This window comes from Amantichitinum ursilacus, assembly GCF_001294205.1.
Classification (GTDB): domain Bacteria; phylum Pseudomonadota; class Gammaproteobacteria; order Burkholderiales; family Chitinibacteraceae; genus Amantichitinum; species Amantichitinum ursilacus.
Genome location: NZ_LAQT01000007.1, coordinates 114,004 through 169,903, shown reverse-complemented (window position 1 = coordinate 169,903; position 55,900 = coordinate 114,004). Strand labels below are relative to the sequence as shown.

55 protein-coding genes and 1 tRNA gene (1 of these 56 cut by a window edge) are annotated in these 55,900 nt (G+C 60.0%); 36 read left to right on the top strand and 20 right to left on the bottom strand.

Going from position 1 to position 55,900, the window contains the following annotated elements; genetic code table 11:
- Positions 1-142: 142 nt before the first annotated feature.
- From miaA to tsaE, 5 genes are all read right to left on the bottom strand, one after another.
- On the bottom strand, positions 143-1,078 hold the full coding sequence (miaA, locus tag WG78_RS09420) for a tRNA (adenosine(37)-N6)-dimethylallyltransferase MiaA (RefSeq protein WP_053937556.1): 936 nt from the start codon (positions 1,076-1,078) through the stop codon (positions 143-145).
- Complete coding sequence (locus WG78_RS09415) at positions 1,078-1,851, bottom strand: hypothetical protein (RefSeq protein ID WP_053937555.1); 774 nt, start codon at positions 1,849-1,851, stop codon at positions 1,078-1,080. Before WG78_RS09415 ends, miaA begins: the two co-directional genes overlap by 1 nt.
- Positions 1,851-3,767, bottom strand: a complete 1,917-nt coding sequence (gene mutL, locus WG78_RS09410) for a DNA mismatch repair endonuclease MutL (protein ID WP_053937554.1) — start codon at positions 3,765-3,767, stop codon at positions 1,851-1,853. Before mutL ends, WG78_RS09415 begins: the two co-directional genes overlap by 1 nt.
- A gap of 93 nt (positions 3,768-3,860) precedes the next feature.
- Positions 3,861-5,333, bottom strand: a complete 1,473-nt coding sequence (locus tag WG78_RS09405) for an N-acetylmuramoyl-L-alanine amidase (RefSeq protein ID WP_053937553.1) — start codon at positions 5,331-5,333, stop codon at positions 3,861-3,863.
- A complete protein-coding gene (gene tsaE / locus WG78_RS09400) occupies positions 5,303-5,782 on the bottom strand; it encodes a tRNA (adenosine(37)-N6)-threonylcarbamoyltransferase complex ATPase subunit type 1 TsaE (protein WP_053937552.1) in 480 nt (159 codons plus the stop codon). The genes WG78_RS09405 and tsaE overlap by 31 nt, the downstream gene beginning before the upstream one ends.
- On the opposite strand from tsaE, the gene queG reads away from it, so the two are divergent.
- The 6 genes from queG to dapA all read left to right on the top strand — a co-directional run bounded on the left by queG (position 5,777) and on the right by dapA (position 11,967).
- Positions 5,777-6,862: a tRNA epoxyqueuosine(34) reductase QueG gene (queG, locus tag WG78_RS09395; RefSeq protein WP_053937551.1), complete on the top strand. Its 1,086-nt coding sequence runs from the start codon at positions 5,777-5,779 to the stop codon at positions 6,860-6,862. The two genes, tsaE and queG, sit on opposite strands and share 6 nt — an antisense overlap.
- Positions 6,859-7,509, top strand: coding sequence for a 5-oxoprolinase subunit PxpB (pxpB, locus tag WG78_RS09390; RefSeq protein WP_053937550.1), 651 nt, complete (start codon positions 6,859-6,861; stop codon positions 7,507-7,509). Before queG ends, pxpB begins: the two co-directional genes overlap by 4 nt.
- The gene (locus WG78_RS09385) at positions 7,506-8,441 is read left to right on the top strand and encodes a 5-oxoprolinase subunit C family protein (RefSeq protein ID WP_053937549.1); all 936 of its coding nucleotides are present in this window, start codon (positions 7,506-7,508) and stop codon (positions 8,439-8,441) included. The genes pxpB and WG78_RS09385 overlap by 4 nt, the downstream gene beginning before the upstream one ends.
- Positions 8,438-9,157 (top strand): 5-oxoprolinase subunit PxpA, encoded by a 720-nt coding sequence (gene pxpA, locus WG78_RS09380; RefSeq protein ID WP_053937548.1) that lies wholly within the window; start codon positions 8,438-8,440, stop codon positions 9,155-9,157. The genes WG78_RS09385 and pxpA overlap by 4 nt, the downstream gene beginning before the upstream one ends.
- 102 nt (positions 9,158-9,259) lie before the next feature.
- Positions 9,260-10,696 carry a peptide MFS transporter gene (locus WG78_RS09375; RefSeq protein ID WP_083458883.1) on the top strand — a complete coding sequence of 479 codons (1,437 nt, stop codon included), beginning with the start codon at positions 9,260-9,262 and terminating at the stop codon, positions 10,694-10,696.
- 368 nt (positions 10,697-11,064) lie between these two features.
- On the top strand, positions 11,065-11,967 hold the full coding sequence (gene dapA, locus WG78_RS09370) for a 4-hydroxy-tetrahydrodipicolinate synthase (RefSeq protein ID WP_053937547.1): 903 nt from the start codon (positions 11,065-11,067) through the stop codon (positions 11,965-11,967).
- 136 nt (positions 11,968-12,103) lie between these two features.
- On the opposite strand, the gene argJ is transcribed toward dapA, so the two are convergent.
- The 4 genes from argJ to WG78_RS09350 form a co-directional block, all read right to left on the bottom strand.
- Complete coding sequence (gene argJ / locus WG78_RS09365) at positions 12,104-13,333, bottom strand: bifunctional glutamate N-acetyltransferase/amino-acid acetyltransferase ArgJ (protein WP_053937546.1); 1,230 nt, start codon at positions 13,331-13,333, stop codon at positions 12,104-12,106.
- A gap of 110 nt (positions 13,334-13,443) precedes the next feature.
- Positions 13,444-14,529, bottom strand: a complete 1,086-nt coding sequence (locus tag WG78_RS09360) for an NAD(P)/FAD-dependent oxidoreductase (RefSeq protein ID WP_053937545.1) — start codon at positions 14,527-14,529, stop codon at positions 13,444-13,446.
- 185 nt (positions 14,530-14,714) lie between these two features.
- On the bottom strand, positions 14,715-15,761 hold the full coding sequence (gene mutY, locus WG78_RS09355) for an A/G-specific adenine glycosylase (protein ID WP_053937544.1): 1,047 nt from the start codon (positions 15,759-15,761) through the stop codon (positions 14,715-14,717).
- 9 nt (positions 15,762-15,770) lie between these two features.
- On the bottom strand, positions 15,771-18,059 hold the full coding sequence (locus WG78_RS09350; RefSeq protein WP_161805090.1) for an AsmA family protein: 2,289 nt from the start codon (positions 18,057-18,059) through the stop codon (positions 15,771-15,773).
- A gap of 187 nt (positions 18,060-18,246) precedes the next feature.
- Between WG78_RS09350 and WG78_RS09345 the strand changes: the two genes are divergently transcribed.
- The 4 genes from WG78_RS09345 (at position 18,247) to WG78_RS09330 (ending at position 21,167) form a co-directional block, all read left to right on the top strand.
- Positions 18,247-18,663, top strand: a complete 417-nt coding sequence (locus tag WG78_RS09345; RefSeq protein WP_053937542.1) for an acyl-CoA thioesterase — start codon at positions 18,247-18,249, stop codon at positions 18,661-18,663.
- A complete protein-coding gene (locus WG78_RS09340) occupies positions 18,660-19,136 on the top strand; it encodes an LEA/WHy family protein (protein ID WP_053937541.1) in 477 nt (158 codons plus the stop codon). The genes WG78_RS09345 and WG78_RS09340 overlap by 4 nt, the downstream gene beginning before the upstream one ends.
- 18 nt (positions 19,137-19,154) lie before the next feature.
- Positions 19,155-19,727 carry a hypothetical protein gene (locus WG78_RS09335; protein ID WP_053937540.1) on the top strand — a complete coding sequence of 191 codons (573 nt, stop codon included), beginning with the start codon at positions 19,155-19,157 and terminating at the stop codon, positions 19,725-19,727.
- Positions 19,728-20,300: 573 nt separating this feature from the next.
- The gene (locus WG78_RS09330) at positions 20,301-21,167 is read left to right on the top strand and encodes an ATP-binding protein (protein WP_053937539.1); all 867 of its coding nucleotides are present in this window, start codon (positions 20,301-20,303) and stop codon (positions 21,165-21,167) included.
- 14 nt (positions 21,168-21,181) lie between these two features.
- Here the strand turns inward: WG78_RS09330 and WG78_RS09325 are convergent, their stop codons facing one another.
- A complete protein-coding gene (locus WG78_RS09325; RefSeq protein ID WP_053937538.1) occupies positions 21,182-21,634 on the bottom strand; it encodes a hypothetical protein in 453 nt (150 codons plus the stop codon).
- Positions 21,635-21,746: 112 nt separating this feature from the next.
- Here WG78_RS09325 and WG78_RS09320 point away from each other — a divergent pair, with 112 nt between their 5' ends.
- The 4 genes from WG78_RS09320 to WG78_RS09305 all read left to right on the top strand — a co-directional run bounded on the left by WG78_RS09320 (position 21,747) and on the right by WG78_RS09305 (position 24,725).
- On the top strand, positions 21,747-22,700 hold the full coding sequence (locus WG78_RS09320) for a Nudix family hydrolase (protein WP_053937537.1): 954 nt from the start codon (positions 21,747-21,749) through the stop codon (positions 22,698-22,700).
- The gene (locus WG78_RS09315; protein WP_053937536.1) at positions 22,697-23,128 is read left to right on the top strand and encodes a hypothetical protein; all 432 of its coding nucleotides are present in this window, start codon (positions 22,697-22,699) and stop codon (positions 23,126-23,128) included. The genes WG78_RS09320 and WG78_RS09315 overlap by 4 nt, the downstream gene beginning before the upstream one ends.
- 42 nt (positions 23,129-23,170) lie before the next feature.
- Positions 23,171-23,938 (top strand): exodeoxyribonuclease III, encoded by a 768-nt coding sequence (gene xth, locus WG78_RS09310; protein WP_053937535.1) that lies wholly within the window; start codon positions 23,171-23,173, stop codon positions 23,936-23,938.
- Positions 23,939-24,053: 115 nt separating this feature from the next.
- The gene (locus tag WG78_RS09305) at positions 24,054-24,725 is read left to right on the top strand and encodes a Crp/Fnr family transcriptional regulator (RefSeq protein WP_053937534.1); all 672 of its coding nucleotides are present in this window, start codon (positions 24,054-24,056) and stop codon (positions 24,723-24,725) included.
- A gap of 317 nt (positions 24,726-25,042) precedes the next feature.
- Here the strand turns inward: WG78_RS09305 and WG78_RS09300 are convergent, their stop codons facing one another.
- Entirely contained in the window at positions 25,043-25,459 is a 417-nt protein-coding gene (locus tag WG78_RS09300) for a hypothetical protein (RefSeq protein ID WP_053937533.1), read from the bottom strand.
- A 175-nt stretch (positions 25,460-25,634) separates the two neighbouring features.
- Complete coding sequence (locus WG78_RS09295) at positions 25,635-26,756, bottom strand: ABC transporter substrate-binding protein (protein WP_053937532.1); 1,122 nt, start codon at positions 26,754-26,756, stop codon at positions 25,635-25,637.
- 100 nt (positions 26,757-26,856) lie between these two features.
- Between WG78_RS09295 and coaD the strand changes: the two genes are divergently transcribed.
- The 5 genes from coaD (at position 26,857) to nth (ending at position 30,686) form a co-directional block, all read left to right on the top strand.
- Positions 26,857-27,360 carry a pantetheine-phosphate adenylyltransferase gene (gene coaD, locus WG78_RS09290; protein ID WP_053937531.1) on the top strand — a complete coding sequence of 168 codons (504 nt, stop codon included), beginning with the start codon at positions 26,857-26,859 and terminating at the stop codon, positions 27,358-27,360.
- A gap of 126 nt (positions 27,361-27,486) precedes the next feature.
- Positions 27,487-28,446, top strand: coding sequence for a class I SAM-dependent methyltransferase (locus WG78_RS09285; protein WP_053937530.1), 960 nt, complete (start codon positions 27,487-27,489; stop codon positions 28,444-28,446).
- 79 nt (positions 28,447-28,525) lie between these two features.
- Positions 28,526-29,134, top strand: coding sequence for a lytic transglycosylase domain-containing protein (locus WG78_RS09280; RefSeq protein WP_053937689.1), 609 nt, complete (start codon positions 28,526-28,528; stop codon positions 29,132-29,134).
- An 89-nt stretch (positions 29,135-29,223) separates the two neighbouring features.
- Positions 29,224-30,039 carry a glutamate racemase gene (gene murI, locus WG78_RS09275; RefSeq protein ID WP_053937529.1) on the top strand — a complete coding sequence of 272 codons (816 nt, stop codon included), beginning with the start codon at positions 29,224-29,226 and terminating at the stop codon, positions 30,037-30,039.
- Complete coding sequence (gene nth / locus WG78_RS09270) at positions 30,036-30,686, top strand: endonuclease III (RefSeq protein ID WP_053937528.1); 651 nt, start codon at positions 30,036-30,038, stop codon at positions 30,684-30,686. The genes murI and nth overlap by 4 nt, the downstream gene beginning before the upstream one ends.
- Positions 30,687-30,694: 8 nt before the next feature.
- Here the strand turns inward: nth and WG78_RS09265 are convergent, their stop codons facing one another.
- Positions 30,695-32,062 (bottom strand): type II toxin-antitoxin system HipA family toxin, encoded by a 1,368-nt coding sequence (locus WG78_RS09265; protein WP_053937527.1) that lies wholly within the window; start codon positions 32,060-32,062, stop codon positions 30,695-30,697.
- Positions 32,062-32,463, bottom strand: coding sequence for a helix-turn-helix domain-containing protein (locus tag WG78_RS09260; RefSeq protein ID WP_053937526.1), 402 nt, complete (start codon positions 32,461-32,463; stop codon positions 32,062-32,064). Before WG78_RS09260 ends, WG78_RS09265 begins: the two co-directional genes overlap by 1 nt.
- 171 nt (positions 32,464-32,634) lie before the next feature.
- Between WG78_RS09260 and WG78_RS09255 the strand changes: the two genes are divergently transcribed.
- Positions 32,635-33,522 (top strand): GNAT family N-acetyltransferase, encoded by an 888-nt coding sequence (locus tag WG78_RS09255; RefSeq protein WP_083458881.1) that lies wholly within the window; start codon positions 32,635-32,637, stop codon positions 33,520-33,522.
- Positions 33,523-33,618: 96 nt separating this feature from the next.
- Here WG78_RS09255 and WG78_RS09250 read toward each other — a convergent pair whose 3' ends face one another.
- The gene (locus tag WG78_RS09250; protein ID WP_083458880.1) at positions 33,619-34,812 is read right to left on the bottom strand and encodes a pyridoxal phosphate-dependent aminotransferase; all 1,194 of its coding nucleotides are present in this window, start codon (positions 34,810-34,812) and stop codon (positions 33,619-33,621) included.
- Between the two features lie 168 nt (positions 34,813-34,980).
- Here WG78_RS09250 and WG78_RS23070 point away from each other — a divergent pair, with 168 nt between their 5' ends.
- Positions 34,981-37,905: an HD domain-containing phosphohydrolase gene (locus WG78_RS23070; protein ID WP_053937523.1), complete on the top strand. Its 2,925-nt coding sequence runs from the start codon at positions 34,981-34,983 to the stop codon at positions 37,903-37,905.
- A gap of 124 nt (positions 37,906-38,029) precedes the next feature.
- Here WG78_RS23070 and WG78_RS09240 read toward each other — a convergent pair whose 3' ends face one another.
- Both WG78_RS09240 and WG78_RS09235 read right to left on the bottom strand, forming a co-directional pair.
- A complete protein-coding gene (locus tag WG78_RS09240) occupies positions 38,030-39,172 on the bottom strand; it encodes a D-alanyl-D-alanine carboxypeptidase family protein (RefSeq protein ID WP_053937522.1) in 1,143 nt (380 codons plus the stop codon).
- 548 nt (positions 39,173-39,720) lie between these two features.
- Complete coding sequence (locus tag WG78_RS09235) at positions 39,721-40,569, bottom strand: PhzF family phenazine biosynthesis protein (protein WP_053937521.1); 849 nt, start codon at positions 40,567-40,569, stop codon at positions 39,721-39,723.
- A gap of 308 nt (positions 40,570-40,877) precedes the next feature.
- Between WG78_RS09235 and pcnB the strand changes: the two genes are divergently transcribed.
- From pcnB to panC, 5 genes are read left to right on the top strand one after another with little or no spacing between them, the layout of a single operon-like run.
- Positions 40,878-42,233 carry a polynucleotide adenylyltransferase PcnB gene (gene pcnB / locus WG78_RS09230; RefSeq protein ID WP_053937688.1) on the top strand — a complete coding sequence of 452 codons (1,356 nt, stop codon included), beginning with the start codon at positions 40,878-40,880 and terminating at the stop codon, positions 42,231-42,233.
- Positions 42,226-42,714 carry a 2-amino-4-hydroxy-6-hydroxymethyldihydropteridine diphosphokinase gene (gene folK, locus WG78_RS09225; RefSeq protein WP_053937520.1) on the top strand — a complete coding sequence of 163 codons (489 nt, stop codon included), beginning with the start codon at positions 42,226-42,228 and terminating at the stop codon, positions 42,712-42,714. Before pcnB ends, folK begins: the two co-directional genes overlap by 8 nt.
- Before the next feature lie 54 nt (positions 42,715-42,768).
- The gene (gene panB / locus WG78_RS09220) at positions 42,769-43,560 is read left to right on the top strand and encodes a 3-methyl-2-oxobutanoate hydroxymethyltransferase (protein WP_053937519.1); all 792 of its coding nucleotides are present in this window, start codon (positions 42,769-42,771) and stop codon (positions 43,558-43,560) included.
- A gap of 8 nt (positions 43,561-43,568) precedes the next feature.
- Positions 43,569-44,165, top strand: coding sequence for an HD domain-containing protein (locus tag WG78_RS09215; protein ID WP_053937518.1), 597 nt, complete (start codon positions 43,569-43,571; stop codon positions 44,163-44,165).
- Between the two features lie 31 nt (positions 44,166-44,196).
- Complete coding sequence (gene panC, locus WG78_RS09210) at positions 44,197-45,036, top strand: pantoate--beta-alanine ligase (RefSeq protein WP_053937517.1); 840 nt, start codon at positions 44,197-44,199, stop codon at positions 45,034-45,036.
- A 385-nt stretch (positions 45,037-45,421) separates the two neighbouring features.
- Here the strand turns inward: panC and WG78_RS09205 are convergent, their stop codons facing one another.
- The gene (locus tag WG78_RS09205; RefSeq protein WP_053937516.1) at positions 45,422-46,636 is read right to left on the bottom strand and encodes an MFS transporter; all 1,215 of its coding nucleotides are present in this window, start codon (positions 46,634-46,636) and stop codon (positions 45,422-45,424) included.
- A gap of 190 nt (positions 46,637-46,826) precedes the next feature.
- On the opposite strand from WG78_RS09205, the gene WG78_RS09200 reads away from it, so the two are divergent.
- Positions 46,827-48,002 (top strand): phosphoglycerate kinase, encoded by a 1,176-nt coding sequence (locus WG78_RS09200; protein ID WP_053937515.1) that lies wholly within the window; start codon positions 46,827-46,829, stop codon positions 48,000-48,002.
- 105 nt (positions 48,003-48,107) lie between these two features.
- Positions 48,108-48,192 (top strand) — tRNA-Leu (locus tag WG78_RS09195).
- Positions 48,193-48,482: 290 nt separating this feature from the next.
- Here the strand turns inward: WG78_RS09195 and WG78_RS09190 are convergent.
- Together WG78_RS09190 and WG78_RS09185 are read right to left on the bottom strand one after the other, a co-directional pair.
- On the bottom strand, positions 48,483-49,199 hold the full coding sequence (locus WG78_RS09190; RefSeq protein WP_053937514.1) for an SAM-dependent methyltransferase: 717 nt from the start codon (positions 49,197-49,199) through the stop codon (positions 48,483-48,485).
- Positions 49,196-49,819, bottom strand: coding sequence for a Maf family protein (locus WG78_RS09185; protein ID WP_201782408.1), 624 nt, complete (start codon positions 49,817-49,819; stop codon positions 49,196-49,198). The genes WG78_RS09190 and WG78_RS09185 overlap by 4 nt, the downstream gene beginning before the upstream one ends.
- Before the next feature lie 92 nt (positions 49,820-49,911).
- Here WG78_RS09185 and WG78_RS09180 point away from each other — a divergent pair, with 92 nt between their 5' ends.
- The 8 genes from WG78_RS09180 to fabF form a co-directional block, all read left to right on the top strand.
- On the top strand, positions 49,912-50,403 hold the full coding sequence (locus WG78_RS09180) for a YceD family protein (protein WP_053937513.1): 492 nt from the start codon (positions 49,912-49,914) through the stop codon (positions 50,401-50,403).
- An 80-nt stretch (positions 50,404-50,483) separates the two neighbouring features.
- On the top strand, positions 50,484-50,663 hold the full coding sequence (gene rpmF, locus WG78_RS09175; RefSeq protein ID WP_053937512.1) for a 50S ribosomal protein L32: 180 nt from the start codon (positions 50,484-50,486) through the stop codon (positions 50,661-50,663).
- 109 nt (positions 50,664-50,772) lie between these two features.
- On the top strand, positions 50,773-51,837 hold the full coding sequence (gene plsX, locus WG78_RS09170; RefSeq protein WP_053937511.1) for a phosphate acyltransferase PlsX: 1,065 nt from the start codon (positions 50,773-50,775) through the stop codon (positions 51,835-51,837).
- 37 nt (positions 51,838-51,874) lie between these two features.
- On the top strand, positions 51,875-52,831 hold the full coding sequence (locus WG78_RS09165; protein WP_053937510.1) for a beta-ketoacyl-ACP synthase III: 957 nt from the start codon (positions 51,875-51,877) through the stop codon (positions 52,829-52,831).
- 93 nt (positions 52,832-52,924) lie between these two features.
- A complete protein-coding gene (fabD, locus tag WG78_RS09160; RefSeq protein WP_053937686.1) occupies positions 52,925-53,851 on the top strand; it encodes an ACP S-malonyltransferase in 927 nt (308 codons plus the stop codon).
- 39 nt (positions 53,852-53,890) lie between these two features.
- Positions 53,891-54,634, top strand: a complete 744-nt coding sequence (gene fabG, locus WG78_RS09155; protein WP_053937509.1) for a 3-oxoacyl-ACP reductase FabG — start codon at positions 53,891-53,893, stop codon at positions 54,632-54,634.
- Positions 54,635-54,806: 172 nt separating this feature from the next.
- A complete protein-coding gene (acpP, locus tag WG78_RS09150; RefSeq protein ID WP_053937685.1) occupies positions 54,807-55,046 on the top strand; it encodes an acyl carrier protein in 240 nt (79 codons plus the stop codon).
- Between the two features lie 196 nt (positions 55,047-55,242).
- Positions 55,243-55,900, top strand: the 5' portion of a protein-coding gene (gene fabF, locus WG78_RS09145; RefSeq protein ID WP_053937508.1) for a beta-ketoacyl-ACP synthase II. 587 nt of this gene lie beyond the right edge of the window; the window shows 658 of its 1,245 coding nt (coding positions 1-658); it begins with the start codon at positions 55,243-55,245; its stop codon lies beyond the right edge, outside the window.

Here is a 55,900-nt window from a genome sequence, read left to right as displayed (position 1 = left end):
TTACGAGAACGCACACGCTGGTGGGCTTGGTTGCAACTTTGGTTGGTGGGTCTGGACCCACCATTCAAAGCCATTTACGAGAACGCACACGCTGGTGGGCTTGGTTGCCACTTTGGTTGGTGGGTCTGGACCCACCCTATGCTCACAGCCAGCTTTTGACCGCCCGGGCCACCTCGGCCACCACGCGCTGGTCCACGCAATCCAGTGGCGTGACATCATCCATACCGCGCAGCCACGTTAGCTGGCGCTTGGCCAGTTGCCGGGTGGCTGCGGTGCCTTTGTCTTCCAGCGTCTGCAGATCAAACAAGCCATCCAGATATTCCCACGCCTGGCGATAGCCCACGCAGCGCATCGACGGCAGTTCCAGCGATAACTGGTAATGCCGGCGCAGATCGCTCACTTCATCCAGCAAACCGTCGTCCAGCATCTGACTAAAGCGTTGGTTGATACGCGCGTGCAATACGCTGCGATCACTCGGCACCAGGCCCAGTTTGAGCAGCCGGTAGGGCAGCGGGGCGGCAGCGGGCGCGGCCAGTAGCGTCGACATCGGCTGGCCGCTGAGCATACACACTTCCAGCGCGCGGCCGATGCGTTGGCTATCGCCAGGCTCCAGCCGCGCCGCCGTGATCGGATCAAGCTGCGCCAGGCGTGCGTGCATGGCGGGCCAACCGTGTGCGGCGGCGTCGGCTTCCAGCTGCAGGCGCAATGCCGCATCGGCTTGTGGCAGATCGTGCATGCCGTGTTGCAGCGTATTGAAATACAGCATGGTGCCGCCCACCAGCACCGGTACTTTGCCGCGCGCCGTGATGTCGGCCATCAAAGCCAGCGCATCGTCGCGAAAGCGTGCCGCTGAATAGCTGGCTTCGGGCGAAATGATATCGATCAGATGGTGCGGCGCGCGCGCCAGTTCTTCTGGCGTGGGCTTGGCGGTGCCGACGTCCATATCGCGGAACACCAGCGCCGAATCAACCGAGATCAACTCCACGGGCAGCCCGCTGCTGACCAGTTCGATTGCCGACGCGGTCTTGCCACTGGCGGTGGGGCCCATCAAGAAAATGGCGGAAGGCAGTTGCGACATCAGGCGCGCGCTCGTCGACGAGAAATGGTGGTTAACAGCATGCTGGCACCCATGGCGATCAGCCCCGCGGGCAAAGCGGCCCAACCGCCCATGCTGGCGGCCAGCACCGGCAGCGCCAGAAAGCACAGTCCAAAACCGATCAGCCCGGTTAAAAACCCTCGCAATTGAAACAGCAAGGCATTGCGATCGCCGCTGGCCATGGTAAAGGCTGGGATCACCGTCGCGGCAACCGGCCCGCCCGACAACACGCCGGTCAGCGATTTACCCAACGTTTGCGACAGGCTGCTCAGCCCTACCACCAGCACAAAGGCCACGGCCATGCGGACGGCCAGTTCGGAGTGTGGCATATGCACGGCATGCGGCATGCCGCTGGGCTGTGGCAGCAGTTTGATCGCCAGGGCCAATGCGCCCAGTGCGCCGATACAGACCCATTGATTTTGTGCGAGCCCGGTGACGGCCAGCGTAATCGCCACCGCCAGATAAACGATCCAGCCGCACAGCAAACTGCCGCGCCAGCCCAAGCGGCCAAATGAATAACCCAGCGCCAGCATATACACCGCGTTGGCCCACAAGCCCGACGGGGCCGAGCGTGCCGTCGCCAGTGCGTAGTCCTGGCCAAACGCCATCCATAGCGCGAGAGTGACGCAGCCCGCCACCAGCGGCAATCCGCCGATCAGACCGGCTACATTGGGCCCCCAGCGTTTGCCGGCCAGGCTGGCCAGGCCGATTACCAACGGGCCGGCCAGCAGCTTGGTCGCCAGCGCCAGGCTCATTACTGGCCCCGCATAAACAGTTTGTCCAGATCGTGCATGCCCAGGCGGAACCACGTCGGACGGCCGTGATTACATTGGCCCGAGCGTTCGGTGGCTTCCATTTCGCGCAGCAGCGCATTCATTTCCGGGATGGTCAGCGCGCGGTTGGCACGCACCGCGCCATGGCAAGCCATGGTCGCCAGCAATTCATTCTGGCGGCCGGTCAGCATCTGGCTGGCGCCCACTTCGCGCACATCTTTGATGACCGAGCGCGCCAGTTCCACCGCATCGGCGTCCTTCAGCAGCATCGGGATGCCGCGAATGGCAATCTGCGTTGGCGACGCCACCGACAAATCAAAACCAATGCGCGTGAACGCATCGGCGTTGTCTTCCACCGTGGCCACTTCAAAACGGTCGGCGCTAAACAGATGCGGGATCAGCAAGGGCTGCATCGGCATATGTTCCAGATCCAGCGCGTTCTTGAGTTTTTCGTACACCACGCGTTCGTGTGCCGCGTGCATATCGACCACCACCATGCCTTCGGCCGCTTGCGCCAGGATATACACACCGTGCAATTGCGCCAGCGCAAAGCCCAATGGCGGGATACCGTCTTCGCTGTCCTCCGGCATGGTGCGCGCGGCCACGTTGCTGGCGCGCAGCGGTGCCGGCGCAAAGCCATTGGCGGTAAACATGGGCGCGGGTGCGCTGCCTGCGTTGGCAGGCTCGACGCCCGGATCACGGCGCAAATCGCCAAACATGCGGTCGTACATGGCCATCGGCTCGCGCACCACGCCCATCGGCATGGGTTGCTGCCGCCACGGCGTTTGTTGCGGCTGCGCCGGGGAGGGTGCGGGCGCTGCGGCTGGCGCTACCTCAAAACCCTGTGCCGAGACTGGTGCGACCAGCAGCTCGCCGGTTTCTGGATCAATGCCCGCGGGCACCTGCCCGGCGCGGGTGGTGGCCAGCGCTTTTTTCAGGCTGGTCAGTAAAAAGCGGTAGATGGCTTGGGATTCACGAAAACGCACTTCGATCTTGGTCGGGTGCACGTTAACGTCGACGCCTTCAGGGTCGAGTTCCAGAAACAGACACCAACTGGCGTGGCGATCATGGTGCAACACGTCGCGATAGGCTTCGCGTAATGCGTGGGCGATGACTTTGTCGCGCACAAAGCGGCCATTCACAAAAAAATACTGGGCATCGCGGCTGGCTTTGGATTGCGTTGGGCTACCAGCCAGACCCCACAGGCGCAGTGGCCCTGCGGCTTCGTCGATTTGCACCGCATGCAGCGCGAAATCATCGCCCAGCAAGGCCGCGCAACGCTTGTGCACATCGCCGCGCATCACCCGCAGATTGGCGCGGCTGTTGTGGATTAGCGTGAACTGTTTGTCCGGATTGGCCAGCGCCAGGCGCGTGACCATATCTTCGCAATGCGCAAATTCGGTGCTGTCGGATTTGAGAAACTTACGGCGCGCGGGGGTCTGGTAATACAGATCGTGCACTTCGATGGTGGTGCCGACCGCCAGCGCGGCGGGCTCAGGCTCATGCAAACGGCCGTGGTCCGATTCAACGCGCCAGGCATGCGGCGCGCCATCAAAGCGGCTGGTCAGCGTCAGACGGCTAACCGAGGCAATCGAGGCCAGACCTTCACCGCGGAACCCCAGCGTGGCCACTTTTTGCAGATCGTCAAAATCGCGGATCTTGCTGGTGGCATGGCGATGCAGGGCCAGCGCCAGATCATCGCGCTCGATGCCATGACCATCGTCAATGACCTTGATCAGCTTGGTGCCGCCCGCAATCAGTTCGACGCCGATATTTTCGGAACCGGCATCAAGGCTGTTTTCCAGCAATTCTTTGAGCGCGGACGCGGGTCGTTCGACCACTTCGCCCGCTGCGATCTGGTTGACCAGTTGATCGGATAAAAGCTGAATGCGCGGCATGGGCGAGGGCGGGGCGGGGAAAGTTGAGGATTATATCAGCGCCAGGCCGACCCCGTCGGCAGCCTGGCGCGCAAGGGCGGGCCGCGTACGCAACTACGCTTTGTGCAGCGGCGCCCAGCCTTCCACTACATCCTCGCCTTCAAACGCCGCCACTTGCGCCAGCCGCGTGCGCGCGGGCGGCGGGTTCTTCACAAAGTAACGCTTGATGCCGTTATGCAGCGCCGAGGCCATTTTCACCTGATAGGCATCGTCGATCAGTTTCTGCTCTTCGGCCGGGTTGGAAATAAACGCGGTCTCGACCAGGATCGACGGAATATCGGGCGCTTTGAGCACGGCGAAACCGGCTTGCTCCACCGAGCCTTTATGCAGGCGGTTGAGCGAACCCAGCTCGTTGAGCATCGCCTTGCCAAACTTCATGCTGTCGTTCAGCGTGGCGGTTTGCGTCAAATCCATCAGCGTGTGCGCCAGATATTTATCTTGCGTGCTGATTTTTACGCCGCCAATCAGATCGGCATCGTTCTGTGTTTGCGCCAGCCATTTGGCGGCGGTGCTGGTCGCACCTTTATCAGACAGCACAAACACCGACGAACCGCTGGCATCGGGCCGGATAAATGCGTCGGCATGGATGGAGACAAACAGATCGGCCTGCACCGCGCGCGCTTTTTTAACGCGTACGCCCAACGGCACAAAGAAGTCGGCATCGCGCGTCATCACCACGCGGATATTGGGTTCGCCTTCCAGCAAACCTTTGAGCTTGCGCGCAATCGACAGCACTACGGTCTTCTCGTAATTGCCTTGCGGGCCGACCGCGCCCGGGTCTTCACCGCCATGGCCGGGATCCAGCACCACCGTAATCAGCCGATCCACTTTCAGCTTGCTGCGGTCCACCGGCTGCCCGGTTTCAGCTTTGGCGATGGCGTCGCGATTGTCTTGCGCGCTCTGATCGACCGGATCGGGCTGGCTGGCCGGGGCCGACTGCTTGCCTTGGTTGGCCTGGCTGCTTTGCGGCGCGCTGCTTTTATCGTCCAGCTTTAAATTGGCAGGCGGCGCGGCATCGCCATTGTTCTGGTCATCCAGAAACGCCAGCAGCGGGTCTTTCTGCACCGTGGGGTACAGGTCGATCACCAGGCGATATTTGTATTCAGCTACCGGGTCGAGCGTAAACACCTGCGGCTTGACCTCGGATTTAAGATCAAGCACCAGCCGCACCGTGCCCGGCTTGAAGCGACCCGCGCGCAGCAATTTGATGTAGGGATCATCATCGCCGACCTTGCCTTCCAGCTTTTGCAGCTCGGCATTCAGGTCCACGCCTTCCAGATCGACCACCAGCCGGTCCGGATTTTTTAACGAAAATTGTTTGAAAGCGAGTGGTGAAGTCGCTTCGATGGTGACGCGCGTATACGCCTGGGCTGGCCACACGCGCACCGAAACCACATTGGCATTGGCGGCCGCACGCGCCATGCCCACGGGCACAACGCTTAAAACCAACGACGAAACCGCCGCACGCAATACGCGTCGGCGGGCATTATCCGGGGTCAGGACGGGGTGGCGAATTGCTCGAGACATGCCGAACCGGTCTCCGTAAGTGCTTGAATTTCAATATTTCTGCCGTCGTGATGCGGCTTCAGTGTAACCATGAGGTCGGGTTGTGGCAGCAGGCCTTTGGCTTGATCAGCCCATTCGATCACGCAAATGGACTGTTCATTAAAATAATCGCGAAAGCCTGCATCGACCCATTCCATCGGGTCTTGAAATCTATATAAATCAAAATGATACAAGTTTAAATTAGAAACAGCATAAGGTTCAACCAGCGTGTAAGTGGGGCTCTTCACGCGGCCGCTATAGCCCAAGGCGCGTAACAGGCCGCGCGTGAGCGTGGTTTTGCCCGCGCCCAGGTCGCCTTGCAAAAACAGGACCACACCGCCATGCAGCACGCGCGCCAGTTCCGCCCCGATCGCTAATGTGGCGTTTTCGTCAGGCAAAAAGCGGCATGCAGTATCATTTGCCTTATGCAAAATGAATTTCCCTCTGTTGAATCCGGCGGTCTGGACCTGACCGCGCTGGCGGCCCGTATCAAAGCGTGGGCGCAAGAGCTGGGCTTTGCGCGCGCGGCGATTACGGACACCGATTTATCCGCCGCCGAGCCGGCATTGACTGAATGGCTGGCGGCCGGGTTCCACGGCGAGATGGATTATATGGCACGCCACGGTCTGACACGCGCGCGGCCCGCAGAACTGGTGCCGGGCACGGTGTCGATTGTCAGCGTGTTCATGCCGTATCTACCTGCTGGCACCTCCAACGCTGAAGCGATGTTGCAGGATGGCAGCAAGGCGTATCTGTCGCGTTACGCACTGGGGCGCGATTATCACAAGGTTTTGCGTAACCGGCTGCAAAAACTGGCTGAGCGCGTGCAGGCCGAGATCGGGCCGTTCGGCTTTAGGGCATTTGTCGATTCCGCGCCGGTGCTGGAAGTGGAACTGGCCAAAAAAGCCGGCCTGGGTTGGCGCGGCAAACATACGCTGTTGCTGAATCGCGAATATGGCTCGTTTTTCTTTATTGGCGAATTGTTTACCGATTTGCCGCTGCCGCCTGACCCGCCCGAGCCCAACGAACATTGCGGCCGCTGCACGCGCTGCCTGGGCGCCTGTCCCACGGGCGCCATTGTGGCGCCGTACAAGGTTGATGCGCGCAAATGCATCTCCTACCTTACTATCGAGCTGAAAGGCAGTATTCCAGATGAATATCGCCCGCTGATTGGCAACCGCGTGTACGGCTGCGATGACTGTCAGCTGGTATGCCCGTGGAACCGCTTTGCCGTCGATAGCAAAGAAGCCGACTTTGCGGTGCGCCACGGGCTGGACGATGTGTCACTGGTTGAATTGTTTGGCTGGGACGAAGCCACCTTCCGTGAGCGCATGGCCGGTAGCGCCATCCTGCGCATCGGCCATGAGCGCTGGTTGCGCAATCTGGCGGTGGGCCTGGGCAACGCGCCGACCCGTCCTGACATTGTTTCTGCATTGCAATCCCGCATCAACGACCCCAGCGAACTCGTGCGCGAGCACGTGGCGTGGGCCCTGAACAGGCATGCTGCATGAATCCAACGCTCCAGCCCCAGGGCGATACTGCTCTGGTTTTGACGGTTTCCACCGCCCTGGCGGACCAACAACGTTTATGGCGCATGCAACGGCTGCTGCAGCAGCGCTTTCCGGACTGGTGGCTAGTGCTGGGCGTGGGCAATCTGACGGTGCGCTTTGACCCGCTGACCTCGCGCGCCGCACTGATCGAACAAGGGATGCAAAGCGCCTGGACCGATAGCCGCGATGCTGAACCAGTGGTGGGCCAGCGTCATGATATTGCGGTGCAATACGGTGGCAAAGCGGGGCCCGATCTGGCCGTCGTGGCCGAGCACAGCGGGCTGACGCCGCAGCAAGTGATTGAACTGCACGCCGCGCAGGATTACGTGGTGTATTGCATTGGTTTTCTGCCGGGCTTTCCCTATCTGGGCGGACTGGATGAACGCTTGATCATTCCGCGCCGCGACCAGCCACGCCAGAAAGTGCCAGCCGGATCGGTGGGCATCGGCGGCATGCAAACCGGTATTTATCCGTGCACCTCGCCGGGCGGTTGGCATCTGATTGGCCGCACCCACACGCGTTTGTTTGACGCCACCCGGATGCCACCCGCTTTGTTGGCGCCCGGCGATAGCTTGCGCTTTGTGCCTGGCACGGAGCACGCCGCATGAGCCTGCGCATTCTTAAAACCGGGCCGCAATGCAGCGTGCAGGATCTGGGCCGTTTTGGCGCCAGCCAGTGGGGCGTGCCGGTCGGTGGCGTGATGGATATTCCGGCCTTGCTGGTCGGTAATCTGCTGGTGGGCAATGCGCCTGAACTGGCGGCGCTTGAAGTCACACTCGGTGGTTTGCACGTGCGCTTTCAGTCCGATGCCGTCATCGCCCTGACCGGCGCGTGGGTGCCCGCCACGCTGGATAAACAGCCGCTGCCATGCTGGCGCAGCGTGCCCGTGCGCAAAGGTCAGACGCTGGCGCTGGGCTGGGCTGAGCAGGGCGCGCGCAGTTATTTATGCGTCAGCGGCGGTATCGACGTGCCCATCGTGCTGAACGCCCGCGCCACCGATCTGGCCAGCGGCTTTGGCGGTTTTGAAGGCCGCGCGCTGAAAGTCGGCGACATCTTGCCTTTGGGCGTGTGGGATGGCCATGCGCCGCAGGCCAGTGTGCGCGCGCCCGAACGCGGCGAAGTGCTGCGCATCTTGCCGGGCACCGAATGGACTGCGTTTAGCCAGGCCGCGCAAAAAGCGTTGGTCAGCGAGCCGTGGCGCGTTACGCCCGACGCCAATCGCATGGGCGCGTGGCTGGCAGGGCCGGATCTTGGCCTTGATCCGCCGCTGGATTTGCCGTCGCATTCAGTGCAACGCGGCGTGATTCAGGTGCCACCCTCGGGCCAGCCCGTGCTGTTGCTGCCCGATGCGCAAACCACCGGCGGCTATCCCAAGATCGCCCAGGTCATCCGCGCCGATATCTGGCGCATGGGGCAGTTCCGGCCTGGTGACAGCATCCGCTTTGTGGAAGTGACGATGCCGCAAGCGCTAGCGGCTTTGCAGGCGCAGCGGCAATGGCTGGTGCAAATCGAAAACCAACTGAAGTGGCGCATCCAATGAAGATCGATCTGAACGCCGATCTGGGCGAGGGCTATCCCTACGACGAAGCGCTGATGGCCCAGATCAGCTCGGCCAATATTGCGTGTGGCGGCCACACCGGCGACGCCTTGTCGATGCGGCACACCGTGCGCCTGGCGCTCCGGCATGGCGTGCGCATTGGCGCGCATCCCAGCTATCCGGATCGGGCGCATTTTGGTCGGCGCAGTCTGTTGATCAGCCACGAGGCGCTGCAAGCCAGCCTGAGCGAACAGATCGCCGTATTACGGGCCATCTGCCAGGACGAGGGCGCGACGCTGGCGTATGTAAAGCCGCATGGCATGCTCTACAACGATGCCGCACGCGATATCACCATCGCCGATTGTGTGTTGCGCGCCGTGGCGGAAGTCGACGCCAGTCTGCACATCATGGCGTTGGCGGGCAGCGACTTTGCCCGGCATGCGGCGCATATGGGCTGGCAGGTGATCGAAGAGGGCTTTGTGGATCGCGCTTATCAGGATGATGGCCAGTTGGTGCCGCGGACCTTGCCCGGTGCGGTGCTGGCCGATGACGCGCAGGCATTGCAACAGGCGCTGGCACTGGCGGCGGGCACGGTGCAAACCCAAAGCGGTAACACCTTGACGCTGCGGGTGGACAGCTTGTGCCTGCATGGTGATAACGCGCATGCGCTGGATTTTGCGCGCTTGGTGCGCGCTCAATTATGCGAATCGTCGGCGTAAAAGTAATAATTTACCAATTGTGGTGGGCATAGTCCGGCGCATCGCGCACGCGCGATCCGGACAATGACATTTTATTGAAATGTCATAAAACGGTCCCTCACCATGAGCAATGCTGACATCGCGCTTGACGGTGTGCCCCCTGCGCTAGCCCCGCAAGCCACGGCTCACCCCGCCGCCACAGGTCATCCCAAAGGCTTGTATCTGCTGTTCGCCACCGAAATGTGGGAACGCTTTTCTTATTACGGCAACCGCGCGCTGCTGGCGCTGTTTATGGTGAATGCGCTGCTGTTCGACAAACAGTTTGCCGCATCGCTGTACGGCAAATACACCGGCCTGGTTTACCTGGCGCCGCTGGTTGGCGGCTATGTGGCGGACCGCTGGTGGGGCAATCGGCGTTCGATCATGCTCGGCGGCCTGGTAATGGCGGCGGGCCAGTTTGCCTTGTTCTGGGCGGGCAGCAGTCTGCATAACGCGCCCTTGGCGCACGGGCTGTTTTATTGCGGCCTGGGCCTGATCGTGGCGGGCAATGGCTTCTTCAAACCCAATATCTCCAGCATGGTGGGCCAGCTATATACGCCCAATGACCGGCGCAAAGATGCGGCTTATACGATCTTTTATATGGGCATCAACCTGGGCTCGTTTATCGCGCCGTTGCTGTGCGGCTATCTGGGCGATACCGGCAATGCCGGCGATTTCCGTTGGGGCTTTTTTGCCGCGGGTATCGGCATGCTGTTGTCGCTGGTGGTGTTTGGCGCATTCCACAAACGCTATCTGGTCACGCCCGATGGCGCGCCTGTGGGTCTGGCGCCGCAGCGCGTCGCCAAAGGCGCAAGCCGCGTCGCTGCGGCGCCACTCACCCCGGCGGAAAAGCAACGCATGGTGGTCATTGGCGTGATTTCGTTCTTCGTCATTTTCTTCTGGTCGGCATTTGAACAAGCGGGCGTGTCGCTGACCTTCTTTGCCGAAGAAGCCACCGATCGCATGCTGTTTGGTTATCAGATTCCCACTTCGTGGTTTCAGTCGCTTAATCCCGTCTTTGTGCTGATCTTTGCGCCGCTGATGGCGCAGCTGTGGAGCGCCTTGGGCCGCCGCAACCGCGAACCGGCATCGCCCACCAAGATGGCGTGGGGCTTGCTGTTGCTGGCTGCGGGTTATCTGATCATTGGCTTTGGCGTTAAAGACATGTCCGCCAGCGTCAAGGCCAGCATGTTCTGGCTGGTGGCGATGTATGCCATGCATTCGCTGGGCGAATTGTGTCTGTCGCCAATTGGCCTGTCGCTGGTCAACAAACTGGCGCCCGCGCGCTTTGCCTCGCTGATGATGGCAGTGTGGTTTACCGCCAATGCGGCGGCCAACTGGTTTGCCGGCATCCTGGCGGGCTTTTATCCCGATGGCGGCCGTGTGCCGAGCTTTCTGGGCTTTCAGATCACCGGCCTGCACGAGTTCTTTATGCTGTTTGTGGCGATGGCGTTTGCTGCGGGCGCAATCCTGCTGCTGCTGACGCGTCCGCTGCAAAAGATGATGCACGGCGTGCGCTGAGTTTTGCGATGGGATGATCGGGATGCGTGCTTGCAACAGTGGCCCGCATCCCGTTCTTGCGTCAGGGCGTGGGGTCACGCTACATTACGTTGTCATTTCTACCCGAAGATTTATCCACATCATGCATCGCGCCTTGTTTACCTCTGCCACCTTGTTGCCGCTTGCGGCCGGTGCAGTCGCGCGCGCAGCGTCGGGTTTGAATGCGGCCAACAAATCGAAAAAACGGATGCTCCGCTGACGGACTTCCGGGTTCCGTCGCGTGAGCGCCGACGGAACCTGCCTGGTAGTACCCCGCCTGATCCCTACCCCTGCAGACCTCGGCCCCACGCGACGGTGACCTTTGTTCACTACTTTGCGAGGTTTTTGTCATGTCTGCTGTCTTTGCCGCTACCCGCTTTAATGCTGATCGCTTTGCCGGTCTGTTTGTCCCGCTGATTACGCCGTTTCGCGATGGCCAGGTGGATTACGCCGCCGCACAAAACCTGGTGGCTCATTTGCTGAAAGGTGGCATCGATGGCCTGGTCATCTGCGGCACCACCGGCGAAGCCGCTACGTTGAATGAAGGCGAACAAACCCGTTTGCTGATGGCCGTGCGCGAAGTCAGTGGCGAACTACCTTTGGTGATGGGCCTGGCGGGCAATGACACGCAATGCGTTGCCAAGCGCGCCGCAGCCTTGTCGGCGCTGGCGGATGGCTTGCTGGTGAGCGCGCCGTATTATGTGCGGCCGTCACAAGCGGGACTGCTTGCGCACTTTAACGCCGTCTCCGCTGCCACGCCGCTGCCCATCGTGCTGTACAACATTCCCTATCGCACGGGCGTGAATATCGAATTGCCCACGCTGCAAAAACTGGCAGCCAATCCGCAATTTGTAGCGATCAAGGAAAGTGGCGGCGGCAATATGCCGCAATTACTGGCCACGATCGCCGAAACACCCTTGCGCGTGTTGGGCGGTGAGGATGCGTTGATATTGCTGACCGCCTGCGCGGGTGGCCATGGCGCGATCGCCGCCGCAGCGCATATCCGGCCCGACTTGTATCGCCGCATGCTCAGCCTGGTGGCTGCAGGCGATCTGGCTGCGGCGCGCGCGATCTCGCAAGCGCTGGCGCCGTGGGTCAAGTTATTGTTTAGCGAACCCAATCCCGCGCCGATCAAGGCAGTGCTGGCGATGCAAGGGTTGATCCGTAACGAATTGCGCCTGCCCATGCTGCCGGTGACGCAAGAGTTGCAGAACCAGCTGGAGACCTTGCTGCCGCGGATTCTGGCTTTGTGATAACTCATCGCGCCCGTTTCCAGTGAATCTGGAATTGTGGGTCGCGCTGCAAAAAGCCCGCACATCGTTGGCCTCAAGGGCCACGATATTGCGGGCTTTAATCTGCCTGACCGCACCTGCTGCGGCCCGGCGCACTTTAGCTGCGGTAATCCGCGTTGATCTTCACATAGTCGTACGAGAAATCGCAGGTCCACACCGTCGCCTCAAACGAGCCGCGCGCCAGTTTTACGGTGATGCTGATTTCAGCTTCCTGCATTACGCGTTGGCCTTGTTCTTCGCTGTAGCTGCCGGCGCGGCCACCGTCTTTGGCCACCAGCACGTCGCCCAGCCACACCTCCAGCTTGTCGGTATCCAGATCAGCCACGGCCGAGTAGCCGATGGCGCACAGAATGCGGCCCAGGTTGGGGTCGCTGGCAAAGAAAGCGGTTTTGATCAGCGGCGAATGCGCGATAGCGTAGGCGACGGCGCGGCATTCGTCGCGCGTGGTGCCGCCTTCCACATTGATGGTGATGAACTTGGTGGCGCCTTCGCCGTCGCGCACCACGGCTTGCGCCAGTTGTTGTGATACCGCCAGCAACGCGTCACGCAGTGTGGCGAAGTCGGGATGCTGTTCGCTATCGATTTCCGCTGCACCCGCCTGGCCAGTGGCCACCAGCATAAAGCTGTCGTTGGTCGAGGTATCGCCATCGACGGTGATGCTGTTAAACGAGCGGTCAGACAACCATTGCAGCAGCGGTTGCAGCAGCGGCTGCGCAATCGTGGCGTCGGTGGTCAGGTAGGCCAGCATGGTGGCCATATTCGGGTGGATCATGCCCGAGCCTTTGCACATGCCGGTGATGGTCACCGTTTTGCCACCCAGTGTGATCTGGCGGCTGGCGGCTTTCGGCGCGATATCGGTGGTCATGATGGCGCTGGCGGCCTGGGCCCAGTGCGCGGGCTGCAGATCGGCTACGGCGGCGGGCAGTGCGGCGATGATTTTTTGCTGCGGCAGCGGTTCCAGAATCACGCCGGTGGAGAACGGCAGAATCTGGGTCGGGTCCAGATCCAGTTGTTGCGCCAGCGCGGCGCCCACGTCTTTGGCGCGTTGCAGGCCGTCCAGACCGGTGCCGGCGTTGGCGTTGCCGGTGTTGACCACAAAAGCGCGGATGTCGTGGCCCGCGGCCAGATATTCGCGGCACAGGCGTACTGGTGCGGCACAGAATTTGTTAAGCGTAAACACGCCTGCGGTTCGGCTACCTGCGGCCAGTCGCATTACGACGACATCCTTGCGCCCAGCGGTTTTGACACCGGCGGAGGCGATACCGAGTTCGATCCCTTTAACGGGATACAGGGCGGCAGGATCAAGGGCAGGCAGGTTTACAGGCATGACGCGGTTTCCTCGGTGGCACTTAAAAGAATGGCAAGGATACCGCAGAGCAGGTGACGCTGGAATGACCGGGGCGATGGCCCGGCCGAGGGGGTGTTTAAAACAGCGTTCTAGCGGGCGAAAGCGGCATTGGCCAAAGCAGGCGCAAGGCTGCTGGCGGCGCCAGCCAGGCTCACCAGGTGCACGCCGCGCACGGGTTCCGTACACAAGCTGCTCTGGTTAGTACGCAGATAGCTACCCTGCCAGCGCTGACGCACTTGCAACTGAATGCCCAGCGTAGCCTGCGCCAGATCGACCAGCGCGTCATCCACGGTCTGGTCATCGACCAACGCTTCGGCGGGGCTGGCGGCTTGCGCGTCGCCAATCAGGATGTCACTGCCATCGGGGCCGGTGGCCATGATCAGATGCATGCCGTGGCGCGCTAGTTGCGGCGCAACGGCTTGTTGTTGCTCGCGCAGCGATTGCACGCTGGGGCATTGGGCAAACGTGGCGTAGTGGGTCAGGCTGAGCCCGCTTAACACGGTGGGGCGGGCGGGTTGGGGTGCGGCGGCTTGCACGTTCAATACATGCAAGCGGCAGCGATATTGCTGCCACGGGGTATTCCAGCTTTGCGGCATCCATGGATGCTGTCCGGCGGCCACAAAAATGCGATCCGCCTTCAAAACGCCGGTGGGCGTATGCACGCGGCCAGATTCGACCGCCAATACCTGGCGATGCGGAAAATAATCGATTGCGCGCGATAACCAGCGTGTCATTGCTTCCGAAGCAATGCTGGGGTCGAGCTGGATTTCGTCGGCAAAATGCAACGCGCCGGCCGCATGCGGCAGCGCGGCGTCCAGATCGGTGGGGTCCAGCCAGTCGGCGCGGCGGGCGCCCGCTGGCGTGCTATCCATAAATTCTTCGGCTACGCGGGTTTCCAGCATGTCGCGGCACAGCAACCACAGCCCGCGTGTATCCACCTGAAAGCCGGCTTTGCCTGCCCAGTCCAGCCACAAACGGCGGCTTTCCTGCACCAGCGCCTGTTGTTCGGGGCCGTGGCCCACTTGCAGCATGCTGCCAGTATGGCCGGGGTCAATGCTGCCGCCGGTCTGCAGCAGGGCCACGCGCATGCCGCGTTGATGCGCCATCCAGGCGTGACTCAACGCAGTGATTCCGCCACCGATAATGACGACATCGTAGGCTTGCTCGCGCAACATTTTCCCTCCTGGGAACCGGCAATCCGGGTGCTGATAGAAGTGCTGACGGCTTGTGGCCGGGGTAAGCCGATCCGGGTGCTGGATCAGCGAACGGTAATACTAGGCCGGAATGATGAGCGCGCGCGCGCTGTTTGTCAGCTTGTTTCGTAAGCTTGTCGGGCGATTACTGAGAAAATGCGTCAAATTCACGCTAAATCAGTGACTTGTAACAGGAGTCGACGCAGCGGTGTGGGGATGCCAGCCGCCAGCGCCTGCTGCGGGCTAAACCAGCGCAAGCCGCCTTCGGCCAGTGCCTCAACGCCGGTCACGCGCGCCGGTAGTGGCGTGATGGTCAGGCGGAAATGCGTGAAGATATGCACCAGCGGCGGCCAGGCGGCATCGGTTTCGATGCGTACGCCAAAGCGCGCCAACATGGCGGCCTCGGCTTCCAGCGTGGTGGCCACTTCGGGCAGGCTCCACAAACCACCCCAGATGCCGGATGGCGGGCGTTGCTCCAGCAACAGGCGGCCATCGTCGCCGCGCAGCAACAGCATCACGGTTTCGCGCTCGGGCAGCGTTTTTTTGGGCTTGGGCCACGGCAATTCCAGTTGGCGGCCTTCGCGCTTGGCCACGCAATCATCCTGCAATGGACAGGCCAGACAAGCCGGCTTTTTCGGGGTACAGACCGTCGCGCCCAGGTCCATCAGCGCTTGGGTATAGGCCGGCATGTCGGCCGCGGCGGGCAGCAAGCTTTCGGCCAGCGCCCACATGCTGTTTTCAATGGCTTTGCTGGCCAGATTGCCCTCGATGCTGGCCCAACGCGACAGCACGCGTTTGACATTGCCATCGAGGATCGCCGCTTGCGTGTTGTAGCTGAAGGCCGCGATGGCGGCGGCGGTGGAGCGTCCGATGCCGGGCAGGCTGGCAATGTCGTCGGGCGAGCGCGGAAACACGCCGGCAAAACGATCACGCACCTGCACCGCAGCGGCGTGCAGATTGCGAGCGCGCGTGTAATAGCCAAGGCCGCTCCACAGCGCCAGCACATCGTCCAGCGGCGCATTGGCCAGGCTGGCGATATCAGGAAACCGTTCCAGAAAGCGCGCGTAATACGGAATCACCGTAATCACTTGCGTCTGCTGCAACATGATTTCCGACAGCCATACGCGATACGGATCATTCACTTGCCATGGCAAGTCGTGTCGGCCGTGCGGGGCATGCCAGCGCAGCAGACGTTGGGAAAACGGTTCGGTCATTGAGGGCGCTTAGTGTTTGCGCGCAGTGGCTGGCGCTGGCGTCGGGGAGGGCGTGGGTTTGCCGGGATTTTTGCGGCGCGCGGCGTCCGCGGCGGCCTGCGCCTTCAGTTGCGCGGCGTGTTCGGCGGCCGCTTTCTCATCGGCAGCCTTCTGGCGCGCCAACCATTGGTTTTTAAGCGCTGAATAATCGACGTGATATTCGGGCGAAGCCAGACCACCGCTTAGCGAAATCGGTAAGGACAAACCAGCCAGCCCTGCCAGTTCGGGTACGCGTGAATTAGTGACGGCCTTCATCTGGTAGTCGATTACGCCAATGCCCAGGTCGATATCGCCCGCGCCGGTCAGTTTGACCACGCCGGTGGCCACCGCCAGATCATCATTGCGCGCCACGCCGTCTTTCAATTTGAGACTGGCTTGCAGTTGGGTAAAGCGTGTCTTGGCGTCCTGATCGGCCGGTTGCGTAACCTCCGTGCCCAACAACGCCAGTTGCTTGCTGGTGTTGCGCAGCAACGCTTCCACGTCGATGCCACGGATTGCGCCTTGCTTGAGCTGCAGATGCGCATTGCCGGTGGCGGTGCGGCGCAGATCGGCCAGCGAACTGCCTTGCGCGGCGATGTCCAGATCGACCTGGCCGCGACCTTCAAAGCGGCTGGTGTCCAGCACATCGGTCAGCAGCGTGTTGATATTGGTGTCGCTCAGTCGTTGCTGGATGCGGATTTGCGGTTCGGGCGCGCTGGCGTCGACTTCCATGCGGCCCTGCAGACGGCCTTCGTAAATGGTGGCGGCCAGCGGGTCCAGCGTGAGCTTGCCTTCGTGCGCGGCAAAATTCATCGACAGGTCATCGATATGCAGATTCTTGAGCACCAGCTCGTTAACGCGCACCTGACCTTGGGCGCGGGCGCGTTCCAACCAGGCAAAATCAATATCACGACCTTGGTCGATCTGTTTTGCGCCGTCGGTGACAGCGGGCAGATACGGCGTCAGATCGAGTTTGTTGACGTCGATATTGAAGTGATATTCGGGTGTGACAAAGTCGTTGACCGTGAGCGCCGCCGACATCTGTTCGCGGTCCAGCTGGCCTTGGCTGGACAGGCTCATCGTTTCGCTGCGCAAGTCCAGCATGGCGTGACCGCGTGATTCCAGTTTGATATCGCCGCGCGGCAAGGCCGAATTGCTATAGCTGCCGTTCAATACGTAATCGGGCAAGCGGTAGAGCGTGCCGTCCTGGATTTCCAACGGGCTGGCAAAGTTGGCGGCGATTTTCTGGCCCGGGCTCGACATATTGAAGTCGATGCGTGCGGCATTGGCGCGCAGCAAACCGCCTTGCTGGCCAGACAACGTGGGCACCTGCATGCGCGCCGACAATTTGTTGCCGGGGCTGCGCATATCCACCTGCAGCGCCAGTCGGTTTAGCGACAGCACATCGCCCACGATCTTGATTTCGGGCAAATCGAGCGAGGTATTCCAGTTTTGCTCAGCGCGCTTACCCGAGGCGGATAAATGCAGATCACCACCGGTCAGTCGCAGCGGTTGCCAGCCATACACCAGATTGCCCACGCCGGTGATGCTGACATCGGCCAGCTTGAGCGCGGGCGAGCTGTCGCCGCGTTGGGTAATGGTGGTTTTAAGATCGGCCACCAGCAGGCGACGTTCTTGCGCGTGATAGCGCATGGCGGCGTTGGCAGTAATCTTGCCGCGCCATTGCGGCGTTTGCTGCGTACCGATTTGCAACTCGCCTTCCAGATACAGGCTGCCGGTTTTGGGGTCGCCCAGGTTATCCATATACAGATCGAGCCCGGCCACGCGGAACGATTCGTTCAGGCTGTTATCGCGATAACGCAGATCGGCATTCCTGAAAATAACGCGGTCCAGATTAAAGCGCAGGCCGTTGCCCACCTGATTGGGCTGCGCCAGCAAATCATCAAAGTTATAGGTGCCATCGGGCCGATGTTCGATATTGACTACTGGCTTTTTGAATTCAACGCGATGCACTTCAAAGCGGCCGTGGCTGAGCAAAGGCCAGATGGAAAGCTGAATGCGCATTTGCTGCGCCTGGGCAAACACGGCGGGTTTGTCGGGGTCAGTCAGGCTGACGTCTTGCAGCAGCAGCGCGGGGCGCGGCAGCAGCACTACGCGTGTGCGGCTGGCCGATAATGTCCGGTGACTATCGCGCTGCAACTGCGCCACCAGCGCCGACTGGGCAAAGTCCGCCTGCACAAAATACGGGCCAACGCCTGCCAGGACGAGCAGGGACGTGAGCAGAAGCAGGGTCAGTCGAAAGGGGCGGGAATGGCGCAAATCCACGTGCTGAGGGTGCCGTTTGTTATGTGGTATGTTTACCGAAGCTAGGGATTATCCCGAACAGACGGGATTTTTTCAAAGATCGTACGCTGTAGCGGCCGTATTGCCTGGGCTGGCGTGGTCAGCGTCACAGCCTGCCCGCCCTCGGTTTTTGTGTTTTTGTTGCCTACTCACTGGAGTCCTCATGCCGTTTCGTACTGAAATCAAGGTGCGTGGTTATCACCTTGATCTATATGGCCATGTTAACAACGCGCGCTATCTTGAATTTCTGGAAGAAGCACGCTGGGGCATGATGGAAAGCCATGGTGATCTGCCGTGGTTTATGCAGCAACGCTACGCGCTTGTGGTCAGCCGCATTGATATTAATTATCGCCGCCCCGCCACCATGGGCGACGTGATTGTGGTGGAAACCGAAATGGCCAGGCTGGAAGAACGCGCCTGCATCGTGGCCCAGCGCATCGTGCGCGCCGATAACGGCAAGGTGGTGGCCGAGGCGGAAGTGACCATCGCCGTGGTGCATCCGCAAACGCCGGGCGCCCTTGCCATGACCGGCGAAATTGCCGATCGGTTCAACGCGCTGGCGCAGGCGGCACAAGCATGAAGGCATTTCGTCTCTGGTTGGCGCTGTCTTTATTGATATTGCTGGGCGCATGTACCGGCATTCCGCATGATTTCGAGAAGCCTAAGGTCACGTTGGCGGGGATCGCATTCAAAGACGCCAATCTGCTGCAACAGCGGTTTACCCTGGCGTTGAGCATCCAGAACCCCAACAACATCAGCGTGCCGATTTCGGGCCTGAACACCACGTTGTCGGTCAATGGCGAAGAAATGGCCACCGGCGTTTCCAACGAGCAAGTAACCATCCCGGCGCTGGGCGAAGCGGTGGTGCATATTGATGTGGTCAGCAATCTGGCGCAGCTGATCCGCCAGGTGCGCGCGATGGGCAATAACCAGACGCCCAGCTACAAACTGGCCGGCAAATTGTTTCTGCCGATTCGCCCCGATGGCATCGCATTTGAGAAAACCGGCGAACTGCCGCCGGCCGATCAATGGCTACCCAAACAACTGCGTTAACCAACCGACGGTGTCTGCATGAGCGATCCCAAGTCTGAGGACGAGATCAAGGCTGAAGCGTTGGCCGAACTGGCGGCTGATGAACCGCCGCCCAAACTGTCGCCGTTTGTGGTGCATAAAAAGAAGCTGATTATGGGCGGCATCGGGGCCACGGTCCTGTTGCTGCTGGTGCTGGGTTTGCTGATTGGTCTGGGTTTGCGCGCGGCGCAACGCGTGGGTATGCAAAAGCAGATTGTCGGCTTGCATGTGTCGGTGGAGGACGCGCGCGAAACGGCCAAGGGCTACAAGGAAAAGCTGGATGAAGCCAAAGCCAGCCGCACCGAAATCGCCAAACAGCTGGAAGACGTGCAGGCGCAACTGGCATCCGCCGTGGCGGCGGCATCCGAGGCCCAGGCCGCGTTGGCTGCGGCCACCAAAGCCAGTACGCCCGCGGCAGTAGCGGGCGCCAGGGCGGGTGAAGGCGCTGCGCCAGCCGCAGCATCGGGGCCGCAGTATCTCAGGTTTGGCAATGGCAATTGCGTGCTGGAAGTCGGCGCGAAGAAAGATCCAATCAGCCTGAAAAACTGCATGGCCGGCCACAAAGCGCCCTGACTGCCCAGCCAGACGCCGGACGCAAAAAGGGCCTGATCGGCCCTTTTTGTTACTTCAACTTCCGTACCTCATTCCGATAGCTACCGGAATGGTTCTGCGATCTCGAGAGCGAGAGACCTCGCTGCTGCATCATCCAGAACGGGGGAGGGGTTGAAGGCCCGGAATAAACTAATCAACGCATCGTTGACCGTACTCGCTAAGCCTTCAAAAAAGTCGAATCGCATGGCGATCTCCTGATCAGAAGGGTTCACTAACTACGTCATGTGCAGGTGGCGTCTGCTTGTCAGACACCTCGTTGCAGGAGTGTCGTCTCCTGCCGCGCGGACACCGCTGCCGGTGCCGGCCTGTTAACACAACCACGTCTGCAGCCAGCCCTATGCCGGTGCAGCGTTTGCCAATCTACCAGACGGCCTGGTGCAGGGTCAAATCGGCCGCATCTTAAAACCGTAATAAAAACAGCATATTGGAAAATTTTTCAAAACGGTGCGGGCGATGTATCTGGCTGGTGCGTGCAAAAAATGTATGCTTTCGTGATTATTCCCTCACTTTCCTCAAGCTCAGGACCCGCCTGCCATGACGCACCCGCTTGCCGAACATTTTGAGAAACTGACTGGCCAACTCGAAGCGTTGATCCAGCGGCTGGACGCCACCTTGCCGCCCGCGCCCGAAGCCGTTGATTGGTCTGCCAGCGCGTTTCGCTGGCGTCAGCGTGACGGCCGCGGTTATCTGCAGGCCGTCAAGCATATCCATCGCATCGACCTGAACGATCTGCAGAATATCGAGCCGCAAAAACACAAGCTGGTGGAAAACACGCGTCAGTTTGTCAACGGCAAGCTGGCCAACAACGTGCTGCTGACCGGCTCACGTGGCTGCGGCAAATCGTCGCTGGTGAAGGCGGCGTGGAACACGTTCAGCGATACCGGCCTGCGTTTGATCGAAGTCGACAAAGCGCATTTGACCGACCTGCCCGATATCGTGGCGCAAGTGGCCGAGCGCGAAGAAAAGTACCTGGTGTTCTGCGACGATCTGTCGTTTGAAGAAGGCGATTATGGCTATCAGGCGCTGAAGACCGCGCTGGATGGCTCGATTGCCGCACCCAGCGCCAATGTGCTGATTTACGCCACGTCCAACCGCCGCCATCTGGTGCCGGAATACTTTGCCGAAAACGAGCAAACCCGCCACGTGGGCGACGAAATCCACTTTGCCGAGGCCATCGAAGAAAAGATCGCTTTATCCGAGCGCTTTGGTTTGTGGCTGTCGTTTTATGGCTTTAGCCAGCCGGAATATCTGAATGCCGCCCAGCACTGGCTGGCGCAGTTTGGCGTAGCGGACTGGACCCCGGAAGTGGAGCGCGAGGCATTGCAATGGGCGTTGGGCCGGGGTGCGCGCAGTGGCCGGATTGCGTGGCAGTTTGCGCGGGATTGGGCGGGCCGGCACTAAGCCCGCCGCAGTTTTCAGCCAGCCCGGCTCAGCGGCCGGGTCAGCGCTTGCAGCAGATCAATGCGCTCGCCCTGCACCGGCTGGAATTCTTGATAAAAACGCGGCAGGTTGGGTTCGCACAGCACGCTGGGCGGCACGGCAATCATATAATCGGCCGCGTCTGCCGGGCTCAGGTCGGCCAGCGGCTTGATCTTGCCCTCGGTAAAAAACGTGGGCCGACCACAATCCAGCAGCAAACGCGCCAGACGACGAGTATCCTGCATCGGCGCGCCACGCAGCAGATAGCGCGTGCCGTCGCGCACGATCAGTACGTTGATGCCCAGGCCATAGGCCACGTCATCTTCAAGCCGCGCGGGCGACGCAGCAATAATGGTGCAGACCGTACTGGCGTCGGCCGCCAGCGTCAGCACTTTTTGCCAATGCCGCATGCCGGTTTCTGGTTGGATTTCGATAACCTGTTGTGACACGATAAGCCGCCGTGATCCGCTTTATTACTGAGTTGATAAGCCAGATGATGTTAGTTGTTATTTGCCGCAAAGAAAACTGTCAAATTCATTCGACACGCCGGGTGGTCGCAGCATGAGCACCGCGCCCAAAGTGGTAGACGTCGCAGTCGGCGTGTTGGTGCAGGCCGATGGTCAGTTTTTGCTCGGCAGCCGGCCCGCGGGCAAACCCTATGCCGGATATTGGGAATTTCCGGGCGGCAAGCTTGAAGACGGTGAAACCGCTTTGCAAGCACTCCAACGCGAATTACAAGAAGAAATGGGCATCGTTGTGACCGCCGCCACCCCATGGCTGACGCAACGCTTTGTTTATCCGCACGCCACGGTGCGGCTGCATTTCTTCCGGGTGACTGCGTGGGAGGGCGAATTTGAAGCGCGCGAAGGCCAGCAGTTTGCCTGGCAAAGCGCGCGGGCACTGACCGTATCGCCCATCCTGCCCGCCAATGGCCCGATCATGCGCGGCCTGCAATTGCCGCCGCAGCTGGCGCTGTCGCAGGTGGCCGGTCTGGGCGAGGCCGCATGGCTGGCGCGATTGCAGGCGCGGCTGTCCCAGGCTAACCCGCTGTGGCTGATTTTGCGCGAACCGCAACTGGCGCCATCGGAATACGGAACCCTGGCAGAAAAAGTGATCGCGCCGGTGCACGCAGCAGGTGGCCGCGTGTTGTTGCACAACCATATTGATCTGGCGCGCGAATTACGCGCCGACGGCGTGCACGTTAGCGTAACGCGCGCGGCCGAACTGCAAGCGCGTCCGCGTGGGCTGGACTGGTTTGGCGCTTCGGTGCACAACGCCACCGAGTTGCAACACGCACAACAGATCGGCGTGGATTACGCGATGCTGGGCCATGTGCTGCCCACCAACAGCCACGCTGAGCATGTGCCGTTGGGCTGGGATGGCTTTGAGGCGTTGATGCATGTGGGCTGGCCGTTTCCGCTGTATGCGCTGGGCGGCTTGTCCAACGGTGATTTGCCCACTGCCTTGCAGCATGGCGCGCATGGCATCGGGCAACTGACCGGGGCATGGCGATGAAGCAACGTTCGCCCTGGGCCGCGCTGGCTGGCATCGTCGTGGTGCTGGTGTTTGTGGCGTGGAACCAGGGCTGGTTGCCCATTGGCAAGCCTACCGCTACGCCTGCTTTGCATCTGGGCTGTTCGGATTTGCATCACGGCTGCAGCATTCTGATTAATGGCGCGCAATATCGCGTCCGCAGTGCGCAGCCGCTCAGTGGCGCGCATCCGGTTGATTTAACGCTGGAAGGCAGCGCCATCAAGGCCGCTACGGCCTCCTGGCAAATGAACGGCATGGATATGGGCCCTAACCAATTCAAGTTTGTGCATCAGGGCGAACATTGGGTGGCCGAAACCGCATTGCCCTTATGCAGCCAGGGCCGCCGCGACTGGTTACTGACCCTGCAGATCGATGACATCACGGTGTTGATCAATACCGTCAGCCAATAAGCACGCGGTAGAATCGCGTTTTTGTCCGAGCGGAATCCATCCATGCAATTTGCCACCTGGAACGTCAATAGCCTGAAAGTGCGCCTGCCGCAATTGCTGGAATGGCTCGCGGCCAATCCCGAAATGACCGCGGTGGCGCTGCAGGAAACCAAACTGGAAGACAGCGCATTTCCCAAGGCGGATCTGGAAGCCGCGGGTTACCACGTCGCCTTTATTGGCCAGAAAACATATAACGGTGTCGCCATCGTTTCGCGCGCGCCGCTGGACGATGTGGTGGTCAATATCCCCGGTTTTGACGATGAACAGCGCCGCGTGATTGCCGCGACCGTCAACGGCATCCGCTTTATTTGCGCCTATGTGGTCAATGGCCAGGCGGTGTCATCGGACAAATACGTTTATAAACTGCGCTGGATTAAGGCGCTGACTGATTACGTGGCGGCGGAGCTCAAGCAATATCCCGAATTGATTCTGGCAGGCGATTACAACATCGCGCCCGAAGATCGCGACGTGCATGATCCGGCCAAATGGGTGGGTGAAGTATTGGTGTCCGCGCCAGAACGCGCGGCATTTCGCCAATTGCTGGCGCTGGGTCTGATCGATTCGTTCCGCGAATTCGAGCAACCCGAAAAATCATTCAGCTGGTGGGATTACCGCATGTTTGCGTTTAAACGCAATGCCGGTTTGCGCATCGACCATCTGCTGATTTCCAAAGCGCTGAAAGACCGGCTTAAAGCCTGCGTGATCGATAAAGAGCCGCGCAAAGTGGAGCGCCCGTCCGACCACACCCCGGTCATCGTCACAATCGAATAAGCCGCCCGCCGCTTTGTACCCACCGCGCTGCTGCAGCAATGCATCGTAACGTACACGTTCTGCCGATTTGGTGCAGAATGGCGGGGTTTTCATACCAGCAGCCCTTTGTATTCATATGGATAAAGCAAAACTTCTGTCCGGTAGCACGCTGTTTTGCGAGCTGACTGCAGACGAACTCGAAGGTTTGGGCCAGAACGCGGAACTGCGCGCGGTCCGCGCCAAGACCACCGTGGTGGCGCAAGGCACGCCGGGCGACGAGATGTTTGCAGTGCTGCATGGCCGCCTGAAGGTTGTGCGCAGTACTGAAGACGGCCGCGAAGCTACGCTGTGTCTGCTGGAGGCGGGCGAAGTCTTTGGCGAACTGGCGATGCTGGATGGCGGGATGCGTTCGGCGAGCGTCGAAGCGCTGGAGCCGTGTGAGCTGCTGGTGTTGCGCCGCGAATCGGTGATGGATTATCTGGAATCGCACCCGAAAGTGATGCGCCAGTTGATCGCCGCCCTGTGCCAACGTTTGCGTGGCGCGGATGACTTGCTGCAGGACACGCTGTTTTTGAACCTGCCGCAGCGGCTGGGCAAGATGCTGCGTTCGCTGGGCGAGCAGCATGGCGATCAAACGGATCGCGGTGTGCTGATTGATCTGAAGCTGACGCAGCAGGAAGTCGCCAACCTGGTCGGCGCCAGCCGCGAATCGGTGAACAAACAACTGAATGCCTGGGTCGACGATGGCTTGATCGACCTGGCGGGCGGCTATATCCGCCTGCTGCGCGCAGAAGACCTGCCGCACTGACAAATTGGCTGGGCCTTTAGCCACCACTCAATGCAATAGGGTGGGTCATGACCCACCACCCGAAGCCGCGTTTTGATGCGACCAGCTTTGCATCAACGGCTTTGAATGGTGGGTCATGACCCACCCTATTTGGCATCAGCCACTTACCACGAAGTGCACTTCCTTCGCGCCGCTTGCGTTGGCCACGAAATGCGCCTGTACGAAAACCCATAGGGTGGGTCATGACCCACCACTCAATGCCGCGTCTGGATGCGACCAGGTTCGCATCAACGGCTTTGAAGGGTGGGTCATGACCCACCCTATCTGGTATCAGCCAATTACCACGTAAAGTGCACTTCCTTCGCGCCGCGCTCGTTCACCACGGTGGTCCGTGTCTGCGCATTGTCATCCAGCTGTGCATTCACCTTGTAGCGGCCCGCTGGCAGCTTGGCCAGCAGATACGGCCCGCTGGTGGTGGTATCCAGCGCCACATTGCCTTTGGCATCCGTCACCTGCACCTTTACGCCCGATTGGTATTCACCATCGCGGCCGGTAAACAGCAGGCGCATGTTGTAGTCTTTTTCCACCGATTTAAGCTGCGACATTTCTTCGTCGCCCACGCCGCCACTGACGTATTCCGCGCCATTGGCCGTGGTTTGCGGTTGCATGGTGGCCATATCGTCGGCCCATGCGTGCGTGCCCAACAAAGACAATGCCAGCAAGCTGCCGGCCAGAATCTGTTTACGTTTGCTCATGTTGCTGTGCTCCTTGTGCGGGACTTATCGGTTAGATCAAGCCCGGGTGGGGATAGAGGCGGGCAGGCGTTCAAGCCATGCCGCCCAACGTGAGCCAGTGTGCCCATCGACCACGCAATAAAAAACCGGCCAGAAGCCGGTTTTGCTGTCGGATATGACTTGCGCAGGCGCGGCCTTAACGGCTGAGCGTGCCCGTCGGCGAAATCATGGTCAGTTCCACGTAGTTGGAACCAATGCGGCGTGGATTGCTGAAGTCCACGGTATAGCCGCCCAGATCATACTTTTTCATATTGCTGAGCGCTGCATAAACGCTGGCGCGCGTGGGATTCTTGCCCGCGCGCTTGAGCGCTTCGACCAGAATGCGGGCCGACATATAACCTTCCAGCAACGCATAAGTCGGATATTCATCGGCTTTAAGGAAAGGCTCGGCGTCTTTCTGGAAGTCGCGAATCACTTTCAGCTGCGCATTGGTCGGCGCCGGAAACACCTGCGACAAACCCAGACCGCTGGCGCTGCTTTTGCCTACAGCGCGAATTACATCGTCATATTGAATGGCCGACAAACCATAAACCTGCGACGTGCCACCTTGGTCGCGGAATTTTTTCAGAAACGTGGCGGCCGGTTTGGAAATCGCAATCAGGATCACCGCATCAGCATTGACTTTGGTCATGGCCGTTGCGGCTTCGCTGGTATCACCGGTTACGCGGTCATACCACGCTTCGCCCGCCAGTTGCATATTGCGCTTGGCCAATTCAGCTTTCAGCGCCGTATAACCGGCCTGGCCAAAACCATCTTTCTGCGCCACCACGGCAATGCGGTTTACGCCCAGATGGTCTTTTAGCAGTGCGACAATCTTTTCAATTTCCTGGCTATAGCCCGCGCGCGTCTGAAAGAAATACGGGCTGCCCGGATTACGCACCGTATCGGCGCCAGTAAATGCGCCCACCAGCGGAATCCCGGTGGTTTCCAGCAGCTTTGAATTAAGCAGCTCTTGCATCGGCTGCGTACCGTAATAACCAATTAATGCCACCGCTTTATCGTTGTCGATCAGCGATTGGGTATTGGCCATCGTGCGGATGGGGTTGTAGCCGTCGTCTTTGGTGAGCAAGTTAATCGGCTCGCCATTAATGCCGCCTTGCGCATTAATACGGCCAAAATAAATAGAAGCACCCAACGCCAACGCCTTGCCGGTATCTGCGGCAATACCGGTGGTAGGAACAGATTCGCCGATCACGATATCGGCATATACAGCAGGTGTGGCGATCAAGCTCAATGCAAACAGCGACTTACGCAACATGACGGGCCCCCGGATTACTTTTTGAGAATTGTGCGACTGATCTTAGATTAATGTCTGCTGATGGTATAGTGGCGGCTCGCGTTCAGAGGGGAAATGCATCATGCGGCGTGCCGTTTATGCCGGTAGCTTTGATCCAGTCACCAACGGCCATCTTTGGATGATCGAGCACGGCGTGCGCCTGTTTGACGAAATGATCGTGGCCATCGGCGAAAATCCGGACAAACGCTATACCTTTAGCGTGGCCGAGCGCGTGACCATGCTGCGCGAAGCCACCCAACATTTGCCCAATCTGCGGGTAGAAACGTTCGAGAACCGGTTTCTGGTGGATTACGCGCGTGATCGCAATGCCGATTACATTATTCGCGGTATCCGCGAAGCCGCCGATTACGAATTCGAACGCAAAATGCGCTATGTGAATGCCGATCTGGCGCCGCATATCGACACTATTTTTCTGATGCCGCCGCGCGAAATCGCCGAAGTCAGCTCTACGATGGTTAAAGGCCTGGTCGGCCCGGATGGCTGGAAAGACGTAGTGGGGCAATACGTGCCCGCGCCCGTGTTCGAGCGCCTGGTTAGCTGGCATATGTCCAACCGCGGCGGATAAAACCGCAGCAGCCGGGCTATATAAACAAAAGCCCGTCCGCGCGCAGGATCTGTTTGATTGATTTACGACCGCCGCCGCCCGTGCGCATTGCTCCGGGCGGCGGTGGCATTTGAAAGAAGCACTCTGATGTCCGATATCACCAGCTACCGTAATCGCCTTGCCAAAAACTTCAAACACTGGAGCAAATGGGCGCGGCGCAATGAATTGTCCTGCTTTCGCGTGTACGACCGCGACGTGCCCGAATTTCCGGTCATCGTCGACTGGTACGACGGCCGCGCCAATCTGCAGGAATACGACACGGGCTGGGTGCAGACCGACGAAGACCACGAAGCGTGGCTGGCCGATATCTGGTACGCCACAGCCGAAGCGCTGGGCATTCCGGAAGACAACGTCACTATCAAGACGCGTCAGCGCCAGAAAGGCGACAGCCAGTACGAAAAAAACCAGTTTGACGATGACGACCACACCGCGCACGAATACGTGGTGATGGAGCAGGGCCTCAAGTTTCTGGTTAACCTGGAAGGCTATCTGGATACCGGCCTGTTTCTGGATCACCGCAATACGCGGCAACGTGTACGCGAAGAAAGCGCGGGCCGCCGCGTGCTCAATCTGTTTTGCTACACCGGCGCGTTCTCGGTGTACGCGGCGGCGGGTGGGGCCAAGGCCACCACGTCGGTCGATCTGTCGAACACTTATCTGGACTGGACCGCGCGCAATATGGCGCTCAACGGTTTTGAAGGCCCGCAACATCGCCGCGTGCGCACCGACGTGCTGCAATACCTGGAAGAAAGCCGCGACGGTGGCTGGCTGTACGACCTGATCGTGCTGGACCCACCCTCGTTTTCCAATTCCAAAAAGATGCAGGGCGTGCTGGATATCCAGCGCGATCATCGCTGGCTGGTAGAAACGTGTCTGGATATGTTGCATCCGGGCGGCGTGCTGTATTTCTCCAATAACCTGCGCACGTTCAAGCTGGATGCCGCGCTCGAACCGTTGTGTACCGACATCACGGCGGAGTCGATTCCGGAAGATTTCCGCAACAAGCGCATACACCAGTGCTTCCGCTTTGAACGCCCGGCGGCATGATGCGACTGCTGGCAGGCCATTGACCAGCATGGCCGTCAGCCCTTAAATTTGGACGCTTCTGGCAGGGTTGTGGTTGGTTGTGAAAAAAGTCTTAACGTCTTGTTTATTGGCATTGTTATCGACGCAAGTGTGGGCGGGCGCGCAGCAAGAAGAAGCGCTGTCGGCCTCGGTGCAGTCGTCCATGGCCCGTTCGATTGACGACGGCGTGCAGCCACGTCTGGTGTTTGATAACGCGGCGATCGGCCAGGTGTGGCTTAACGACATGTCCAACCGCCTGGCGCGCAAGATTCCCGACGAATTCATGCGCCGCAAGCTGCTGACGTCGGTGCAATACGAAGCCACCCGTGCGGGGCTTGATCCGCAAATGGTGTTGGGGCTGATCAATGTCGAAAGCGGCTTTAACCGTTATGCGATTTCATCGGTGGGCGCGCGCGGGCTGATGCAGGTGATGCCGTTCTGGCAACGCCAGATTGGCACGCCACAGCAAAACCTGTTTGATATGAATACCAACCTGCGCTACGGCTGCACCATCCTGCGCCACTATCTGGATATCGAAAACGGCGATCTGTTTCGCGCGCTGGGCCGCTATAACGGCAGCCTGGGCCGCCCGGAATACCCGAATATGGTGTACGGCGCCTGGAAGAATCTGTTCTCCTGGGACCAGACCGGCACCGTTGCCAGCCGCTAACAGATCTACACTGTTACGCCTTACAAACCCGGTTTATCGGCGCATGCCGCATGGTAGAATCGCGCTCTTTCGCTGCGAGCGTTTGCACCATGGCCACCTCTCTTCCTTCGCATCCCATCGGCGTATTTGATTCCGGCGTGGGCGGGCTGACGGTGGTGCGCGCCTTGATGGACCGCTTGCCGTTTGAAAACATCGTCTACTTTGGCGATACCGCACGCGTGCCCTACGGCGTTAAATCCACCAGCACCATCGAACACTTTACGTTGCAGATTGTTGATTTTTTGCAGCGGCAAAACGTCAAGATGCTGATCATCGCCTGTAACACCATGGCGGCCGTCGCCGCTGAAAAAGTACGCGAAATCAGCCCGTTGCCGGTGCTGGACGTCATCGAATCGGGCGCGCTGTGCGCTGTGGCCGAATCAAAAACCGGCGGCATTGGCGTGATCGGCACCCCCACCACCATCAATAGCAACGCCTACGCGCGCGCCATCCACCAGATGGACCCGGATTGCCGCGTGTATTCGCAAGCCTGCCCGCTGTTTGTGCCGCTAGTGGAAGAGGGCTGGCTGGATCACCCCGTAACCCGCCTGACTGCGCAGGAATATCTGAAGCCGGTGTTCGTCGAGCAAATCGATACCCTCGTGCTGGGCTGCACCCACTACCCGCTGCTCAAGCCCATGCTGTCGACCATGACGGGCAATCTAAAACTGGTGGATTCCGCCATCGCCATTGCTGACCAGACCGCCGAGTTGCTGCAACAACAAGGCCTGGCCAACACGCAACGCGGTATGCCCGATTACCGCTATTTTGTGACCGATGTGCCGCTCAATTTTCGCAATGTGGGCGAGCGCTTTCTGGGCCGCAACCTGGGCGCGATCGAACAGGTGAGCCTGGACCGGCTATGAACAAAGAAACGCGCCGCATCTTTTACCAACGCCTGGCCGAACTCGACCCGAACCCGACCACCGAACTGGCCTACACCACGCCGTTTGAACTGCTAACTGCGGTGCTGTTGTCGGCGCAGGCCACCGACGTGGGCGTCAACAAAGCCACGCGCCGCTTGTTTCCCGTGGCCAATACGCCGGCCGCCATCCTGGCGTTGGGGCAAGAGGGGCTGGAATCTTATATTTCGAGCATTGGCTTGTATCGCAGCAAGGCCAAGCACCTGCTGGAAACCTGTCGCATCCTGCTGGAACAACACGGTGGCGAAGTGCCAGCGCAACGTGAGGCGCTCGAAGCGCTGCCCGGCGTCGGCCGCAAAACCGCTAACGTGGTGTTGAATACCGCTTTCGGCCACCCGACGCTGGCGGTCGATACGCATATCTTTCGCGTCGGCAACCGTACCGGCCTGGCCCCTGGCAAAGATGTGCGTGCGGTCGAAGACAAGCTGCTGAAAGTCACCCCGCCCGAATTTCTGCTCAACGCCCACCATTGGCTGATTCTGCACGGCCGCTACGTCTGCAAGGCACTCCGTCCGGAATGCTGGCGCTGTGTGGTCAATGACGTGTGCGATTTCAAAGGCAAGGAACTGACGCCACCGAAGGGGCGCTAAGGCGGCGTCTAGTCGTCGTCGGCGTCAGCGCGCTGGGCGTTCAGGCCCGACTCCAGTTTGCGGGCGTATTTGCGCAGGCCGGCAAAGATGCTGTCCGACACTTGTTCGGGAAAGCTCGCAGGCAATTGCGCCTCCACTTGCGCGATCGCGGGCTCTGTCTGGTCGACCAATTGCTGCAGAAGTTGGCGAATTGTTGCTTCGTCCTGCGTAAATTGCAGCACCTTTGCGCCGAAATAGATCCAGTGGCGTGCCTGAATTCGGGATATCAGGTAATGCGGGCCGCTCTTGCCCTGCACCGGCATGGCCAGCCTGACCTTGCTCTCGTGATATTGGCCGCGTCCGCCACCGATGATGGGGTGTGCTGAGAGCACGTCATACAAGGGCGTGAGCTGATACTTTGAATTGGCCTGCAAAAAAACACTGAAGTTTTTGGCGTGACCATCGATCGCCGCCAGCATCCAGAAAATGACCAGCGTGCAGAAAAAAGTGCGCCGGTCATTTTCGCCAGCGGATACGATCAATAGGGCATTGATGTCCTCTGCGCGTGGGCCGCCATTGCTCGCGTATTTGTTGACCGAACTGATGCCTAGCGCCTGGCAAAAATCTTCCTGCGGCAGACGGATGATCCATTTGTGATCGGCTGCCATGCGCCGATCGAAGCGTTTTACCGCAAGCACTTTCTGATCTTCAAAACAGAGTATTTCGCTGTCCGCGATGTCCAGCCCATAGGCATGTAACACACGTCCGCACAGCCACTCGTTTTCCACCGAATGGCGCATATCGAGGCTGCCGTCGTTAACCAGAATCTCGCCCATCGGCAGTTTCAGAATGTGCGTTGAAGGTGTGCTGCCCACCGGTTTTTGCCAACGCCCTTCATGAAATAGCAGTGCGGTTTTCTCCTGGGCGCCAGCAATCGAAATGCGCAGTTCTTCGGCGTCATCGCGCAGGGCTGCGGGCGAGTCGCTGAGGGTGCGTCGCACCACACGCGCTACACCGGCTTCATCCAACGGCTCGCCTTTGATGTCGATCAAGTCCTTTGGCGCGCCGTCTTCAGGCAGTAACTGAAGGGCGCCCACACAATCGCGGCCGATGGCCTCAAGCAGCTCGAACGTGCCGATGCCCGCAAGACTGTGTTGCGCCGCCAGTCGCCGTCTGATGTTCTCGCTATCGGGCAACAGATTGTCAAAATAATTGCGAACCAGAGCGCCTTTGTGCGGCTGGTGGCCGGGGCGAAACTTCATGGAGAGTGAGATGGGACGACGCTGCCCGTTCTGGTCGCTCAGCCAGTTTGCGTCGTAGGCAAATTCGTCACCTTGCGCCGTAGTGCTCCAGAAGCCCACGCGCAGACCGTTCATCCATACCGAAAGCGTCGGCATCAGAATTCCTCCGGCGTGGCATTACCCCAGATCGAAGCGGGCGGCAGCGCAGCGCTTTCCACCGTTTTGGCGCGCGGATCCCGTTTTTTTCGTTTGGAGGGCTGTACGCCGCGGAAGACATATTGCACCGGCGCTTCGGCCACCTGATCAGGCCCAGAAGTTTGCTGCGGTAGCGCGTAACTTAGCGGCACGTCTTCCATGTGCATATCCAGGTAGAGCGCCCGGAGTATCAATAAGACGGTGTCAAATGCCACGGCCCCCGGGTTTTTTTCGATGCGGGCGTAGTTCTGCTGCTGCATACCTAGCTGGGCGGCAAACTGCCGCTGGCTGAGGCCTAAGCGCTTGCGGGCACCTGCCATCAGATCAGACAGGGTATCGCTATCAGGAACGGCATATTGCATACGTCACCGGAGAGAAAAAGAACGACCTATCTTATGTCGACAAAAAATATGTTGTCAAAACGAAAATACAATATATATGTTGTTAAATATTGGAAACATCAAATAAGTAGTTAAACCATTTAACACCGTATCTGATGTCGCGACTGTGGAGGATGAAACAGTGGCGGCGTCATGCTTCAATCTCAGTTGCCGCCCACCTCATTCATAAACTCGACCGACATGATCGTTACCCACGCCGAACTCGCCGCCATCCTTGAACACGCCGAGGCCCAACATCTATTCCAGCAAGTCACCGCGCTGCAGCAGCTGTCCGGCAATACCGCGGTCCGCACGCAAAAGATCGCCAATGGCATCGCGGCGTTTACGCTGCCCGAGTTCGGCCGCAAGCTGAACCACGTTACCGGTATCGCCATGAGCGCGGCGGTGAGCGCCGCCGCGTTGGCGCAGCTGGAAGCGGGCTACGCCGAGCTGGGCCTGCCCGTCGAAATCGACGTCTGCCCGCATGCCGATGCCGCGATCCTGCCGCTGCTGGCGGCGCGCGGTTATCACGTCAACGCGTTCAGCAATAGCTATGTGCTGCCGCTGTCCGAAGCGGATACGGCGGCCACGGACTATCCCGATATCGAAATCCTCAGCGGCCCGCAGTTGGCGGATGAGGTATTTATCGAGCACTGCATTGCGGGTTTCGCCGTCCAGGCCACTTCGCGCCCGGTGAGTTTGCTACGCGCATTGGCACAAATCGCGGTGCTGCGCGCCGACACCCAACTATTTGCCGCGCGCATCGACGGCCAGATCGCAGGTACCGCAGGGCTTAGCTTGTTACCGACCCCGGGCGGCACCGTGGCGTATCTATCGATTACCAGTACCGTGCCTGCATGGCGGCAGCGCGGCGTGCAAACCGCGTTATTGCAGGCGAGGTTAACGGCTGCGCGTGCGGCGGGCTGCGATCTGGCTAGCGTCTCGGTGCGCCCCGCCAACGTTAGCGCGCGCAATGCCGAACGTGCCGGGTTCCGCCTGGCGTATACCAAAGCCACATTCAGCAGGATGGGCGTGGCGTAAAGCTGAATTAGCGGGGGCTGCCGTGGCGCGACGATGGCCAAACAAAAAAGCGATGCCCGCAGGCATCGCTTTTTTCGTTCCACATTTTAATCGGGCTTAGCTCAACGCCTTCTCAATCCGCCCCAACGCTTTTTCCAGGTTACCCATGCTGGTGGCAAACGAAATGCGGAAGTAGCCTTCCGCGCCAAAGGCCGAGCCCGGCACCACGGCCACATCTTGCGTATCGAGCAGATAAGCGCCCAACGCCAGATCGGTGGCCTCGCTGATTTTGCCTTCAACGGCCAGCAGTTTGATCGCTTCGCGCGCGTCGACAAAGGCGTAGAACGCGCCGCCTGCCACCAGGCATTTCAGGCCACGGATGCGGTTGAACTTGTTCACCACAAATTCGTGGCGCTGGTTAAACGCTTCCAGCATCGGCTTGATGCAATCCTGGCTGCCCACCAGTGCGGCTTCGGCGGCCACTTGCGAAATCGAAGTCGGGTTGGAGGTGGATTGCGACTGGATGTTTTCCATCGCCTTGATCAGCTTGGCCGGGCCCGCCGCGTAGCCAATACGCCAGCCCGTCATCGAATACGCTTTCGAAACACCGTTTAGCAGGATGGTCTGTTCGTACAGATCGGGGCAGGCGTTCAGGATGTTGTAAAAGCGCGTGTCGCCCAGCATTACGTGTTCGTACATATCGTCCGAGGCGATCAGCACATCGGGATGTTGTTTCAGCACTTCGCCCAGCGCTTTCAGTTCTTCCAGCGTGTACACCGCGCCCGTGGGATTGGACGGGCTATTCAGCACCACCAGGCGGGTGCGTGGCGTAATGGCCGCCTGCAGTTGTGCGGCGGTCAGCTTGAAGCCTTGCTCGATGCCGCATTGCACGATCACCGGTTTGCCTTCGGCAATCAGCACGATATCGGGGTAAGACACCCAGTACGGCGCGGGCACGATCACTTCGTCGCCCGCATTGATGTACGCCTGGCACAGGTTAAAGAAGCTTTGCTTGCCGCCCACCGACACCAGAATCTGATTAGCCGCGTAATCCACACCGTTATCACGCTTGAACTTGTCGATGATGGCTTTCTTCAGCCCTGGCGTCCCCGAAACCGGCGTGTATTTGGTAAAGCCTTTGTTGATGGCTTCGATGGCGGCGGCTTTGATGTGATCCGGAGTATCGAAATCGGGTTCGCCCGCAGCCAGTGCAATCACATCGCGGCCTTCGGCTTTCAGCTTGCCGGCTTTGGCGGTGATGGCGAGGGTGGGGGATTCCTTGATGGCGAGTACGCGGTTAGACAGTTGCACGGTGCAGATCCTTAAGGCGGTCACGGTGAGCAAAAACGAGAGTTTAGCGCGGAGCGCGTCGCTGCTGTAAGCGCAGCGGTATCGATGGCGACATAAAAGTAAACGCCGCGTGCAGGACGTCAGGCTCGACTATTCTCAAGAACAATCCCATCGCTGATAGAGAGCGTAATGCCCAAGCGTTCTGCCGATAAACCGATCCGCCGCTATCCGCTGCACATCCATATTGCATGGTTGTTCATCCTGTTGATCGTGGTCTTCGCGGCGGCCAACACCTGGTACAACGACCGCCAGGCCAGCCGTATGCTGCTGACCGCGTCGCGCACCTTGTTTAACCAGATTGGCGCGCAGACGGCGGAACGGCTGGATAACCTGTATCGCAATGCCGGCACATCGGTGGATTTGCTGGCCAACACGCAGCTGTTGCACGCGCAGAGCTTGCAGCAACGGCTGCACAGCCTGCCGTATCTGCAACAGTTGTTGCGCAATCAGCCCGCGCTGACGGCCGCGTATGCCGGCTACGCCAATGGCGATTTCTTTTTGCTGCGCCGCGTGCCCGACAACGCCACGTTTCGCAAAACCTATACGCCGCCGCTGCAGGCGCGCTGGTTATTGCAAAGTATCGAAACCCTCGACGGCCAACGCGAAGGCCGCTTTCTGTATTACGACGACCAGCTGCGTTTGCTGGAAAACCGGCTCCAGCCTGATTACCGCTATGACCCGCGCACCCGCGCCTGGTACGCAGCCGCGCGGCTGCATGACGGCCACATCTTTACCGAGCCCTATGTGTTCTTTACCACGCGCGAGCCCGGCGCCACCTTTGCGCGCCAGGTGCCCGATGGTGCGGTGGCAGGCATCGACGTGACGTTGGCGCAGGTCAGCCAGCTGCTACGCCAGAAAAGCATTACCGCGCACAGCGAGCTGGCGCTGATCGGCCCGCATGGCAACGTGCTGGCGTATCGCGAGCCTGACAAGATTGTGCGGCCCGAAGCCGATGGCAGTCTGTCGCTGGTGGGCATTGCCGAACTGGGCGTGCCGGCGATTGCCGCATTGATGGGCGATCGCAGCCATTACGCCGATGCCGCCGCCACGCTGCATGTGGAGGGCGAAGACTGGTACGGCTATGTGGCGCGCATTGCGGTGGATGGCCCGGGTGACCAGTTGTTGCATCTGGCGATGGCTGCACCGCAGCGCGAACTGCTGGCCGATGCGCGCCAGTTGCGCTTTCAAACCATGCTGATCGCGCTGATTTTGCTGGCCGTGGCGGTGCCGGTGGCGATGTGGTTTTCGCGGCTGGCGTCGCGGCCCATCCAGGCGCTGATCAACCAGGCGCGCGCGATCCAGGCCATGCGCTTTGATACCGCGGTAGAAACCGGTTCGGTGATTCTGGAAATCCACGAGCTGGCGCATTCGATGCAGCAAATGCAGGCCACCATCGAGCAGTTTCGCGATATCGGCGATGCCTTGGCGGACGAGCGCGACTTTGATCAGTTGCTGGCGCGCATCCTGACCGAAACGGTGCAGATGGCGCAGGCGCAAAGCGGCATCGTGTATCTGACCGAGCCGGATGGCAGCCTGCATGCGCGCCAGGCGTGCCAGCAGGACCAGTGTATTTTGCTAAGCCAGCCGTTGCCGGTGCTGCATCTGGCCAGTGATCCGTTGCATCCGGCGTTGTTGGCGCAAACCAGCGGGCAAACGTGGATCGGGCAAATTGAAACGGGTCCGCTCAATACCTGGTTTCATCCGCTGCAGCGCTTTGGCCAGCCGCGCACGCTGGTGGCGATTCCGCTGAGCAATCGGCAAGCGCAAAGCGTAGGCGTGTTGCTGCTGTTTTTGGCGGACGGCCAGGCGGAGCCCGGCCTGACGCGCATGGCCCTGCTGGAGGCGGTATCCGGCACTGCGGCGGTGGCGCTCGAAACGCAGCGGCTGATTCAGGAACAACAGGCGCTACTGGAATCGTTTATCCAGTTGGTAGCGGGCGCCATCGACGCCAAAAGCCCCTACACCGGCGGCCATTGCCAGCGCGTGCCCGAGCTGGCGCGCATGCTGGCCGAGGCCGCGTGCGCCGCGCGCGATGGCCCCTATGCAGATTTCGCCATGAACGAAGAGGAATGGCAGGCGCTGCATATTGCCGCGTGGCTGCACGATTGCGGCAAGGTCACCACGCCGGAATATGTGGTCGATAAGGCCACGCGGCTGGAAACGCTGTATGACCGCATCCACGAAATCCGCACCCGCTTTGAAGTGCTGAAACGCGATGCCGAAATCGCCTATTGGCAGGGCGTGGCGCAGGGCGGCGACAAGGCGGCGCTGGCGGAAATCCGCGACCAGATGCTGGCAACGCTCGACCGCGAATTTGCGTTGGTGGCGCGCAGCAATCAGGGCGGGGAGGGCATGGATGCGGCTGATGTCGACCAATTGCAGCAGATTGCGCAACGCCAATGGCAACGCACGCTGGATGATCGCATCGGCTTGTCGCATGAGGAACTGACGCGCAAACAGGCCGTCCCGCCTGCGCCCTTGCCCGCGACGGAAAACCTGTTAGCCGACAAACCCGAGCATCTGTTCGAGCGCGGCCCGCGTGACCAGTTGCCGCAAGGGCATGGCTTTGTAATGGATGTGCCGGCGCTTTTATATAACCGCGGCGAGCTGCATAACCTGTGTCTGGGCCGCGGCACCTTGACGGCGGAGGAGCGCTACAAGATCAACGAGCACATCATCCAGACCATTGTGATGCTGGAGAAACTGCCGTTTCCGCGCCATCTGCGCAACGTGCCCGAGATTGCGGCCGGGCATCACGAAAAGATGGATGGCACCGGTTACCCAAGACGCCTGACGCGCGAACAGATGAGCCCGCTGGCGCGCATGATGGCCATCGCCGACATCTTTGAAGCGCTAACGGCCGTGGACCGGCCGTACAAGCAAGGCAAGACGCTGAGCGAAGCGCTGGCGATCATGGCGCGCATGCGCAGCGACGGGCATATCGATGCGGAATTGTTTGAGCTGTTTTTGCGCGGCGGCGTTTATCTGCATTACGCCAAGGTGTTTCTGCGCCCCGAACAACTCGACGCGGTGGATATCACCCAGTACCTATAGGGTGGGTCTAGACCCACCACCCCAAGCCATCGACAAGCGCACGTGCGTTGGCGTTTTACTTTTATGGCTTTGAGTGGTGGGTCTAGACCCACCCTATGGATGCGGCCGTTTCAGCCGACAATGATTACTTGGCAAACCACAAGCGGATGGTATCGATCAGGCGATGGAAAAAGCCGCCTTCGTTTACATCCTTCAGCACCACCAGCGGGTATTCGCCCACTTGCTTGCCATTGGCCATCAGCTTGACGGTGCCTACCTGCTGGCCTGCTTTCAGCGGCGCGATCAGCGGTTTGGCGGGCAGCACGGCTTGCGTGGTGAACTTGCCGCCGTCGCCCTTCGGCACGGTCAGATAACGGTCGCTGTTAAAGCCCAGACTAACGCTGTCGGCGTCGCCTTTATAAACGCGCGGCGTATCCACCACCTGGCCCGCGCTGAATGCCTTGGTGGTGTCAAAAAACTGCAGACCCCAGCCCAGCAATTTGGCCGATTCATTGGCGCGCACCACGTCGCCCGTGGTGCCCACCACTACCGAAATCAGACGACGGCCGTTGGCGTGTGTGCTAGCGACGAGGTTAAAGCCCGCCGATTCGGTGTGGCCGGTTTTCATGCCGTCGACGTTCGGGTCGCGGTACAACAGCAAGTTGCGGTTGGGCTGCTTGATCTTGTTGTACGTAAATTCGTGCATCGAATAGATCGGATAGAACTGCGGGTAATCGCGAATGATTGCGCCCGCAATCTTGCCGAGGTCGGCCACGGTCATGTAGTGGTTGGGGTCCGGCAGGCCTGTCGAATTGACGAAGTGCGAGCCATTCATGCCCAGGCGTTTGGCTTCAACGTTCATCAGTCCAGCAAATACTTCTTCGCTGCCGGCGATGGCTTCGGCCAGCGTCACGCACGCATCATTGCCCGACTGCACAATCATGCCCTTGATCAAATCGTCGACAGTGGCCGGCGTTTTGGGGTCAAGAAACATGCGCGAGCCTTCGGTCTTCCAACCTTTGGCGGAAACGGTGAGCTGCTGGTCGAGTTTAAGGCGGCCTTCTTTGACGGCCTTGAACACCACGTAGGCGGTCATCAGCTTGGTGAGCGACGCGGGCTCGATGCGGGTGTCCGGGTCTTTGGCGGTGAGCATTTCACCGCTCTGGAAATCATTGAGCGCCCATGCTTTGGCGGCCAGTTGCGGCGGCGGCGGGGTGAAGGCTTGGGCGGTGGTGGCGATCAACAGACCGACGGCGATAAGGCTTTGGGTAATGCGGCGTGAAATCATGGCGGGCAATTCTGGATTTGAAGCGGGATGGAAGAAAGTACACCTGGCGCGTACGGCGTGGTGCGTATTATGTGCGTATTTTGACTGTAAGTGTCAGGGGGAGTTTGTCCGCTTTGGGGGCGGGGTGGTTCCCCCCAATTGATTAGCAGGCTGCGAGTTGTTTGATAGTGGTGCCGGGGTCTGGGATCTTTAAACGCTTAGCCTGCGGCGCATTTTTTGATACCCGGGGGTGCCCGGGAGCACGTCACTTTTCTTTGCTTCGCCAAAGCAAAGTAACCAGAAGAAAGGCGACCCTCCGCGCGGTAAAGCTGCGCAGAAGGGGCTACTTCAAAAGCCGAAACTAACCGTCTGCATAACCGGGTTTTGTAGCTGCCGCTCCGCGGACGCGACGCTCAGTCGGAGCCCATGGCTGGTCTCCTACCTTCGCGCGCTCAGGGGATGGCGCTGGTTTGCCAGGCGTGCTGCCTCGTTGCTGCGCAACATCGGGTGGGCGTGGTGGCGGTGGGGTAGCTTCTTTGGGACGGACTGTCGGCTACCCCTGGGCTGGCTTAATCCAGCGTGAGCTCACCGCTGCCGATCGGGACGATCCGGCCGCCGACCTTGATCTGGCCTTCGGCCGTTAGCGTCAGTTTCAGATGTGCCAGGCGGTTGATGCCGTGGCCCTGGATCATGGTGGCGGTTAGCGGTAATTGCGCGTTGTTGCGCAGCAGCCAGCCGCCCAGGTTGGCGCAGGCCGAGCCGGTGCCGAAGTCTTCGCTGATGGCGCCCGCTTGTACCCAGAAAAAGCGCGCGATGATTTCGTGGTCGTTGGCCCAGGCCCATACCAGCGCCACCGAGCGGTTCTGGCCGGTGCGGGTGGCAGGCACGAACAGGTCGAGCGGCGGTTTGCAGGCGGCGACGTCGGCGGGGGTTTTGAGGGCCACCACCAGTTGTTCCGAGCCCACGTCGACAAACAGCGGCGTGCCGGCCAGGGTTTCGGGCGCGGTGCCGAGGGCGGCGGCGATATCGGCGGCCGGGGCGGCGTCGCGGTAGACCGGGGCGTTGGCGGTCAGCGTGGCGTAGTCGCCGTCGATGTCGACCGGGATATCACCCGCTTTCAGGCCCAGTTTAACCGCAGTTTGTTGTGTGGATAGTGCGATGGTCCAGGCCGTGCCTAGAGTGGGGTGGCCGGCAAACGGCAGCTCGTAGCCGGGCGTAAAGATGCGCACCTTAACGTCGGCGGCGCTACCTGGCTCGGCGGCAAACACAAACGTGGTTTCGGACAGATTGAGTTGCTGCGCGATTTTTTGCATCTGGCCATCGTTCAGGCCCGTGGCCTGATCAAACACGGCCAGCGGATTGCCGCCAAAGGTTTCTTGCGCAAACACGTTGACGATGCGATAGCGATAGGTGGGCATGTGCGGCAATCCGGAAGAAGAAGGTGAGGGCTGGCCAGAATGCGGCAGCGCGGCACTTGTCGCTAGAAACAGGCTGGGTATTTTCAGATCAAAACAGTTGCGCAAACGGGCAAAAGCGTTATCTGACCGCACATTTCGTAAGGTTTTGCGGCAACCAGGGCGATTTTGCCGCTGTATAGCGCGGGCGGACTGTATAATATGGCGCTTTGTTTTCTGACAAATCAGGCATCTGCCTGGCTTAAATAGGCAAACGGCGGGGCACATCGTTTTGATGCGACCTGATCACGCCGGCTTTTACTGGTTGAATGATGATACGCAAGCTGATCGGCAAGGTATTGCGCCGCCCGGGCAAACGGGTAATGCACGCCAAACATTACGGCATCCGTCGTGAAGACATCCATCATGGCGCGCTCAAGGTCTGTGATCGCCTGCAGGATGCGGGTTACGAGGCCTATGTGGTGGGCGGCGCGGTGCGCGACCTGATGCTGGGCAAATCGCCCAAAGACTTTGACGTGGCCACCAGCGCCACGCCCGAACAAGTGCGCCATATCTTCAACCGGTCGCGCATTATCGGCCGACGCTTTCGCATTGTGCATGTGCCGTTTTACGAGCGCGGCGGCGAAGAAATCATCGAAGTGACCACCTTCCGCGGCGCCGGCGAAGCGCCCACCGACGAATCCGGCCGCATTCTGCGCGACAACGTGTATGGCAGCCTCGAAGACGATGCGCTGCGCCGCGACTTTACCGTCAACGCCTTGTATTACGACCCCAGCCGCGAAGAAATCATCGACTTTCATCACGGTGTGGATGACGTCGAGAACAAAAAGCTGGTGATGATCGGCGAGGCCGATGTGCGTTATCGCGAAGATCCGGTGCGCATGCTGCGCGCGGTGCGGCTGGCCGCCAAGTTGGGTCTCGAAATTGCGCCGACGACGCGCAAGCCGATTTCAGAACATGCCAATCTGTTACAGAACATTCCGTCGGCGCGTTTGTTCGACGAAATGATGAAGCTGCTGTTGTCGGGCCGCGCCTGGGACTGTTTGATGTCGCTGCGCGCCGAAGGCCTGCACAACTATCTGTTTCCGGTGCTGGACCAGTTGCTGACCAAACCGGCCACTGCGCAATTCCTGCAGAAGGCTTTATCCGCCACGGACCAACGCCTGGCCGAAGACAAGCCGGTGTCGGCAGGCTTCCTGTTTGCCGCTTTGCTGTGGCACGAAGTGGAGGCCGACTGGCAGAAGCGCCAGGCCGCTGGTGAATATCCGGTGCCCGCGCTGGTGGCGGCGATGAACCAGGTGGAAGCCACCGTCGAAAAGCGCCTGGCCATCCCCAATCGCTACGGCGCGGCGATGAAAGAAATCTGGTTGCTGCAACCGCGTTTTGAACAACGCGTGGGCACGCGGCCGCACCGCTTGCTGGAGCAGCAACGCTTTCGCGCCGCCTATGACTTTTTGCTGCTGCGCGCCGAATGCGGCCTGATCGACAAAGAGTTGGCCGAGTGGTGGACGCAATTCCAGTACTGCGATGACAACACGCGCTCGGCCATGATCGCGCGCGTCGCCAGCCCGGCGCAGGGGGACCGCAAACGTCGCCGTCGGCGCAAGCCCACCGGCAAGGGTGGCGGCGCGGCGGGTGCGCCCGCAGCGGGCGGCGGCGATGAGTGAGTCGCAACGCGCCTTTATTGCGCTGGGCGCCAATATGGATGATCCGGCGGGGCAGCTCACCGCCGCGCTGCAGATGCTGGCGATGATTCCCGGCATCCGCATGCTGCACTGTTCGCGCTTTTACGCCTCGGCCCCGGTCGGTTACGCCGACCAGCCCGACTTTGTAAATGCGGTCGCGGAAATCAGCACCACGCTCAGTCCCAAACAATTGCTGGAAGCATTGCTGGCGGTGGAAGCCGCACGCGGTCGTACGCGCAGTTTTCGCAATGCGCCGCGCACGCTGGACCTCGATGTGTTGTTGTATGGCGACGCCATCATCAACGAGCCGGGCCTGAACGTGCCACACCCCCGTATGCACGAGCGCGCCTTTGTGCTGGTGCCTTTGCTCGAGATCGCCCCTGATCTCGACATCCCCGTCCTTGGCCCCGCCCAGGCATTCCTGGGGAAAGTAGCGAGCCAGCAGCTTAAACCGTTGCGCTAAACTCGGTTTTCTTGCGCCGCAACATCGGCGCCTTCGCACTCAGGACTTCCGCGCATGAAAGTAACCGTCAATACGCTGGCCAAAATGAAACAGGATGGCCAGAAGATCTCGATGCTGACTTGCTACGACGCCAGCTTTGCGTCGTTGCTGGAAGCCGCCGGGGTAGAAATCCTGCTGATCGGCGATTCGCTGGGTAATGTGATCCAGGGCCAGACCAGTACGCTGCCCGTGACGATGGACGACATGGTGTATCACACACGTTGTGTGGCGCGCGGCACGCGCAATGCCATGGTGCTGTCTGATCTGTCGTTTGGCGCTTCGCAAGTCAGCCCGCAAAAAACCTTTGAAAACGCCGCCCGCCTGATGGCCGCCGGGGCCGAGATGGTCAAGATTGAAGGCGGCATGGTAATGGCTGAAACCGTCGATTTTTTGACCACGCGTGGTATTCCGGTCTGTGTGCACATTGGCCTGCAGCCGCAATCGGTCAATATTTATGGCGGCTACAAGGTGCAAGGCAAGAGCGAAACCGAAGCCGAGACGCTAAAGCGGGATGCCTTGGCGCTGCAAGCGGCCGGGGCTAGCCTGGTGGTGATGGAAATGGTGGCGTCCAGCGTAGGCAAAGCAGTCTCCGAAGCGTTGGCCATCCCGGTGATCGGCATCGGTGCGGGCGTGGACTGCGACGGCCAGGTGCTGGTGCTGCATGACATGCTGGGCGTGTATCCGGGCAAAAAAGCACGCTTTGTCAAAAACTTCATGCATGGCCAGACCAGTATTCAGGGCGCGGTAGAGGCCTATGTGAAAGCCGTGCGGGCATCGACTTTCCCTGCGGACGAACACAGCTTCTGAGGTTAGCCATGAACGCCGAATTCGCCGCCATTACTGGCTTTGTGCTTGAACTGGAACAGCTGAAAGGCGTGTTGCGTCGGAGCATGCCGGTGGGGCTGGATCGCTATGAAAACAGCGCTGAACACAGCTGGCAGATCTGTTTGCTGGCGATGAGCATGCAAACGCAGGCGTCGCAGCCGGTCGATATCGCCTACGCGCTACAAATGCTGCTGGTGCATGACATCCCCGAAATCGATGCAGGCGATGTGCTGGTGTATGACACCAGCCAGCACGCGCTGCAGGCCGAGCGCGAACTGGCCGGTGCGCAGCGCATATTCGGCTTGCTGCCGCCCGCCACGGGCACGCGCATGCTGATGCTATGGCACGACTTCACCACGGGCACGTCGTTTGAATCGCGTTATGCGCGCGCCGTGGATCGCTTGATGCCGATGCTGCAAAACATTTACGCCGGTGGCCGCACCTGGCAGGAAAACAACATCCGCATCGATCAGATTCTGGGTAACAAGGCCAGGATCGAACCCGTGTTTCCGGGTATCTGGCAAGACCTGGAAGACCAGTTGCACCAAGCCGTTGCGCGCGGCGATTTGCTGCCCGCTGCCGCCTGATCTCGACCCGACTCTGCAGGGAATACTAACTATGAAAATCATCCATACCATCGCCGAACTGCGCGCCTGGCGCGCCACGGCGGGCAAAGTGGCCATCGTGCCCACCATGGGCAATCTGCATCAGGGCCATATGGCGCTGATCCGCGAGGCACGCCATCACACCGATAAAATCGTCGTCACTATTTTTGTGAACCGCCTGCAATTTGGTCAGGGCGAAGATTTTGACCGCTACCCGCGCACGCTGGAACAAGACGCCAGATTGATCGAAGCGATTGCACCCGATGCCGTGGTGTTTGCGCCGGACGAGCGCGAGCTGTACCCGCATGTGGTGCAGCTGTACAAGGTGGAACCGCCCGCCATTCAGGATGAATTGTGTGGCGCATTCCGGCCGGGGCATTTCCGCGGCGTGGCCACCGTGGTGACCAAGCTGTTTAACATTGTGCAGCCCGATCTGGCGTGTTTTGGCAAGAAAGACTACCAGCAGCTGTTTGTCATCCAGAGCATGGTGGACGAACTGAATATGCCGATCCAGATTGTGCCGGTGGATACCGGCCGCGATGAAGATGGCCTGGCGCTGTCATCGCGCAATGGTTATCTGACGCCGGAAGAGCGCGCCGAAGCGCCGCGCATTTTCCATCATCTGTCGCGCATGAAAGCGGCCATCGAGGCGGGCGAGCGTGATTACGAGAAGCTGGCGCAAGAAACCATCGCCGATCTGACCGCGCGTGGGTGGGGGCAGATTGATTATGTGGAAGCACGTAACGCCACCAATCTGAAACCCGCCACGCACACCGACCACCACCTTGTGCTGCTGATCGCCGCACGCATCGGCAAGACGCGGTTGATTGATAACGTCGAGATCAACCTCTAAACCCGGACGCGCTGTGCGTCCACGGCGTTTTACATAGGGTGGGTCATGACCCACCATTCAAAGCGGCTGATCAGACCCGCGCTCTTTGCGTTCTTTTCGCTGGCTTTGGTTGGTGGGTCTCGACCCACCCTATGCGGGGTGGATCACCCGCGGCAAATCTGGCCCTTCATGCCCGAACGGTCTGGCTGGGTCGATTGACCTCGCCTTGTACGTGAGCTGGCAGCCGATGCTTTCACGGGTGGGGCATGACCCACCATGCAAAGCCGCTGATCAGACCCGCGCTCTTTGCGTTCTTTTCGCTGGCTTTGGTTGGTGGGTCTCGACCCACCCTATGCGAGGTGGGTCACCGAAAAGCAATCGTCAACTCGAGGGCCATGAGGCCCGCTCAGTCGATGGTCCTCACCGCGGGCAGTTTCCACACCAGCACCAGCATCAGCGCGCTCATGGTCAGGCCGAACACCGGCATGATCCAGCCGATGCCGATATGCAGTGACAGCAGCCCTGTCACCATCGCATAGCTCAGCGGCGATAAACCCATCGACGCCATTGTGTTCAGGCTCATCACGCGGCCGATCTTGCTGCGGTCGGTGTATTGCTGGATCAGCGACATCATCGGCACGTTGTTGCTGACCACGCCCAGGCCGGTCAGAAACTGGATGCTCATCGCCAGCGGCAACCAGGTCACGTGCGACAACGAGCCAATCAGCACGCCTTCCACCACAATCACCAGCGCAATCATCAGCAGCCGCTTTTTGCGTGGCGGCAGCGCCGTCAGCAACAGGCCGCCGCCGACCATGCCAGCAGCAAACGAGCTTTGCAGATACGACAACACGCTGGCGTCGCCATGCAGATTGTCGGACGCTACAATCGGCACGCCCAAGGCCAGCGGCCCCATAAACAGCAGATTGGCAATCGCATAAATAATCATCAGCGCGCTGAGCACAGGCGACGACAGCGCGTAGCGCACGCCTTCCTGGAGTTCGTGCAGCACGTGGCGCGCTTCGCCGTGGCGGACCAGTCTGGGTTCGCGTACCGCCATCACGCAGGCCGTGCCCGCGGCCAGAATGACTGCCGTGCAGATAAAGACGCCCCGGTAATCGAGCAATGCCAACAGCGCGCCGCCCAACACCGGCCCGAATACCAGCCCGATCTGGTTGGTGGTCAGCATGATGGAATTGGCGCGCGGCAGATCGGTTTCGCTGACCACGCTGGGCAGCAATGCATCGCGCGCAGGCCAGAAAAATGCATCGAGCGCGCCGTATAAAAACGCGAACGTCGTCATGGTCCAGATATTGAGATGCCCGCCCCATAGCAGCGCCACCAGCGCCAACATCAGCAGTACGCGCAGGCTCAGCGAGCTTTTGATAATGCGCGTGCGCTGCATGCGATCGGCCAGCACGCCGCCAAACGCCATCAAGGCAATGCGCGGCACCGAGCCTGCAATCATCACGTAGCCCAACTGGGTTTTGGCATCGAGGGTTTTAACTACAAACCAGGTTTCCGACAGCGTGGCTACGGCCAGCGCCAGGTTACCCAGAATGCTGGAACACCAGATCAACAAGAAATTGCGATTGCTCAAAAGCGGCGGGGCTTGGGTCATGAGAGGGGAAACTGCGTGTGTTAAACTGCGCGCTTACTGATTTGCAAGCTCGTCGGCATCGCATTGCAAGCGGACGGAGCCGCAGCGAACCAGAACCGGATTCTACGCCAGCGTGCCGATGCCTTTGGTGGCTTCGGCAAGCTGGGCAAAACCTGTTTTTTTAACAGATCATGACCAAGGAAATCGCATCATGGCGTACCGCAAAATGACCGAGCTGGATCTATCCGGCAAAAAAGTGTTGATCCGGGCTGATTTGAACGTGCCGGTCAAAGACGGCGTGCTGGGCGACGACACCCGCATCCGCGCATCGCTGACCTCGATTGAAGCCGCGCTGAAAGCCGGCGCTGGCGTGATTGTGATGAGCCATCTGGGCCGTCCTTCCGAAGGCGAAGTCAAAACCGAAGACCGTCTTGAACCCGTGGCCAAGCGCATGGGCGAGCTGCTGGGCCGCGAGATCAAGGTGCTGGATAGCTGGGAAGGCTATCAAGTCAAACCCGGCGAGCTGGTGATGCTGCAAAACGTGCGTTGCAACGTCGGCGAAAAGAAAAACAGCGAAGAACTGGGCAAGAAATACGCCGCGCTGTGCGATGTGTTTGTGCACGACGCGTTTGGCACTTCGCATCGCGCCGAGGCTTCGACCTACGCCGTGGCCAAATTTGCCCCGGTGGCCTGCGCGGGCATCCTGATGGCGGGCGAGCTGGATGCGCTGGGTAAAGCGCTGGCTAACCCGAAGCGCCCGCTGGTGGCGATTGTGGCGGGCTCCAAAGTTTCGACCAAACTGACCATCCTCGAAGCGCTGGCCGACAAGGTCGACCAACTGGTAGTGGGCGGTGGCATCGCCAATACCTTCTTGCTGGCCGAAGGCAAAGAAGTGGGCAAATCGCTGGCCGAAGCCGATCTGATCGACAACGCCAAGGCCGTGATCAGCAAGTTGCGCGCGCGCGGTGGCGATGTGCCGCTGCCGACCGATGTGGTGACCGGCAAGAAGTTTGACGCCAACGAACCCGCCGTCACCAAGGCGCTGGATCAAGTGCAGCCCGACGACATGATTTTTGATATCGGCCCGGATTCGGCCAAGGCGCTGGCGGACATCCTCAAAAACGCCGGCACCATCGTCTGGAACGGCCCGGTAGGCGTGTTTGAATTTGACCAGTTTGGCGAAGGCACCAAGACCGTGGCGAACGCGATTGCTGAATCAAGCGCGTTCTCGATTGCGGGCGGTGGCGACACCGTGGCGGCCGCGGCCAAGTACGGCATCACCGAGAAGGTGAGCTACATTTCGACCGGCGGCGGCGCGTTCCTGGAGTTCCTGGAAGGCAAAACCCTGCCGGCCGTTGAGATTCTGGAAACGCGTTACAACGGTTAATCCGCTGCCGGCTTCATGACTTGCGTTGTGAGGCTGGACAAGTGGGAAAGGCGCTATTACAATCGCGCCTCTCTCACCGGACCCCTTGGGGTACGGACTTGGTATGCCGACATGGTGGAATTGGTAGACACGCTATCTTGAGGGGGTAGTGACTTAGGTCGTGAGAGTTCGAGTCTCTCTGCCGGCACCAACACTGGATCAAAATAAAAGCCCGAATGTTTGCACATTCGGGCTTTTATTTTGATCTTCGGCTACTGCGCGCAGGCAGCTTGCGTCCCGGCGGTGCTCGGGATCCTCATGGGCATTAAGCCCACTCCGGTCCCTGCGCTCCGGCGAAACGCAACCTGCCAGCGCTCGCTACGCCCGACACATTGCAAGGTACACGTTCTGTTTGAGGAGATCGCGGCCCTAATAGGGTGGGTCTAGACCCACCACCCAAAGCCGCCTCGCCGAAATGCTGTCCCCCGCACACCGTCGCGCTTACCCCGCATAAATCACAAACACCGTCGGCCGCTTATGCAAATCCGGGGGACTTTGGTGTTTCCACTGGCTAACCGGGTAGCTGGCAGTCAATTCATCGGCCGTCGTTAAATCGCGCGCTACGGTCAGCAATGTTTGCGCTTTGAGCGTGTTGGTCAGGCTCTCAAACAGCGCGCCGTTGCGGTAGGGCGTCTCGATAAAGATTTCCGCCTGGTGGTTCTGGCGGCTGTCGTTTTCCAGTTTGCGGATGGCGTCGATGCGGGCGGCGGGTTCGCTGGGCAGGTAGCCGTTAAAGCGGAACTTCTGGCCATTGGCGCCGCTAGCCATCAGCGCCAGCAAAATCGACGACGGGCCCACCAGCGGAGCGACGCGAATCTGGCGGCTGTGCGCCAGGCGGATCAGATTGGCGCCCGGGTCGGCCACGCCGGGGCAACCGGCTTCGGACATCAAGCCGACGTCGTGGCCCGCCAGCAGCGGGGCCAGCAGCGCGGCCAGTTCGTCGTCTTTCGTGTGTTCGTTCAGCTCATGCATCGACAGGCTGCGCAATTCGTGCGGCGTCTCAAACAATTTGAGCATCGCACGCGCGGTTTTGGGCGCTTCCACAATAAAGTGCGTCAGCGTTTGCGCCTTGGCGCGTACGTCGGCCGGGATGACGGCATTAAAGCTGTCTTCGCCCAGCGGAACCGGTAATAGATAAAGCGTGCCGAGCTGGCTCATACAATCTCCACGCCTGCGTCGGTCAGCAGGCTACACAAAGCAATCAAGGGCAAGCCGATCAGCGCGGTGGGGTCGGTACTGGCCACTTGCGCGATCATGGCAATGCCCAGCGCTTCCACCTTGGCGCTACCGGCGCAGTCGTAGGGTTGTTCGCGCTGCAGATAATGTTCAATTTGCGCATCGGTGTAGTCGCGCATGGTGACGCGCGTGATGTCGCAGGCGTGTTGCGTGCGGCCACTGCGGCTGTCGTGCAATGCCAGCGCGGTATGAAATTCGAGCGTCTTGCCGCGCATGCTTTGCAGCTGCGCCACGGCGCGCTGATGCGTGCCCGGCTTGCCCAACTGCTGGCCGTCCAGCAGCGCCACCTGGTCCGAGCCTATCAATAACGCGTCGGGATACTGGTCGTGCAGTGCTTCCGCTTTGGCAATGGCCAGGCGCAGGCTGGTGCCGGCGGCGGTTTCATGCGGCAAGGCGGTTTCGTCGACGTGTGGGGCGGCGGTTTCAAACGCCAGGCCCAGCCGGCCCAGCAATTCACGCCGATACGGCGATGTGGACGCCAATACCAGTCTGCGCGCGGCCTGGCTGGCCGTCTGATCGAGGGGAAGGGCTTGTTTTTGCAAAAGAAATCTCCATGGCGCAAAGCTAAAAAGGCTTTGACAGGAACAGGCGGCGGATTATATCATGCGCGGTTTCTGGTCCGACGGCCCTTGCCATGACAGTCATCGACAGCGCGCAGTTTGCGCGCGAAAACAGCGAACTCTCTGGCGAAATTGCAGTCGCGCAGTTGCCGCGTTTACATGATCAGCTGGCCAATACGGCGGGCACCATCACGTGGCGTATGCACGGCGGGGTCGACAAGCTTCAGCGTCCGTGGCTAAGCCTGCGGGTAGACGGCGAGTTGCAACTGGTTTGCCAACGTTGCCTTAAACCGCTGGACTGGCCCTTTGCCTCTGAGGCGCATCTGACGCAATTTGCCGACGAAGCGCACATGGACGACGCCGAGGTGCAGGACGAAGACCTGGAAGGAATTCTGATTGATCCGGCGCTGGATATTGAAGCGCTGGTTGAAGAAGAAGTCCTGCTCGCGGTACCCTTCGCGCCCACGCATGAAGCATGCGGTGGTGTAGAAGACGCACCCGAGACAGGCAAGAAAGTAAATCCGTTTGCGGTCCTGGCAGGTATGAAAACCAGGAAAGCCGAATAAAACGGACGTAGCTGCAGGCGGCTCGCGTAAAGCTCGTCCGTTGCATATTGATTAAATAACTGGTTTTCAAGGAGTTCCAAATGGCAGTTCAACAGAACAAAAAGTCCCCGTCCAAGCGTGGCATGCATCGCGCACATGACTTCCTGACCGGCCCGGCGCTGGCCGTTGAAGCCACCACTGGCGAAGTGCATCTGCGTCACCACATCAGCCCGAACGGTTACTACCGTGGCCGTCGTGTGATCAAGGCCAAGGGCGAATAAGTCCTGGCTCAGGGTGAAAACCCTTTATAACCAAGTGGTTATAGTAGCGGCGCAAGCGGTTAAACCGTTTGCGCCGTTCGCCATTCTGGACTAGCGATAAGCAAGGCTTATGGATATTACTGTTGCTGTCGACGCCATGGGCGGTGACCATGGCACGCACGTTACCGTGCCCGCCGCACTGCGGTTTCTGGACGACCATCCCGATGTCAGCATCGTTCTGGTGGGCATGCCGGACGCCATCGAGGCAGAGCTTAAAGCCAGCCACCGTACTGTCGGCCCGCGCCTGCGCATCCAGGCGGCCACCGAAGTGGTCACCATGGACGAGTCGCCGCAATCGGCGCTCAAAAACAAAAAGAATTCCTCCATGCGCGTCGCCATCAATATGGTGAAAGCGGGTGAAGCCCACGCGTGTGTCTCGGCCGGTAACACCGGTGCCCTGATGGCTACCGCACGCTTTGTGCTCAAGACCATCAAAGGCATCGATCGTCCGGCTATCGCCAAAATGCTGCCCACGCGCAAGAACACCTGGACGTGTGTGCTTGATCTGGGCGCCAACGTGGATTGCACGCCGCAACATCTGGTGCAGTTTGCGATCATGGGGGCCATGCTGGTGTCCGCCACCCAGCAAAAAAGCCGTCCGCAAGTCGGCTTGCTGAATATTGGCGAAGAAGAAATCAAAGGCAATGAGGTGGTCAAGGAAGCGGCCGAGCTGCTGCGCCAGTCCAACCTCAACTTCTACGGCAACGTAGAAGGCAACGATATTTATAGCGGTGTGGTCGATGTGATCGCCTGTGATGGCTTTACCGGCAACGTGGCGCTGAAAACGTCCGAAGGTCTGGCCAAGATGATCGCCGAGCAATTGCGCGAAGAATTCCAGCGCAACTGGTGGAGTATGGCGCTGGCGGGCCTGGCCTGGCCCGTGCTGTCGCGCTTTAAAAAGCGCGTCGACCCCCGTCGCTACAACGGCGCATCGCTGTTGGGTTTGAATGGCATTGTGGTAAAAAGCCACGGCGGCGCAGACCGCATGGGCTTCTACTGGGCATTAAAACAGGCCGTAAACGAAGCGAGTGCGGGCGTAACCCAGCGTATTGCAGAACAAGTACAACAAGAGCTGGCGCTGCTGGGCGCTATGCCGGTAGCCGCTGCGGCGGCTTCTGATTCCCAGATATCCTGATCCATGCGGCCGCGTTGCGGCTGGCAGGAGGACTCCTATGTATTCGCGCATTGCTGGCACGGGCTCATACCTGCCAGAACGTATTCTAAGCAACGCAGAGCTGGCCACCCGCGTCGACACCAGTGACGAATGGATTGCCTCGCGCACCGGTATCCGCCAGCGGCATATCGCCGCCGACGGCCAGACCACGTCGGACATGGCGCTGATTGCCGCAAACCGCGCCATCGAAGCGGCCGGTATCGACAAATCCGAGATCGACCTGATCATCGTGGCCACCACCACGCCCGACAATGTGTTTCCGTCGACGGCGTGCATTCTGCAAGACAAGCTTGAACTGCATGGCTTTCCCGCATTTGACGTGCAAGCCGTGTGCGCCGGCTTTATCTATGCACTGGCCACCGCTGACAATTTTGTTAAAGGCGGCAGCGCCAAATGCGCCTTGGTGATCGGTGCGGAAACGCTGTCCAACATCACCGACTGGAACGACCGTGGCACCTGCATTCTGTTTGGTGACGGCGCAGGCGCGGTGGTGCTGAAAGCCAGCGAAGAGCCGGGCATTCTGCAGACCAGACTGCATGCTGACGGCCGTTATCGCCATATCCTCAAAACCGAAGGCCGCATGAAGGCCGGCGGTCTGGATGGCAGCCCGTATATCTATATGGAAGGCAACGCCGTCTTCAAATTTGCAGTGCGTGCTTTGGCCGATGTGGCCGAAGAGACGCTGGCCGCGGCGGGCATGCAACAATCGCAAGTGGACTGGCTGGTGCCGCATCAAGCCAATCTGCGCATTATCGAATCGACCGCCAAACATCTGGGCCTGCCGATGGATCAGGTGATTGTGACGGTGGATAAACATGGCAATACCTCGGCCGCGTCGATTCCGTTGGCGCTGGACGAAGGCGTACGCTCCGGGCGGATACAACGTGGCCAGACGCTGTTGCTGGAAGGCATTGGCGGCGGGTTTGCGTGGGGCTCGGCACTGCTCAAGTACTGATCAAAACGGCGCACTTCGCGCCGTTTTTTTTAAAACGATCATTTGAAAATGACAAGCGATGTGGCCTTGGGCCGCATCGGACAGGAGAAGACCATGAAACTGGCATTTGTTTTCCCCGGCCAAGGCTCGCAATCCGTCGGCATGATGAATGCCTGGGCCGACGTTCCGGTGGTCAAGGCCACCTTCGACGAAGCCTCTGCCGTCCTTGATCTCGATTTGTGGAAGATGGTGGCAGAAGGCCCGGCTGAAGATCTGGCCGCTACCATCAACACGCAACCAATCATGCTGACCGCCGGTGTTGCCGTATGGCGCGCCTGGCTGGCCAGCGGCGGCGCCACGCCGGATGTGCTGGCGGGCCACAGCCTGGGCGAATACGCCGCGCTGGTCGCTGCCGAAGCGCTGTCGTTTGGCGACGCGCTGCAACTGGTGCGCACGCGCGCTGAAGCCATGCAGAATGCCGTCCCCGCCGGCGAAGGCGCAATGGCCGCTGTGCTGGGGCTGGATGACGTCGCTGTGGTGGCCGCATGCGCCAGCGCCGCGCAAGGTGAGGTGGTGCAAGCGGTTAACTTTAATTCGCCCGGCCAGGTGGTTATCGCTGGCGCCAAAGCGGCGGTTGAACGCGCCTGCGAAGCCGCCAAGGCGGCAGGCGCCAAGCGTGCCATGCTGCTGCCCGTGTCGGTGCCATCGCATTGCGATCTGATGCAACCGGCCGCGGAAGTGCTGCGGGCGCGTCTGGCTGCCGTAAACCTGAGCGCGCCGCGCATTCCCGTACTGCACAATGCCGATGTCGCCGCTTACAGCGAACCCGAGCGCATTCAGGACGCGTTGGTGCGCCAGCTGTATATGCCGGTTCGCTGGGTGGAAACCGTGCAACACATGGCCAACGATGGCGTGACCGTGATCGCCGAATGCGGCCCCGGCAAGGTGCTGGCGGGCCTCAACAAGCGCATCGCCACCGAAGCGCAACAATTTGCACTGACTGACCCGGCGGCGTTTGACGCACTGCGCGCTGCGCTGTAACCGGGCCGGTTGAATACAGGTAACACGGAGAAGCAAACAATGAGTCTCGAAGGAAAAGTCGCGCTGGTGACCGGCGCTTCGCGTGGCATCGGCCAGGCGATTGCGCTGGAACTGGGCCGTCTGGGCGCCACCGTGGTCGGCACCGCCACTTCGCAAGAAGGCGCGGACGCCATCACCGCCTATCTGCAAGCCGCTGGCCTCAAGGGTCACGGTCTGCGTTTGCAGGTGACTGAAGACGGCGCGTGCGAAGCGTTGGTCAGCCAGATCGAAAAAGACAGCGGCGCGATCGCCGTTCTGGTCAACAATGCCGGCATCACCCGCGATAATCTGTTGATGCGCATGAAAGATGACGAATGGGATGCCATCATGGCCACCAACCTGAAGCCGGTGTATCAGCTTTCAAAGGCGGTGATTCGTGGCATGATGAAAGCCCGTTGGGGCCGGATTGTGAATATTGCCTCTGTCGTGGGCGCAACCGGTAATCCGGGCCAGACCAACTACTCGGCGGCCAAGGCGGCACTGTTTGGTTTTACCAAATCGCTGGCGCGCGAAATCGGCAGCCGTGGCATTACCGTCAACGCGGTGGCGCCCGGTTTTATCGATACCGACATGACGCGCGGCCTGCCGGATGAGCAGAAGGCCAAACTGGTCGAAAGCATTGCGCTGGGCCGCTTGGGCGCAGCACAGGACATCGCTGACGCCGTGGCGTTTCTGTCCAGCGACAAGGCCGGGTACATTACCGGCAACACGCTGCACGTGAACGGCGGCATGTACATGAATTGATCGACACCGCCACGGGCCAGTGGCTCGTGGCGGTGCTTGCAATACGTAGTAGCAACAAACCACCCTGCAGAAGCACTCTAGAGAAAGAAAATGCGGCGCACTTGGCGACCGGCGTTTTTTTGGTAGAATGCGGACGCTTTTTTCCGAATTTTTAAAGGCTTGGCTAAACACCATGGAAAACATCGAACAGCGCGTGAAGAAAATCGTTGCCGAACAACTTGGCGTTCCGGAAACCGACGTCAAGAACGAATCTTCCTTCGTGAATGATCTCGGCGCCGACTCTCTCGACACGGTTGAGCTGGTGATGGCGCTCGAAGAAGAATTCGAATGCGAAATCCCGGACGAAGAAGCTGAAAAGATCACCACCGTTCAGCAAGCGATCGACTACGTCAGCGGTCACCTGAGCAAGTAATCGTTCCGATTCGTCACTGCTTTCAGTAATGAAAGTGGTCAGAGCGGTGCGCAAGACTCATCGCCTGCGTCGCCTTCCCGGTGCGGGGCTGGATTGACGGTTTGCCGTCAGCCCGGTCTTTATCCCAAGGAATGCCCGCGGGCAATGCGCCATTGCCACCGCTCTTGTTATATCCGGTTCGTTCTCGGAGAACATCGTGTCTAAACGTAGAGTAGTCGTGACCGGCCTTGGCCATGTATCGCCCGTCGGCAACGACGTGGCCACAGGCTGGGCCAATCTGGTTGCCGGCCAGTCGGGCATCGCCCGTATCACCCGCTTCGACGCCAGCGATTACGCTTGCCAGATCGCCGGTGAAGTCAAAGGTTTTGATATCGGCCAGTATATTTCGGCCAAAGATGCACGCCGGATGGATGTGTTTATCCATTACGGTATCGCTGCGGCGTTCCAGGCGATTGCAGATGCGGGCCTCGAAGACGTGGCCGATCTGGACAAGACGCGCGTGGGCGTCAATATCGGTTCCGGCATTGGCGGCTTGCCGCTGATCGAAGAAACCGGCGCCACTTTGCTGGCCGGTGGCCCGCGCAAGATCGGCCCGTTCTTCATTCCCGGCTCGCTGACCAACCTGATCGCCGGCCATGTGTCGATCTACAAGGGTTATCAGGGCCCCACCTACGGCATCGTTTCGGCATGTACCACCGGTGCGCATTGCATCGGCGACGCCGCACGCATGATCCAGTACGGTGATGCCGACGTCATGGTAGCGGGCGGTGCGGAAGGCGCGATTACCGGTCTGGGCATCGGCGGCTTTGCCTCGATGAAAGCCTTGTCCACGCGCAATGATGACCCGGCCACGT

Excerpts from the sequence above, each read along its gene's own strand:
- WG78_RS09190 (WP_053937514.1), bottom strand. The coding sequence starts at position 49,199 with ATGAGCCAGCTCGGCACGCTTTATCTATTACCGGTTCCGCTGGGCGAA.
- pxpB (WP_053937550.1), top strand. The coding sequence starts at position 6,859 with ATGAATCCAACGCTCCAGCCCCAGGGCGATACTGCTCTGGTTTTGACG.
- WG78_RS09205 (WP_053937516.1), bottom strand. The coding sequence starts at position 46,636 with ATGACCCAAGCCCCGCCGCTTTTGAGCAATCGCAATTTCTTGTTGATC.
- WG78_RS09180 (WP_053937513.1), top strand. The coding sequence starts at position 49,912 with ATGACAGTCATCGACAGCGCGCAGTTTGCGCGCGAAAACAGCGAACTC.
- WG78_RS09360 (WP_053937545.1), bottom strand. The coding sequence starts at position 14,529 with ATGTTGCGCGAGCAAGCCTACGATGTCGTCATTATCGGTGGCGGAATC.
- WG78_RS09265 (WP_053937527.1), bottom strand. The coding sequence starts at position 32,062 with ATGCCGACGCTTTCGGTATGGATGAACGGTCTGCGCGTGGGCTTCTGG.
- rpmF (WP_053937512.1), top strand. The coding sequence starts at position 50,484 with ATGGCAGTTCAACAGAACAAAAAGTCCCCGTCCAAGCGTGGCATGCAT.
- folK (WP_053937520.1), top strand. The coding sequence starts at position 42,226 with ATGAGTGAGTCGCAACGCGCCTTTATTGCGCTGGGCGCCAATATGGAT.
- xth (WP_053937535.1), top strand. The coding sequence starts at position 23,171 with ATGCAATTTGCCACCTGGAACGTCAATAGCCTGAAAGTGCGCCTGCCG.
- WG78_RS09330 (WP_053937539.1), top strand. The coding sequence starts at position 20,301 with ATGACGCACCCGCTTGCCGAACATTTTGAGAAACTGACTGGCCAACTC.
- WG78_RS09405 (WP_053937553.1), bottom strand. The coding sequence starts at position 5,333 with ATGTCTCGAGCAATTCGCCACCCCGTCCTGACCCCGGATAATGCCCGC.
- plsX (WP_053937511.1), top strand. The coding sequence starts at position 50,773 with ATGGATATTACTGTTGCTGTCGACGCCATGGGCGGTGACCATGGCACG.
- pcnB (WP_053937688.1), top strand. The coding sequence starts at position 40,878 with ATGATACGCAAGCTGATCGGCAAGGTATTGCGCCGCCCGGGCAAACGG.
- panC (WP_053937517.1), top strand. The coding sequence starts at position 44,197 with ATGAAAATCATCCATACCATCGCCGAACTGCGCGCCTGGCGCGCCACG.
- WG78_RS09215 (WP_053937518.1), top strand. The coding sequence starts at position 43,569 with ATGAACGCCGAATTCGCCGCCATTACTGGCTTTGTGCTTGAACTGGAA.
- queG (WP_053937551.1), top strand. The coding sequence starts at position 5,777 with ATGCAAAATGAATTTCCCTCTGTTGAATCCGGCGGTCTGGACCTGACC.
- WG78_RS09255 (WP_083458881.1), top strand. The coding sequence starts at position 32,635 with ATGCTTCAATCTCAGTTGCCGCCCACCTCATTCATAAACTCGACCGAC.
- WG78_RS09295 (WP_053937532.1), bottom strand. The coding sequence starts at position 26,756 with ATGTTGCGTAAGTCGCTGTTTGCATTGAGCTTGATCGCCACACCTGCT.
- WG78_RS09165 (WP_053937510.1), top strand. The coding sequence starts at position 51,875 with ATGTATTCGCGCATTGCTGGCACGGGCTCATACCTGCCAGAACGTATT.
- WG78_RS09240 (WP_053937522.1), bottom strand. The coding sequence starts at position 39,172 with ATGATTTCACGCCGCATTACCCAAAGCCTTATCGCCGTCGGTCTGTTG.
- WG78_RS09300 (WP_053937533.1), bottom strand. The coding sequence starts at position 25,459 with ATGAGCAAACGTAAACAGATTCTGGCCGGCAGCTTGCTGGCATTGTCT.
- WG78_RS09345 (WP_053937542.1), top strand. The coding sequence starts at position 18,247 with ATGCCGTTTCGTACTGAAATCAAGGTGCGTGGTTATCACCTTGATCTA.
- dapA (WP_053937547.1), top strand. The coding sequence starts at position 11,065 with ATGTCTGCTGTCTTTGCCGCTACCCGCTTTAATGCTGATCGCTTTGCC.
- nth (WP_053937528.1), top strand. The coding sequence starts at position 30,036 with ATGAACAAAGAAACGCGCCGCATCTTTTACCAACGCCTGGCCGAACTC.
- acpP (WP_053937685.1), top strand. The coding sequence starts at position 54,807 with ATGGAAAACATCGAACAGCGCGTGAAGAAAATCGTTGCCGAACAACTT.
- WG78_RS09320 (WP_053937537.1), top strand. The coding sequence starts at position 21,747 with ATGAGCACCGCGCCCAAAGTGGTAGACGTCGCAGTCGGCGTGTTGGTG.
- WG78_RS09335 (WP_053937540.1), top strand. The coding sequence starts at position 19,155 with ATGAGCGATCCCAAGTCTGAGGACGAGATCAAGGCTGAAGCGTTGGCC.
- WG78_RS09340 (WP_053937541.1), top strand. The coding sequence starts at position 18,660 with ATGAAGGCATTTCGTCTCTGGTTGGCGCTGTCTTTATTGATATTGCTG.
- WG78_RS09235 (WP_053937521.1), bottom strand. The coding sequence starts at position 40,569 with ATGCCCACCTATCGCTATCGCATCGTCAACGTGTTTGCGCAAGAAACC.
- WG78_RS09375 (WP_083458883.1), top strand. The coding sequence starts at position 9,260 with ATGAGCAATGCTGACATCGCGCTTGACGGTGTGCCCCCTGCGCTAGCC.
- WG78_RS09260 (WP_053937526.1), bottom strand. The coding sequence starts at position 32,463 with ATGCAATATGCCGTTCCTGATAGCGATACCCTGTCTGATCTGATGGCA.
- WG78_RS09200 (WP_053937515.1), top strand. The coding sequence starts at position 46,827 with ATGGCGTACCGCAAAATGACCGAGCTGGATCTATCCGGCAAAAAAGTG.
- WG78_RS09315 (WP_053937536.1), top strand. The coding sequence starts at position 22,697 with ATGAAGCAACGTTCGCCCTGGGCCGCGCTGGCTGGCATCGTCGTGGTG.
- murI (WP_053937529.1), top strand. The coding sequence starts at position 29,224 with ATGGCCACCTCTCTTCCTTCGCATCCCATCGGCGTATTTGATTCCGGC.
- WG78_RS09385 (WP_053937549.1), top strand. The coding sequence starts at position 7,506 with ATGAGCCTGCGCATTCTTAAAACCGGGCCGCAATGCAGCGTGCAGGAT.
- WG78_RS23070 (WP_053937523.1), top strand. The coding sequence starts at position 34,981 with ATGCCCAAGCGTTCTGCCGATAAACCGATCCGCCGCTATCCGCTGCAC.
- miaA (WP_053937556.1), bottom strand. The coding sequence starts at position 1,078 with ATGTCGCAACTGCCTTCCGCCATTTTCTTGATGGGCCCCACCGCCAGT.
- WG78_RS09415 (WP_053937555.1), bottom strand. The coding sequence starts at position 1,851 with ATGAGCCTGGCGCTGGCGACCAAGCTGCTGGCCGGCCCGTTGGTAATC.
- coaD (WP_053937531.1), top strand. The coding sequence starts at position 26,857 with ATGCGGCGTGCCGTTTATGCCGGTAGCTTTGATCCAGTCACCAACGGC.
- argJ (WP_053937546.1), bottom strand. The coding sequence starts at position 13,333 with ATGCCTGTAAACCTGCCTGCCCTTGATCCTGCCGCCCTGTATCCCGTT.
- panB (WP_053937519.1), top strand. The coding sequence starts at position 42,769 with ATGAAAGTAACCGTCAATACGCTGGCCAAAATGAAACAGGATGGCCAG.
- WG78_RS09285 (WP_053937530.1), top strand. The coding sequence starts at position 27,487 with ATGTCCGATATCACCAGCTACCGTAATCGCCTTGCCAAAAACTTCAAA.
- fabG (WP_053937509.1), top strand. The coding sequence starts at position 53,891 with ATGAGTCTCGAAGGAAAAGTCGCGCTGGTGACCGGCGCTTCGCGTGGC.
- mutY (WP_053937544.1), bottom strand. The coding sequence starts at position 15,761 with ATGACCGAACCGTTTTCCCAACGTCTGCTGCGCTGGCATGCCCCGCAC.
- WG78_RS09305 (WP_053937534.1), top strand. The coding sequence starts at position 24,054 with ATGGATAAAGCAAAACTTCTGTCCGGTAGCACGCTGTTTTGCGAGCTG.
- pxpA (WP_053937548.1), top strand. The coding sequence starts at position 8,438 with ATGAAGATCGATCTGAACGCCGATCTGGGCGAGGGCTATCCCTACGAC.
- fabD (WP_053937686.1), top strand. The coding sequence starts at position 52,925 with ATGAAACTGGCATTTGTTTTCCCCGGCCAAGGCTCGCAATCCGTCGGC.
- mutL (WP_053937554.1), bottom strand. The coding sequence starts at position 3,767 with ATGCCGCGCATTCAGCTTTTATCCGATCAACTGGTCAACCAGATCGCA.